Raw genomic sequence first — 56,212 nt, 5'->3', positions numbered from 1 at the left:
CACCCAGCTCAGCGTCGTCCACACCCACATCCTCGCGCTGGGCATGTTGTTCTTCCTGATCGCGCTCGCGCTGGAGAAGCTGTTCACCTTGAGTGAGGGGAAGCTGTTCACCGCGTTCTTCTGGGTCTACAACGCCGGTCTCGCCCTCACCGTCGGCCTGATGATCGTCCGCGGCACGATGACCGTGCTGGGTCACGAGGCCGGTCCTGCATTGGATGGTCTGTCCGGTCTGGGGCACATCACGATCACCCTCGGCCTGATCTTCTTCTTCATCAACCTCGGCAAGCGCGTGGAGGCCGAGGTCAAGGAGAAGGCCGCGGCTGCCTAGATCACAGGTGGACGACGTACGGCGATGACGCCGATCGACGGCCCGCCTCCAGACGCACTCGCAGCTCGTGCGCACCGGCCGGTCCCGCGATCCGCGTCGCCCAGCCGACCGACCGGCCCGGATCGAGACCGTCGAACGTCCAGACCTGCTCGCTCGCGGACCAGCCCGCCGGCAAGGGGAGTTCCACCTCACCGCGCGCCGGCGTCCGGCTGAAGTTCGTCACGACCACGGTGATCTCGTCGCGCCCGGGATGAATCGACGCCAGCACGGTGCCGACCGGTGCGACGAGCACCCGCCGTACGCCAGTAGGCACCGTCAGCGGCAGGACGCGGAGCTCGGGCATCGGGAACGGGCCGATCGTGGTCCGGGTCAGCTCGTGACCGGTCACGCCGTACCTGCGACCGGCCAGCCGGATCTGGTGCCGGCTGTCGGGATCGACCAGGCCGATGAACCGTACGGCGACATCGGTCGCGCGACGTGCGACCAGGTGGGCCGGCGTACCGGTCGGAGTCAGGTCCCAGACGCCGTCCGCGTTCGCGGTGACGGTGTCCGGCGGGACGATCCGCAGCTTGCCCTGCAGCGCCACGCGGACCACCGGTGGCTCGCCGATCTCCGGCAACCGGACGACGAGGTCGTCGCCGTCGCGGCGCCAGGTCAGCGCCTTGCCGGTGTGGTCCTCGACGACGTGCCGTGGCGTGGTGGCGAGACCCGGCAGCCGGACCTCGTGGTCCGGTGGCCGGCGCGCGATCCGGAGCAGCAGAAGCTCACGGCTCCGCAGGATCGCCTCGCCCCAGGGTTGCGGCTCGAACTCCCCTGGGATCCCCTGAATCAATGCCACCGCAGCCTCCTTCGAGCCACGGTCCGAAATCCGCCGTCCGGTGTCAACGCGTTATCCGGACTCCGGGCAGCCGCCTACCCTCCGGTCTGACATGCTGGGGGCATGTTCCGGAACCAGGAGATTCCTTCGGTCGTGGTGGCTGAGCTCGACGACGACCTGCTGACGGAGGCGTTCGTGCTCGATGTGCGGGAGCCGGACGAGTGGGACCGCGGGCACATCGAGGGCGCCACGCACATCCCGCTCGGCGAGCTGCAGGAGCGGGTCGGCGAGGTGCCGCTGGACCAGAAGGTGCTCTGCGTGTGCGCGGTCGGCGGCCGGTCCGGTATGGCCACCCAGTTCCTGAACCAGCTCGGCCGCGAGGCGATCAACCTCGACGGCGGCATGCACGCCTGGCAGACCTCCGGCCGCCCGGTCGCCACGAACTGAGAAGAAAACCTTCCACACTGTGACCGCAGGCGTTACTTTGTCACCGGTCGGTTGATCGACGTACACCTGCGGCTCATGAGGCGGTAGCGCGCGCGGCGTCGGATGACCGAGTCCGTCCACCGTGGGGAGGTTCCTGTGTCGCTCATCCGTCCCTTGACCACAGCGATCGGCGTGGGTGGCCTGTTGGCCGGCGTGCTGGTCAGCCCAGCCGTAGCGCGGACCACCGCGACAACGGGCATCCCGGACGCCGCGATCGCCGAGACCGGCGTACTGACGTCGCGCGACGACAGCCCGGTGGCGCCGGGCGTGAACTACACGTCGTTCGAGCGCCTGGACGCGAAGGGCTGGCAGCGCGGCGACATCCTCGACACCGACCTGGACAAGCGCGGCGTGACCGTCGACCTGGTCAACACCGGCAAGGTGTCCGGTGGCCGGCCGCTCAGTCAGCAGCTGGCCGGCAAGGGTGCGATCGCTGGTGTCAACGGCGACTTCTTCGACATCAACGACACGACCGCGCCGCTCGGCGTCGGGGTGGAATCCGGCAAGCTGCTCAACGCGCCCGCTGCCGGGCACAACGACACCGCGGTGATCGGCAAGGACGGCCTCGGCAAGATCGCTCAGCTGTTCCTGCAGGGGACGGCTGTCGACGGCGCCACGAAGCTCGAGCTGACCAACCTCAACTCGCCGACCGTCAACACCGGCGGTATCGGCCTCTACACCCCGGAGTGGGGCGATGCGGCCCGGACCCGGACCGTGGACGGCCTGCCGACCGTGCGCGAGGTGATCCTTCGCGACGGTGTCGTCGTCTCCACCGCCACCACTCCGGCCACCACTGCGTTGGCTGCGAACGAGCAGGCGCTGATCGGCCGCGAGGCGGGCGCCGACGCGCTCGCCGCGTTCGCGGTGGGCGACAAGGTCGCCGTCGAGTACGGCCTGCGCCCGGACGCGGGCGAGGTCGCGGCCGCGGTGAGCGGCAACTACCAGCTCGCGAAGGACGGCAAGGTCCCGGACGCCGTGCCGGACGCCGACCTCGCGCCGCGCACGGCGATCGGGTTCGACGCCGACGGCAGCCGGATGATCCTGCTGACCGTCGACGGCCGGGCCACCGGCTCGCGCGGTCTGTCGCTGAAGGAAATGGGCCAGCTGATGATCAGCCTCGGTGCTGACGACGCGCTCAACCTGGACGGCGGTGGTTCCTCGACGATGCTCGCCCGCACCCCGGGGAAGGCCGCGCCGGAGGTCGTGAACGACCCGTCCGACGGCGGCGAGCGGCTGGTCCCGAACGGCCTCGGCCTCGTCCCGGTGAAGGGCTCGGGCCGTTTGAAGGGCTTCCGCGTCGAGTCTGTCGGCACCTCCGAAGCCGACCAGGACGCCGACCTCTCCCGCAGCTCCCGCGTCCTCACCGGACTCAGCCGAGTCCTCAGCGCCACCGGTCACGACGAGACGTACGCACCCGCGACCGGTACGCCGTTCTGGTACGCCGGCAGCAACGTCCGCGTCGACCAGCACGGCGTGGTCACCGGCCGGCGCGCCGGCGACGCGATCGTCACCGCGACCCGTGGCGCGGCGAACGGAAGGTTCCCGATGACAGTGCTCGGTACGCCGACCCGCCTGGCGCCCTCGACCCGGCAGGTGTCGCTCGCCGACTCCGCCGCCAAGGGCTTCTTCGAGGTCGACGGGTACGACGCCGACGGGTTCTCCACCTGGATCGAACCGCGCGACGTCAAGCTCAGTTACGACCCCGCGCTCGTGAAGATCGTTGCTGTACGCAATGGGTTCGAAGTCAACGCCTTGAGCAACGACGCGGTGTCGGCAGTGGTGACGGCGACGGTCGGTGGGCTGAGCACGCAGCTCAGCGTCACCTCCGGTCTGGCCAGCACGGTGGTCGACGAGCTCGACGATGTCACCAAGTGGGCAGCGAACGCCGTACCGGCCGGTGCCGCGACGGCGACGCGGTCGGCCGCGGAAGGGCATGACGGCGGGCAGGCGATCGCGCTCGACTACTCGTTGACGGGCAGCACCGCCACGCGAGCGGCGTACCTCTCGCAGACCCCGCAGCAGACCCTGCCGGGACAGCCCCAGAAGCTTGGCGCCTGGGTGTACGGCGACGGCAAGGGCGCGTGGTTGCGCGCCAATGCGTATGACGCGGCAGGCGGTTCGGCGCAGACGCTCAACCTGGCTCCGACGGTGGACTGGACCGGGTGGAAGTACGTCGAGGCGGACATCCCGCCGGGGCTGACGATGCCGCTGCGGTTCTGGCGGATCTACGTCGTGGAGACCTCGCCGACCCGGCAGTACTCCGGCCGGATCGTCGTCGACGACCTGACCGTTCGGAGCGCGCCGCCGGTGACGCTCCAGCCGCCGGCCAAGGTGATCGACCCGATGGTCGTCACCGACGGAACCGTGGCGACGAGCGGGCGCTGGCGGTTCGCGGTGATGTCCGACGCGCAGTTCACCGCCGACGACCCGAACTCGGACTACGTGAAGCAGGCCCGCCGGACGATCCGCGAGGTCCTCGCGCAGAAGCCCGACTTCCTGGTGATCAACGGCGACTTCGTGGACCGCGCGTTCGGTCCGGACATCGCGCTGGCCAAGCAGATCATCGACGAGGAGGTGGCCGGCAAGGTGCCGGTGCACTATGTGCCGGGCAACCACGAGACCTACGGCCCGGGCGACCTGTCCGAGTGGAAGAAGGTCTTCGGCAACGCGACCAGCACGTTCGACCACAAGGGCACCCGGTTCGTTCTGCGGGACTCGTCGCTCGGTTCGCTCCGCGCCGGAGGGTTCGACCAGATCCTCGACCTGCGCAAGCAGCTCGACTCCGCGGCGGCCGACCGGTCGATCAAGAACGTGGTCGTGATGGCGCACCACCCGATCGACGACCCGTCGCCGACGCAGAACTCGCAGCTCGGCGACCGCAAGGAAGCCGCGATGATCGTGAAGTGGCTGGCCGACTTCCGCGCCTCGACCGGCAAGGGTGCGGCCTACATGGCGGCGCACGCGGGCACGTTCGCGGCGACTCGTACCGACGGTGTACTGCTCCCGCTGACCGGGAACTCCGGTAAGAGCCCCGCTGCCGCACCGGACGCGGGTGGTTTCACCGGCTGGGTGCTTGTGGGCATCGCGGCGCGCCCGTCCGCGCAGCCGTGGTTCCAGGTGGAGCTGCGGCCGCACGTCGACTCCCTCGAACTGGCCGCGCCGGCTTCCCTGCGCCGCGGCCAGACCGGTACGGCGGCCGCGACCGTCGCACAGGAGAGCCGGCGGATCCCGGTGGCGTTCCCGGTCTCGGCTGACTGGTGGGGCTCGTCCACGCTGCACATCGGCCCCGCGAAGACCGCCCCGTTCTGGGCAGTCGCCTCCTTCGACCCGTCCACCGGCGTACTGACCGCACTACGCCCCGGCACGGCCCAGCTCGGCGTGACGGTGAACGGCGTCTCCAAGAGCACGACGCTGCAGGTCGGTTGGTAGCGTCGGCGAGGTGACTGACGTGGTGGTGCCGCAGCGGCTGCGGAGCGGGGACCGAGTTGCTGTGGTGGCACCGTCGGGGCGAGTTGACCCCTTGCGGCTGGACGCTGGAGTGGTCCACCTCAAGTCCTGGGGGCTTGAGGCGGACGTCATGCCGTCGGTACTCGCCGGGCACGAGCGCTTCAAGTACCTGGCGGCCGAGGACAGGGCACGTGCCGAGGACCTGCGGAACGCCTGGCTGGATCCGCAGTACGCCGCGGTGTTCTGCGCCCGTGGTGGGTACGGCGTGCAGCGGATGCTCGAGTACGTCGACGTCGACGAGCTGGTCGCCGTACCGAAGTGGTTCGTCGGGTTCAGTGACATCACCGCGCTGCACGAGCCGCTGAACGCGCGTGGTCTGGTGACTCTCCACGGGCCGATGGCTGCTGCCGTAGAGCAGCTGGACACGGCTGACGGACGTGAACGGCTACGAGCCTTGCTCTTCGAGCCATCCACGGTGACTGACCTGCTTGCACCGACCGGAGCGCGCACCGTGGTCGGTGGTGTCGCTGAGGGCGTACTGCGGGGTGGCAACCTGGCGATGCTGGCTTCGAGCATCGGTACGCCGACGTACGCACCGCCGGCGGGTGTCGTCGTCTTGGAGGACGTCGACGAGGCGGGCTATCGGGTGGATCGGTTGCTGACGCAGTTGCTGCGCGCCGGGTGGTTCGACGAAGTCACCGGTGTGGTGGTCGGCGACTTCACCGGCACCCAGGACCCGGGTGAGGTCATCCGCGAGCGGCTCGAGCCACTCGGCGTACCGATGGTGGAGGGCGCTGCGATCGGGCATGAGGCGCTGAACCTCGCCGTACCGCTGGGCCTGCCGGTACGGCTCGACGCGACCGCGGGTGTGCTCACCCCAGGTGGTCTCGCAGGAAGCTGAACGCCTGCGGGTAGGCGTCCAGGCGGTTCGTGAGCTTGGCCAGACCGTGTCCCTCGTCCGGGTACACGAGCAGCTGGCACGGTACGCCTCGCGTCGTCAGGGCGTCCGTGATCTGTTCTGCCTCCGACAACGGCACCCGTGGGTCGTTGGCGCCGTGGATGACGAACAGCGGCGCCCGGATGTCGTCGACGCGGCTGAGCGGGCTCGCCTCCTGAAGAAACTCCCGGTCCGTTGCAAGGTACCCGTACTCGCGCTCCCGCATCGACCGCCGGTAGTCCGACGTGTTCTCCAGGAACGTCACCAGCGAAGCGATTCCGACGATGTCCACACCGGCCGCCCACAGGTCCGGCTGGAACGCGACACCGGCCAGCACCATGTACCCGCCGTACGAGCCGCCCCAGAGCGCGGCCCGCTGCGGGTCGCCGTCGATCGTCGGCAGCCACGCGTTGATCGCGGCCAGGTCCTTCACCGAGTCCAGCCGCAACTCGCGGTCGTCCAGCGAGTACCAGCGCTTGCCATAGCCGGCCGAGCCGCGGACGTTCGGTACGACGACTGTGTGGCCCTCACCGGCCAGCGCCGAGATGATCGGGCTCCAGATCCGCATCGCGGCGCCTTCCGGACCGCCGTGCACGTGGACCACCGTGGTCCCCAGGCTCGGACCGGTCGGCCGGAACACGAACACCGGCACCTGTTCGCCGTCGAACGACGGAACGCGCAGGCTCTCCGGGTGCTGCAGCTCGGCCGGAACCTCGACCGGACGGATCGCCGTCAGTTCGCCGCCCGGCACGAACCGGTACACGGTCGGCGGGGTGACCGGGGAGTTGTAGGTGATCGCCGCGAACGAGCCGTCCGGCGACCAGATCGGATCCGGGGTGGCGTACAGCAAGCCGGCGCAACCACCGGCGGGCAGGTCGAGCGGAGCGATCGCCGACCCGTCCTCCAACCGGTGCAGCGCCAGCGCGACCTCGCCGTCCTCCAGTACGCCGACCAACAGGTGTTCGCCGTCCGGGGACGGCCAGCCGGCGAGATCGCGGGCGTCGTCGGCCAGCAGTTCGGTCCACGTCGCTGCGCTGACGTCGTACCGGCGGATTGCCATTCGGTCGCGGTCGGCGTTGCTGGACACCAGGAACGCGGACGAGTCGGGCAGCCAGGCGACTGGGCCTTGGTCGTTGTGCGCGTCTTCCGCGGTGAGTTCGGTGACGCTCTTGCTTGAGGTGTCGAGCAGGAGCAGTTGCATGGAGTTCGCGGGGGTGCTGGCCTTCGAGAGCACGACCCACTTGTCGTCCGGCGACGGGTCGACGCCCATCACCCAGCCGCCGCCGTCGTACAGAACGGTCTCGCGGCCGGTGGCCAGGTCGTGGGTGACCAGGTCGAAGTCGGTGCCGTTGCGGCGGTTCGTCGTGTAGAGAACACTGCCGGACCGAGCTGCGACCAGGTGGTGGATGTACTCGGCGTCGTGGACCAGCGGGGTCAGTGTGGGCAGACCGGGCTCGTCGAGATCGATCAGCGAGAGCTGACCGCGCTCGTCCCCGCCGGTGTCGTGCTCGACAACCACCCGACTGCTCCCCGGAACGAACCGGGCACCCCGACAGGTGTCATCAAGATCGGTCAGCGCCCGCCAGGTCCCATCTGGCCCAACCTCGTTGACCTGCCGAGTCCCGGTGCCGTCGTACAAAACCAGCATCCGCCCCTCGTCATCAACGTCCAGAGCCATGGCGGTGGGCAAAGAAAAGAGCGTCGTCAGCAACACCCCTTCATCCTCGCACTCCACCAGGGGCGCTTACGTCCGAAGGTCTGCGGGCTACAGCCCACGTTCCTTCGGACGTAAGCGATTGGGTCAGCGGTCGCCGTGCCAGGAGTGCCAGAGGGCGGCGTAGGGGCCCTGGGCGTCGACGAGGTCGTCGTGGCCGCCTAGTTCGACGATCTTGCCGTCCTCGACTACAGCGATCACGTCGGCGTCGTGCGCGGTGTGCAGGCGGTGTGCGATCGCCACTACGGTCCGGCCCTCCAGTACGGTCGCCAGCGACCGCTCCAGGTGCCTCGCCGCGCGCGGGTCCATCAACGAGGTCGCCTCGTCCAGGACCAGCGTGTGCGGGTCAGCGAGGACCAGACGCGCCAGTGCAACCTGCTGTGCCTGGGCCGGCGTCAGCGAGACCCCACCGGAGCCCACCTCCGTGTCCAGCCCGTTGTCGAAGCCGGCGACCCAGCCGTCGGCGTCCACCGACCGCAGTGCCGCCCACAGGTCCGCGTCGGACGCGTCCTGCTTGGCCAGCCGCAGGTTGTCCCGCACGCTGCCCACGAACACGTGGTGCTCTTGGTTGACCAGGGCAACGTGACTACGGACCTGCTCGGCTGACATCCGGTCCAGCGCCGCTCCACCCAAGGTGATGTCGCCGACGCGTGGTGAGTAGATGCCGGCCAGCAAACGGCCCAGCGTCGACTTACCGGCACCGGACGGCCCGACAAGCGCCACACGAGCACCTGGCTCGACCGTCAGCGTGACTCCGTGCAGTACGTCGCGGCCCTCCAGGTACCCGAACCGCACGTCGTCGGCCAGCACCGTCCGCCCGTCCGGCTCGTCGTCGCTCGTCGTCGCGGCCGTCTCCACCTCACGGACGCCGACCAGCCGCGCCAGCGACACCTGCGCCACCTGCAGCTCGTCGTACCAGCGGATCATCATGTTGACCGGCTCGACGAGCATCTGGATGTACAGCGCACCTGTGGTCAGCGCACCGACCGTCAGCCAGCCCTGGATCGCGAAACCGCCACCGATGACCAGTACGGCGGCCAACGCGACCGTGTGGGTCATGTTGATCACCGGGAACAGCACCATCCGCAGGTACAGCGTGTACCGCTCCCAGGCGACCCACTGACCGATCCGGGTGTCGCCCACGGCGATCCGGCGGCCACCGAGCCGGTGCGACTCGACGGTGCGGCCGGCGTCGACCGTCTCGGCCAGCGCCGAGGCGACCGCGGCGTACCCGGCCGCCTCCGACCGGTACCCGGCGGGTGCACGGCGGAAGTACCACCGGCCGCCGATGATTAGGATCGGCGCCGCGATCACCACGGCCACCGCCAGCGCCGGCGCGGTCACGATCAGCGCGCCGATCAGCAGCGACGCCCAGATGATCGCGATCGTCAGCTGCGGTACGGCGTCCCGCATCGCGTGCGACAGCCGGTCGATGTCCGTGGTGATCCGGGACAGCAGGTCACCGGTCCCGGCGCGCTCCAGCACGCCCGGCGGCAGCCCGACCGCACGGACCAGGAAGTCCTCGCGCAGATCCGCGAGCATCTCCTCGCCGAGCACCGCGCCGCGCAGGCGGGTCAGCCGCACGAACACCGTCTGCACCGCGAGCGCGATGACGAAGCCGATCACGACGTACGGCAGGTCCACGTCGGTGTGGCCCTCGGACAGCTTCTGCACCACGTTGCCGAGCAGCCACGGACCGACCATGCCGCTCAGCGCCGCCACCGCGTTCACGAGTGTCAGCCACAGGAACTGGCGCCGGTGCCGGTGGAACAGCTCCTTGATGTAGGCACGGACGGTCGCGCCACTTGCCACCGGGAGCCGTACTACTTCCTGCGGGGCTGCCGGGTCGTACTCTGGCCGCTTCACGCGAACTCCTCGAACGTCGGCTCTTCTTCACGGGTCACAACCGCGCGGTACCGCGCGTTGGTGTGCAGCAGCTCGTGGTGCGTACCGACCGCATCCACACGGCCCTCCGGTACGAACACGACCCGCTCCGCCCGGTCAAGCATCAGCGGACTGGACGTGAACACCACCGTGGTCCGGCCGCGCCGCAGCAACTGCAGACCGTCCGCGATCCGCGCTTCGGTGTGCGCGTCGACCGCACTGGTCGGCTCGTCCAGCACCAGCACCTGCGGGTCGACGTACAGCGAGCGCGCCAACGCCACCCGCTGCCGCTGGCCGCCGGACAGAGACCTGCCGCGCTCGGTCAGCACCGCGTTCATCGCGTCGGACTCACCAGCAGGCAGTGTCTGCCGCAGTACGTCGAGGATGTCCTCGCACTGCGCCGCGTCGAGCGCTGTCTCCGGTGAGACCGCACCACTGGCCGGAACGTCGAACAGCTCCCGCACCGTCCCCGACAACAGCACCGGGTCCTTGTCCTGCACGAGTACGACGGTGCGCGCCGACTCCAGCGGGATCTCGTCCAGTGCGACGCCGTCGAGCAGCACGGACGCCTCGTCGGTAGCGGACGGGCTGTGGCCGCCCAGACGGTCGGCCAGCAGACCGCCCTCGTCCGGGTTGCCGCAGACGACCGCGGTGAAGCTTCCGGCGAGGACATGCAGCCCGGTGACCGGGTCGAGCACGTCGCCCTCCGGCAGCTGGGCTTCGGCGGTCCCCTTGGTCTCGTCGGTCCGCCGCAACGACAGCACGCGCGCGGCCCGGCGTGCCGACACCTTCGAGAAGATGAACGCGCTCGCGGTCTCCTCGAACGTGTGCAGCGGCACCAGCATGAACGTGATGAAGCCGTACGTCGTGACCAGCTCGCCGACCGAGATGTGGCCGGACGTCACCAGCCGGACGCCCATCCAGACGACGAGCACCAGGAACAGCCCGAACAACAGCACCTGCAGAGCCGCGATCAGCGACCACATCCGGGCACTGCGGACCGCACTGCTCCGGTAGTCCTGCGAAGCTTCGCGGTACCGCTCGAGGAACAGCTGCTCACCGCCGATACCGCGCAGCACGCGCAGACCGGCGACGGTGTCGGCGGCCAGCTCGGTCGCCCGGCCGCCCTTGGCCCGCTGCGCGTCCGCGCGGCGCTCCGCGGGACCCATCAGCGGGACGATCGAGAACGCGAGCACAGGGACGGCGATCGCGACCACCAGACCGAGCTGCGGCTCGTACAGCAGCAGACCGATCACGACCGCGAAACAGGTCAGCAGCGCGGCCACGAACCGGCCGAGGACCTCGACGAACCAGCCGATCTTCTCGACGTCGCCGCTGCTCACGGCCACGACTTCACCGGCGGCGATCCGGCGGGTCAGCAGCGAGCCCAGCTCCGCGGCCTTGCGGAAGAGCAGCTGCTGCAGGCGGGACGCCGTACTGATCCAGTTGGTCACGACGGCTTTGTGGAAGTACGAGTCGGCGCCGGCCTTGGCCGCACCGAACGCGAGCAGGAGGGCACCGGCCAGCATCAGCTTGGGCCAGGACAGGTCGATCGCCGCCTGAACGGCGAGACCGACGGCGACCGGAGCGGCCGCGATGCCGCCGAAGTAGACGAGACCCCAGAACACCGCGAGGGCCTGCCCGCGCAGCTGCTGGTGCTCCAGCCAGAGGATGAGTCGGACGCCGGATCGAGTGTCCGGCACACCCGGATCGGCGAATGGGATGAGGCGCAAAGACATGACGTCTCACAAAGAGGCATAGAAGGGTTGAAAGAAGGCACCTGACCAGGCGAATAGAACAAGCCTAGGCGGCCCCGCCGACAGTCCGTCAAACCGTTTTCGCGGACACCCGGGAACCGTTTCCAGGCCCAGGTAGTACAGTATTCAACGGACGGAGGGAGCCGGGTGGAGGAGCTGACGCGCAGGCGGCGGCTGCTGGTGCTGGCGATCTGTTGCTCCAGCCTGTTCATCGTCGGGCTGGACTCGACGATCGTGAACCTGGCGCTCCCGGCGATCCGGTCCGAGTTCGGGGCCTCGGTCGCGAAGCTGCAGTGGACGATCGACGCCTACACGCTGGTGCTGGCCAGTCTGCTGATGGTGTCCGGCTCGACCGCGGACCGCGTCGGGCGGCGGCGGACGTTCCAGGTCGGGCTGGTGCTCTTCGGGATCGGGTCGTTGCTGTGCGGAGTCGCGTCGAGTGTCGACCTGCTGATCGCGTTCCGGGTGCTGCAGGCAGTCGGCGGGTCGATGCTGAACCCGGTGGCGATGTCGATCATCACCAACACCTTCACGGATCCGCGCGAGCGTGCGCAGGCGATCGGGGTGTGGGGCGGTGTGGTCGGGCTGAGCATGGCCGTCGGCCCGGTCGTCGGCGGGTCGCTCGTGGACACGGCCGGGTGGCGGTTCATCTTCTGGATCAACGTGCCGGTCGCGGTCGCCGCCGTACTGATGACTGCCTTGTTCGTACCCGAGTCGCGGGCCGCCGTACCGCGGCGGATGGACCCGGTCGGGCAGGTGCTCGTCGTACTGCTGCTGGGCGGTCTGACGTACGGGATCATCGAGGGCCGCTCTGCCGGGTGGGGGTCGCCGCTGATCATCGGGTGCTTCGTGGTGTGCGTGCTGGCACTGGTGACGCTCGTGTACTACGAACGCCGTCGAGAGCAGCCGCTGCTCGAGCCCAGGTTCTTCCGAAGCGCACCGTTCTCCGGTGCCACGCTGATCGCGGTGTGCGGGTTCTCGGCGTTGTCGGCGTTCCTGTTCCTCAACTCGCTCTACCTGCAGTCGGTGCGTGGTTTCACCGCACTACATGCCGGTCTGCTCACGCTGCCGATGGCTGCGATGACCGTGGTGTTCGCGCCGGTGTCAGGCTGGCTGGTGGGCCACAGAGGTCCTCGGGTGCCGCTAGTGGTGGCGGGCAGCATGCTGACTCTGTCTGGGATACTGCTGTCGTTCCTGACCACTACTACTGCGACCGTGTACCTGCTGATCTCGTACCTGGTCTTCGGACTCGGCTTCGGCGTGCTGAATGCACCTATTACCAACGCAGCCGTCTCCGGCATGCCGCGAGCACAGGCAGGCGTCGCAGCGGCCATCGCCTCCACCAGCCGCCAAGTCGGCGCCTCACTGGGAGTCGCTGTCGCCGGTACCGTCCTCACCGCGCGCCTGGTCGGCTCCTTCGAGACAGGTTTCGTCAGCGCTGCCAAGCTCTGCTGGTACATCATCGCGGGCTGCGGAGCGCTGGTACTGGTTCTGGGACTGATCACGACATCCCGGTGGGCACGTCGTACGGCGGAGGACCTCGTCAGGGCTGGATGATCTCGGCCCGGACCAGTGCCTTCAGGCGGCCGCGGAGGATCTTCTGGCGGCGTTCCTCGTCGGGGAACAGTTCCAGGTAGGCAGGGCCCTTGGCTGCAAGCAGGTCGTCGTCGAGGCGCCGTACCGTGCCGGCTGGGGCTCGGTGTGTCATGGCTGCCTGTACTGCTTCGCTGTCGATGCCTCTGAGCAGTTCGGTGAGCTGCTCCTCCGTGTCGATGCCGAGGCGGTGCAGGACGCCCAGGATCCAGGCGTAGTGCGTGGTCTTCGCGTGCGGCGCATCCGGGTAGCGGCGGGTCAGGTACGTCGTCAGCGTGGCCGTGGTGAGATCCAGCGGCGCCTTGTCCTCAGCGGTCGCGGCGAGCTCGCGGTACAGCCGGTCGATCTCGGTGAACTCGTTGTCGGCCAGCTCCATCAACGCCGCCGCCAGCAGGAATCGCCGGTCGAACTCGGGCTTGCGGTCCGGCGGGATGTCCAGCTTGTACCGGATGTCGTGCTCGAACTCGGCCCACGCGTGCTGGACCGCCGTCCGGACCTGGATCTCCATCACCAGGTTCTTCAGTACGGCGTACTCCGGCAGCTCGCGGCGGTGCTCGTTCAGCCGGACGAGGTAGTGCTTGCTGGCGTACCCGAAGACGCCCTGCGCCCGGGTGTGCGCGCCCATGTCGGTGTGCTCGACGATCTCGAACTCTTCCTCGATCACCTCGCAGACCCGGTCCACCGCCTCGACCAGGAACGTGATGACCCGGGCCGCGACCAGGTCGGTGATCTGGTTCAGCGGGTCGTCGTACTTCGGTCTGGAGGGGTCGTCGGGATGCGGTTTCGACGCCTTCGCGAGGAACGACTCGGGGTCCTTGGCCCGCGCGGTCGCGGTCAGGTAGTTGATGCCTTCCTCTTCGCCGATCAGCTCGTTGATCAGCGCCTCGAGCTTGCGCGCGCCGCCGACGTACTGCTGATGCACCCGCTCGTACAAGGCGCCGGCCCGCGGAACCCACTCCACCATGCGGGAACCATAGTGGCCTCGGGGTCGCTCGTGGTGTCTATCGGTTTCTAGTGATTTCACTAGAAAGCTGTAGAGACCTGTCGCGACACGCTCTCGTCGTTGATCGGTCAATCTACGGATAACGCTAGACGGCCTCATACAGTGAAAGCATGGATCCGATCCGGAATCCCTATGCGCCCGGCGCCGGTCAGCGGCCGCCTGAGCTGGCCGGACGCGACACCGAGGTGCGGCAGTTCGAGGTGGTGCTCGAACGGGTCGCGGCAGGCAGACCCGAGCGGAGCCTGGTGCTCAGCGGACTCCGGGGCGTCGGTAAGACGGTGCTGCTCAACACACTGCGTTCGCAGGCGATCAAGCGGGCCTGGGGCACCGGGAAGATCGAGGCGCGACCGGACCAGAGCATCCGGTTGCCGATCGCGCAGGCGCTGCACACGGCGATGCGGGAGCTGGGACACCGGCACCGCGACGACGAGAAGGTCGACCAGTTCAGCGCCGTACTGAAGGCCTTCGCGCTGCGTACTGCGGCCAATGACCGGAAGGGCATCCGCTGGCATCCGCCGGTGGACGTGGCCGCCGCGAAGGGCCGGGCCGACTCCGGTGACCTGGAGATGGATCTGATCGAGCTGTTCACCGACGCCGCGGACCTGGCCGGTGACCTGACCGTCGGGGTCGGGCTGTTCATCGACGAGATGCAGGACATCAGTGCGGACGACCTGTCCGCGCTGTGCGCCGCATGTCACGAGATCTCGCAGCAGAGCGCGCCGCTGGTCGTCGTCGGAGCGGGCCTGCCGCATCTGCCCGCCGTACTGTCGGCCTCGAAGTCGTACTCCGAGCGGCTGTTCCGCTACATCCGGGTGGACCGTCTGGCGCGCGAGGCGTGCGACCGCGCGCTGATGGTGCCGGCGGAGAGCGAAGGCGTGCAGTACGACGAGGAGGCGCTCGACGAGCTGTACGCGCAGACGGACGGGTACCCGTACTTCGTGCAGGCGTTCGCGCACTCCACCTGGGACCACGCGCCGACCTCACCCATCACCATCAAGGACGTCGCCGTCGCAGGCCCCGAAGCGTCCGCCGAACTGACCGTGGGCTTCTTCGGCTCCCGCTACGAACGAGCCACCCCCGCCGAACGCGAGTACATGCGCGCCATGGCCGAACTGGGCATCGGCGTCGACGACGGCTCCGTCCCCACCGCCGAGGTAGCCAGCACCCTCAACCGCAAACCCCAATCCCTCTCCCCAGCCCGCGACGGCCTGATCAAAAAAGGCCTGGTCTTCTCCGCCGAACGCGGCACCGTAGCCTTCACCGTCCCCCACTTCGGAAAATTCCTGCGGACGAGGACGGCTTAACACAACCGGGGTTTCGTGCCTTGGCAGGTATCGGTAGGGTCACGTGTCATGACCACCCGGCGGAGCGGCCAGCGCGGACACACGTCTGGGCGGCGCCGGGGTGGGCGGCACAGTCGGCGGAAGTCTTACAAGGGGCAGTGGCTTGTGGTGACCGCGTTGGCGGTGCTCGGGACTGTGGTGGTGGCGCATCCGGATGTTGCGCATCGGAACAGCTTGGCGGCGCAGGCCGTTGCGGGGGTCAACGAGGTTGCGCAGGAGGAGCCGGTGGCTTCGGTGACGCCGCGAACGACGCCGGTTCCGGTGGCGACGCCGACGCAGAAATTCACCACTCCGTTGCGGCCGGCACCGACGCTGACGCGGAAGCCGAAGGGTGCGAAGCCGAACGTCCTGGTGTCGACCGGGAAGCTCGCGGTGGTGCCTGGGTCCAACAAGGCGACCGGTGTCCGCGACAAGATGACGTACCGGGTGGAGATCGAGCAGGGCGTGTCGGTGAACGGTGCCGCGGTCGCGGCGGCCATCCACAAGACCCTGACGGACCCGCGCGGCTGGCAGGCGGTGCACCCGGTGAGTTTCGAGCGGACGGACCGCGTCGACGCCGACCTCCGGATCATCCTGGCCACGCCGACCCTGACGGACAAGCTCTGTCTGCCGCTCGACACCGGCGGTGAGGTCTCCTGCCGGGTCGAGGACCGTGTCGTGCTGAACGCGAAGCGGTGGCTGTACGCGATCCCGGCGTACAACGGGAAGGTCGACCTGTACCGCAGCTACCTGGTCAACCACGAGGTCGGGCACGCGCTCGGCCACGGGCACTCGACCTGCACGACCCCGAAGACCCCCGCGCCGGTGATGATGCAGCAGACCAAGGGGCTGGCCGGCTGCCTGCCGAACGCCTGGCCGACGATCAAGGCCACCTGAGAAACTGGGTACGACGGGAGGGAGTACACGATGTCGTCACAGGACTTCCCGACGTACGGCAGGGACGATCAGCCCGACAAGCAGCAGGCACCCGACGAGGAGCATCACTACGCGCCACCCACGCCGTACGGCGGTGGCGCGTACGGCGGCCCGCCTGCTCCGCCGGAGCAGTTCCCCTACGCGCAGCCCCAGCCCTACGAAAGTCAGCCACCTGCGCAGGGCAACCCGGCGTACCACCAGCCTCCGGCCTACCGCCCCGGTGCACCGTACGGCGCTCCCGCGAGTCCTGAGCCGCATGAGCTCCCGACATACGGCCGCGAGCGGCACGAGCGTGACCCACGTGCCGCGAGGGTTGTCGGCCTGGCCGCGTTCATCGCCGCGATCTACGGGCTGCTGGTCGTCTCCGTCCAGCGCGTCGCGCTCCGGGAGATCTCACAGGCACCGGGCTCACCACTCAACCACCCGCTCCGTACTGACGTGCTCGACGCGATCGGCCAGCTGCTGCTCGTGGTTGTCGGCACCGGCGCGCTCGTGATGTGGGTCCGCGACGTGCTGGCCCGCCGCAAGACCGGTGGCCGGCTGGACCCGGCTGAGCTGGCCGGTCTGCTCCTGGTCGCGGTCTCCTTCGTCCCGATCCTGGTCTGGCTGATCATGGTGCTGTCCACAGGTCTCGGTGCCAGCGACGGCGCGGTGCACCGGCTGCCCACGGCGTACGGCTGGGGTGGTTTCGGCCTGCTGATCCTCGCTGTCGGCCTCCTGCTCGGGTACCGCGAGCTCAAGCCTGACGTATCGAACCCGGTCGTCAAGGGCGCCCCGGCCAAGGCTCCGTGGGAGTGAACGCACCTGTCGTTCTTGTGCCCGGCCTGGGCCTCGGCCCGGAGTCGTACGCGCGGACGGTCGAGCACCTCGTCACGCCGTACCACGTGGTCACGCTGCCCGGGTACGGCGAACCGGCGGGCAGCCGTGAGGACCTGCATCCCCGTGCCCTCGCGGTGAGGCTGGCGGAGAAGATCCGCGAGCGGTCCGTCCTGGTCGGCCACTCGGCGAGTTGTCAGATCGTCGTCGAGACGGCGATCCGCTACCCGGAGCTCGCCCACGCGCTCGTACTCGCCGCACCGACCGGCGACGTCCGGCTGTCGAGCTGGGTCGACCGTGCGGTCCGGTTGGTCGGCTCCGCGATCCCGGACGCACCGAAGCTGGTCCGGATCAGTCCGCAATACGCCCGTACGACGCTGCCGTCGATCGCCCGTGCCGGCGAAGCGTCAAGGCACCACGACCTGGCCGCCGTGATGCCGCACGTCCAGGCGCCGGTGGTTCTGGTCCGCGGCAGGCACGACCTGTTGTGTACGGCGGAATGGGTCGAGCGACTCGCCGAACTCAGCCACGGCGAGGCCCGCACGCTGGACTCCGGGGCCCACATGCCGGTCGTGACGAACGGCCCGGAGCTGGCCGCTCTCATAGAACGAGCAGCCGCTCTCCCGGAAACTAGCTGACGAGTTAAACTCAGCAACACATACCTAAGCGGGAGCTCGCACCGAGGATGCGCGGGCTGAGAGGGCGACAGCTGGGTCGCCGACCGCCTGAACCTGACCGGGTAATGCCGGCGTAGGGAGTGGGGTCACTCATGACCGATACAGCTGTTCGTCCTGCCGGTACCACCGAGGCGCCGCTCGTCCTCACCACCGATGCGCCGCGCACGCTCGGCTTCTTCGACCAGTTCACGCTCTGGGGCAACTTCGGTATCTCGCTGTTCGGTCCGGTGACCGGTGCGCTCGTGGCGGCGTACACCGGCTCGCTGTGGCAAGGACTGCTCGCGGTGGTCGTCGGCTGTGGCATCGGTGCGCTGGTGCTCGGCGGAGCGGCCGTGTTCGGCTCGCAGACGGGTGCGCCCGCGATGGCGAGCCTGCGCGGTCTGTTCGGCCGCCGTGGCTCGATCGCGCCGACCGTCCTGAACATCGCGCAGAACGTCGGCTGGGCGACGATGGAGATCATCGTGATCTCGCAGGCCGCGGTCGCGGTCACGAGTGAGCGGTGGCGCTGGTTGTTCGTCGTACTCGCCGGAATCATCGCGACCGCGATGGCGGTCCGGCCGCTCGGCAGCGTGCGGATCCTGCGGAAGTTCATGGTCTGGCTGGTGCTGCTCGCATCCGTGTACCTGTTCGTGCAGGTGCTCAGCAAGCCGGTGCACGCCTTGCCGCAGGACAGCGTGTTCGGGTTCTGGCCGGCGGTCGACCTGGCCGCGGCGGGCGTCGTGTCGTTCGCGCCACTGGCCGCGGACTACACGCGGCACTCGCGGACCAACAAGGCCGCGTTCAGCGGCTCCGCACTCGGCTACGGCCTGGCGGCGATCGGGTACTACGCACTCGGTGTCGTCGCTGTGGCGACACTGGGGACCAACAGCGACGACGTGATCACCGCACTGGTCACGCTGCCGGCCGGTGCGATCGCCCTGCTGGTCCTGCTGGTGGACGAGGTCGACGAGGCGTACGCGAACGTCTACTCGACGACGATGGCCGCCCACAACCTGATCGGCCACATCGACCGGCGGTGGATCTCGATCGCGATCGGCGCCCTCGCCACCGGTATTGCGCTGTTCATCGACCTGGGCAACTACACCCAGTTCCTGTACCTGATCGGCTCGGTCTTCATCCCGCTGTTCGCGGTCGCGATCGCGGACTTCTTCGTGGTCAGCAAGATGAAGTGGGACGTCTCCGGTACGGCGAAGTTCCGCTGGCAACCGACCGCCGCGTGGCTGATCGGCTTCGTCGCCTACCAGTTGGTGAACCCAGGCACCGTTTCCGGCTGGTCCCCGTTCTGGACGAAGATCCAGCAGGCGATCTTCAACGATCAGCCCGTCCCCGGCTGGCTCGGCGCGACGTACACCTCAATCATCGTCTCGATGGTGGCTGCCGTGCTGCTCGGTCGGATCGGTCGGCGGCGGGCTGCCTGAGCAGGACCAGTGCGACAGCCGGGAAGAGCAGTACCGACAGGAGCCCGGCGCAGACGAGAGCGGCGGCGGTGATCGGGGTCATCAGACCGGTCGCCACGCCGATCTGCGTCGCGGTCACGATGAAGGGGAGCGACGTCGCCTGCAGCAGCGCGGTCGCTGCCGTCGCGCGAGCTCCCAGCGTCCGCACCGCGAGGTACGCCGGTACTCCGCGAACCGCTAGCAGTGCTAGCAGGAACAGCGGTACGCGGACGAGCGCCGCCGGGTCGTCGAGCAGGCCGCGCAGATCGAGCCGGAGCCCGCTCGTCACGAAGAACACCGGGATCAGGAACCCGTAGCCCAAGGCATCCAGCTTGACCCGGAAACGTGGGTGCGAGGTGGCGTCCCGGTCGACCATCCCGACCACCGCACCGGCGAGGAACGCGCCCAGGATCGTCTCCAGCCCGAACTGCTCCGCCAGCGCAACAAAAGCGACCAACAGCACCACAGCAGCTCGCACCCGGATCTCCGCCGTGGTGTCCTGCAGCCGAAGCAGCACCCCGCCGAGTCGCTGCGACCGTCCGGCGGTCGTGACGACCAGACCGGTGACGACCACGAGCAGGGCGAACAGACCAACCATCACCAGCCGCTCACCGGCACTGCCACCTTCGGTCGAGAACACCAGGGACAGCAGCAGTACGGCGGCGAAGTCGGCGACCGATGCGGCGGCGATGGTGAACTGCCCGACGCTGCCCTCGGCTTTGCCTGCGTCCTTGAGCACTGGCACGACCAGACCCAAGGAGGTAGCTGACAACGTCACGGCAAGCAGGAGTGCGCTCTGCACCCACCCGACCGCGGAGAACCCGAAGCCGACCAGCCCACCGAGCAGCAACGTCACCACATACCCCAGAACGGCCAGCCGCAGCACCTGCCCGCGTAACCGGTGGACGTCGATCTCCAGGCCGGCCAGGAACAGCAGGAAGCCCAGCCCCAGCAGCGAAACGATCTGCAGCGGCAGGTCCACGTCGACCAGTCCGAGACCGTGCGGGCCGACCACGATCCCGGCGACGATCTCCAGTACGACGGCCGGCACCCGGAGCCGCGGGGCGAGCCCGAGCAGCAGCGGGGCCAGCAACGCGATCAGAGCGACCGCGAACAGGTTGGTGAACTCAACGTCCGGCATACCGATTCAGTGCCGTCGACGCGGCCGGGCGTTACAGGTCAGCGCGGAAGCTGCGGAACGCCGCCAGCAGCCGGTCGCGGGTCTCCGCGGACAAGTCCTCGGGCTCGACCTGCCCGACCTCGGCGGCAGTACGCCGGATCTGCTCGACGTAGATCTCGCAGCCGTCGCAGAGCGCCAGATGCTCCACGAACCGCTGCTCCGTCTCGGGATCGAGTGCGCCGTCGAGGTACGCGGTGACAAGCTCGACCACCTCTGCGCACGTCATGCGTCAACCCCTGTGAAGTAACGCTCGAGGTGCCCGCGCACGGCCGCCCGTGCGCGGTGCAGCAGGACCCGCTGATTGACCATGGAGATGTCCAGCAACGCGCATACGTCCTCGGCGCCGTATCCGTCGATGTCTCGCAACGTCAGCACCACCTGCTGCCGGATCGGCAGGCTCTCGACCGCCGCGGCCACGGTCGAACGGACCTCGTGCGCGAGGACCTCGCTCTCGGTGGTCGGCCAGCGGTCCGGGAACGCCCGCCAACCGCCCGGGTACTGGTCGCCCGGCCCCCGGAACCGCTGTGGATCGACCGTCGGCACGTGGTCCGGGACCAGGCTGGTCCACGGCACCGTCCGCTGTTCCCGGGTCGCCCGTTTGCGCGCGATGTTGACGAGGATCCGGTACACCCAGGTCCGCAGCGAGGAGCGGCCCTCGAAGCGCCCGATTCCCTCGAACACGGCCAGCCAGGTGTCCTGGACGACTTCCTCGGCGCTGGCCGTGGTGGACACGAACGAGCGGGCCAGCCGCAGCATCGAGCCCGACCAGCCGTTCAGCAGGCACGCGAACGTCTCCTCGTCCCCGGTTCGCAGCCCGGCGACGAGTACGTCGTCCGTCGGTACCACAACCCCCACATGCCGACGGTACAGCAGCACCCCCGAAGTCAGCGGTACTCCGGGTTCTCGAAGTCGAACCGGCAGCCGGCGTCCCACTCGGACCGCTGGTTGCCGTGCGCCGGGACCCCGCCGGCGTCCTTGAGCAGCCGCGCGAAGTGCAGCAGGTTCCAGGTCATGAAGGTGGTGTTCCGGTTGGTGAAGTCGTTCTCCGGGCCGCCCGACCCCTCGTCCAGGTACGACGGACCCGGGCCGGCCTCCCCGATCCAGCCGGCGTCGGCCTGTGGCGGGATCGTGTAGCCGAGGTGCTGCAACGAGTACAGGACGTTCATCGCGCAGTGCTTCACGCCGTCCTCGTTACCGGTGATCAGGCAGCCGCCGACGCGTCCGTAGTACGCGTACTGCCCGCGCTCGTTGAGGATCGACGAGTTGCCGTACAAGCGTTCGATCACCTGTTTGGTGACCGAGCTGTTGTCGCCCAGCCAGATCGGTCCGGCGATCACCAGGATGTCGGCCGCCATCACCTGCTCCTGGATCGCCGGCCAGTCGTCCTTCGCCCAGCCGTGCTCGGTCATGTCGGGCCAGACACCGGTGGCGATGTCGTGGTCGACGGCGCGGATCACGTCGACCTGGACCCCTTGTTTCTCGAGGATGCGGCGGCTGACGTCGATCAGTCCCTCGGTGTTGCTGACGGCCGGCGATCGTTTCAGGGTGCAGTTGACGAACAGCGCGCGAAGGTCGTCGTACTCGGTCATCTCAGGCTCCTCAGAGAAGTTCGGCGTCCTGCTCGATGCCGAGCAGGGCCGGTCCAGTGGCGGCGAACAGGGCGGTCATCGCGTCGTCCAGGTCCTGACGACGGGTTACCCGCAGGCCGGTCGCGCCGCACAGTTCGGCGTACGCGGCCCAGTCGGGGTTGTGCAGGGACGTGTGCCAGACGGGGTAATCGGCGGCGAGTTGCTCCTTGCTGATCTTGCCGAGCGAGTGGTTGTCGAGGAGCACATGCTTGATCGGAATGCCGTACTTCACCGCGGTCGTGAGCTCCGCGGCGTACTGCCCGAACCCGCCGTCGCCGGTGACCGCGACGATCGGCCGGCCCGGAGCCGCGGCCCACGCGCCGAGCGCGGCCGGGTAGCCGAAACCGATCGAGCCGAGGTAGCCGGACATCAGCACCGGTTGGCCTTTCGACTCCAGGTACCGGCCGAGCGAGTACGCATGGTTGCCGACGTCAACGGTCACGACGGCGTCCGCGGGCAGGTGCCGGGACAGCGCGTCGAAGACGGCCGCTGCGGACACGCCGCGGCCACGGTCGTCGTCGACCCGGCGCCGCTTCTCCGCCCGCCAGATCGCCCACCGCTCGGCCACATCCGGTCGCTGGTCCTCTGCCTTCACGTCGGTGAGCAGTCCGGTCAGCGCGGACAGTGCCAGCCGCGCGTCGCCGAGAACATCGACGGCGACCGGGTCGAACCGGCCGATCGCGGCGTGGTCGTCATCGATCTGGACGATCGGCTTGTACGCCGCGATACCGGTGTGGTTCGAGAACGAGGCGCCCACGACGAGCAGCAGGTCCGACTCGTTCATCAGCCAGCTCGCCACCGGCGTACCGCTGCGGCCGAGCACCCCGGCGCCCAGCGGGTGGGTGTCCGGAACCAGCCCTTTGGCCTTGAACGTCGTCAGCACCGGTGCATTCAGGCGCTCGGCCAGTTCGCGCACCTCGAGCGAGGCGTCACGCGCACCGTGCCCGACGACCAGGACCGGTCGGCGCGCGTCGCGGATCAGGGCGGCGGCCCGGATCAGGCTGTCCTCGTCCGGCCGGATCTGCCGCGGCGACAACCGTCCCCGCGGACTCGCGGCCGGGGCGTCGGACGGCAGGACCTGTACCTCGTCGGGCAGCACCAGGTGGGCCACGCCGCGGCCGTCGACCGCGTGCTTGACCGCTAGCGCTGCTAGCTCCGCGTGGTCGCTGCCGGCGTTGACCGACGTACTGGAGACCGCGACGTCCTTGAAGACCGCGGTCAGGTCAAGGTCCTGGAACGCGCCGCGGCCGAGCCACTTCGACGGCACCTGCCCGGAGACAGCGAGGACGGGCGAGCCGTCGAGTTTGGCGTCGTACAGGCCGGTGAGCAGGTTGGTCGACCCCGGACCGGCGATCGCGAAGGCCACCGCCGGCCGGCCGGTCAGCTTGCCGTAGGCGCCGGCCGCGAAGGCTGCCGCGCCCTCGTGCCGGATACCGATGTAGGTGAGCTCGCCGCGCACCTCGGCCCGCCGCATCGCCTCGGCGAACCCGAGGTTGGAGTGCCCGACCATCCCGAACACGTGCGTGACGCCATGCGCGACCAGCGTCTCGACGAGTACGTCGGCCACCGTCCGCACCGCCTCGGCCGGCTCCGGCAGCTGCACATAGACCCCGTCGTCCCGCTCGTCCACCGGGTACGACGGGACGCTGTCGGAGAACCCCTCCGGCGGCTGACCGGTGATCGGGTCGTAGTCGTACCCGTGCCACGGGCACCGCAGCAGACCCTTCTCGATCGAGCCCTCACCGAGCGGACCGCCCTGGTGCGGGCACTTGTTGTCCAGCGCGCCGAGCCGCGCCCCGCAGCGGGACAGCGCGATACTGCGGCCATCCACCACCACACTGCGGACCCGCCCGTCCGCCGGTACGTCGACTTCGTCCACCCGATGCCAGTTCGCCGTCATGTAACGTCTCCCACCCCTCGCGACACGGACCGTCTGAATGAACAGTGCCGTCCCGCGGCCCTGCGTTACAGGAGGAGACTTGCCGTGATGGAAGACCGTTCGCTGGCCGTAACCCGTCGCTCCCTGCACGGTGTCGCCGAACTGCTGCTGGCCGGACCGCAGCACCGCGATGGCGGTGGACTCCGGCTACGCGTCGTACCGGGCGGCTTCAGCACCCTCGACGGCACCCGTCGGGTCGAGGGCGACTTGCTGGTCACGCCAACGCAAGAGCTGCCGCTGGAGGGCACGTACGCCGAGTTGGCGGCCGCGGCGGGCATCGAGGCATGGCGACTCGACCACGTGTACTCGGGCGGCCCCAAGATCGCACCCGAGGAACGACTGGAGGTCGACCCCGCCGCCGCCCGTCTGCTCGCGGACGCCTTCGCCCGCGGTGACGCCGCCCTCAGGGCGCTCGCGCCGGAGGAGACGCCGGTGCTGTGGCCCGAGCATTTCGACGTCGGAATCACGGTCGCGGAAGTCAACTACGGCGTCTCACCAGGTGACGACTACCTGGCCGAGCCTTACGCGTATGTCGGCCCGTGGACACCGCGGACCGGTGATTTCTGGAATGCCCCGTTCGGCGCCGTCCGGCCGCTCGCCGAGCTGCCCGATGTTGTCGAGTTCTTCACTATTGGCAGATCCCTGCTGGACAACTGACCCAGAGCACCCGGAATACTGGCGGGCATGCTGAACTCCGCACTGCGTAGTCGGGCCGAGTATGCGGAACTCGGTGCCGACGGACTGGCCGCGCGTACGTCGCCCGAACGGGACGCGCTGATCGTCAAGGCGGTGCAGGAGCTGCTGGAGGGCCGCGAGTCGGTGCTCGACCTGTGCTGCGGGTACGGGAGGGTCGCGCTGCCGCTGCGCCGCGCCGGCAAGGTCGTGCGCGGGCTGGACATCTCGCCGAACCTGCTCGAGGCCGGCCGCGCGCAGGCCGCCGAGGAGGAGCTCGCGATCGACTGGGCGATCGGCTCGATGACCGACCTGCCGTACAAATGGGACTCGTTCGACGCGGTGATCTGCCTGTGGACGGCGTTCCACGAGCTGTTCGCCGAGGACGAGCAGATCTCGACGATCTGCGAGATCTCCCGGGTGCTGAAGCCGGGCGGGATCGCGATCATCGAGGGCCCGGTCTGGGGACCGGCGACCGCGGCCGAGATCGCGAACGGGATGCGGCAGGGCCCGGAGCACCGGATCGTCACCACCGAGCACGACGACGACCGCAGCAGCGTGCACTTCATCCACGACGAGATCAGCTACAGCCGGCTCTGCGCGGCCGCCGGAATCGACGACTTCAAGGTCTACAAACGCGACTGGGGCGGCCGGCGGCGGCTGATCCTGGAGATCCGCCAGCCGGCAACTTCCTGACATGTCAACAGGAGCAGATCCCCACTCCACATTGGGGATCTGCTCCTTATTTCATCGAGTCTAAATCCACTCCCGGTATTTCCGGAAAACTCAGCTTTTTGCTTCGAGATTCAGCAAGAATCGTTTAGCGTCCAGCCCGCCGGCGTATCCGGTGAGCGCCCCGCTCGCGCCGACCACCCGGTGGCACGGCAGGACGACGCACACCGGGTTCGCCCCCAGCGCGGTACCGACCGCCCGCGCGGCCTTCGGCCGGGAGATGTCGCCGGCAACGGTGCCGTACGTCGTGGTCCTGCCGTAGCTCGTGTGCGTCGGCAGATCCTCGAGCACCAGCCGCTGGAACGGTGTCGCGAGCACGAGATCCACCTCGACATCGAACGCCCGGCGGTCACCGGACAGGTATTCGTCGAGTTGCCGTCGTACGTCGTCCAGCGGCCGGGGCTGCCGTAGTACGCGCGGGGACACGGCCCGGGCGAGCCGGGTGGTCATCGTCTCCTCGTCCCCGAACGAACTGGCGACAACGCGACCGCCGGCCACCGCGAGCAGCAAAGTCCCGATCGGGGTGTCGTGCAGTGTGTAGGCGACGTCGGCGTCGGGCAGGACGGGTGGCCTCAGGTCAGGTGTGTCGAGCCGGGTCAGCCGGCTCTCGAGATCAGTCATCGTGTACTCCGAGTTTCGTGCGCAGGGTCGCCAACGCGTCGCTGACGAGCCGGCGCGACGCGGCGGGCGTGGTGTCCAGAGCGGCGGCCACGCCGTGGTGGTCCAGGTCGCCGACGTATTTGAGCGTGATCGCGAAGCGTTGCCGCTCCGGGAGTTCGTTGACCGCCCGCCACAGGTCGGGATCCGGCCAGGCCGCGGCCTCCGGCCCGTCGACTGCGACCGGTGGCGCCTCGTCCAGCGGGCGCTGCGGTTTCCGTGCCCGGTGGACGTCGGTCGCGCACCGGGCGGTGATGGTGAGGAGCCAGCTGCGCAGGTTCTTCGCCGAGGTCAGCGTCGGGTATGCCGCGTACGCCTTCTCCCAGGCGCGTTGCGCGACGTCGTCGCCGTCCTGACCGGCCATCGCCCGCGCCAGCCTGGCAACGTCTCGCCAGTGCGCGTCGATCAGCGCCTGGAACGGCGGCAATCCGACTTTCTCCCGAACCATCACGCCAGTAGAACGCACGGATGCCGGGTGGTGTGAGGGAACCCGCCGCCGGCCGCCGGATGGACAGGTGGTCCGGATTCCGAGATTGTGCAGTTAGCTAGTAGACATTGATGCGAAGATAGCTGACATGACGACGACACTCCTCACCCGCCGTCGCGTCATCGATCTGCTGCGGACGGCGAGCGCCACCTGTCGGTGACCCGTTCTCTCGCTGCCGTCTGCATGAGGCCTGTCTGATCACGCCTCTTCACACATCACCTGTGGTCCCTGCCCCGTTCCGAGGGAGAGACATGTCTGTACCTGCCCTGAATCGTCCTGCCCTGGCCGTAGTCCCCGACCGCCCAAGAAACTTCAGTGTGGAGCGGGTCGTGGACGCCGACGTCTACAAATCCGTGTTCCGTCGCCATGCCGCCGGCGTCGTGGTGATCACCGCGGACGCCGGGCACGGTCCCGTCGGCTTCACCGCGACCTCGCTGGTCTCGATCAGCCTGCTGCCGCCACTGGTCTCGTTCGCGATCGCGACCAGCGCCTCGAGCTGGCCGGCCGTGAGTACGGCGAGCAGCGTGGTGATCAACTTCCTGTCCGCCGATCAGCACGCGATCGCCGGCCGGTTCGCCACCAGCGGGATCGACCGGTTCGCCGAACCGACCCGCTGGTCGCGGCTGGCCACCGGCGAGCCCGCGCTCGACGACGCCCCGAGCTTCCTGCGCGCACAGATCGCGCACCGTTTCGCCGTCGGCGACCACTACCTGGTGGTCGCCCGCCTCGCCACCCACACCGAACGTCGTGAGCACGAGCCGCTGCTCTACCACGACGGCCGCTACGCGAAAGCACACCATGTCTAGAAAACGCCTCTACTCCGCCCTCGCCCTGCTCGCGCTCGTCACCGGCTGCAGCGGTAACGCCGCCGCCGACGGCGCCGCCAAGCTGTCGCTGGACGCGCCGCTGCCGACCTCGGTCCCCGACGGCACGAAGATCGTGGTCGGCGACCCTGCCACCGAGGTCGCGCTCAAGCTGTCCGGTCAGATCGACAAGGTCTCGAAGTTCGTCCAGTTCGCGAACCTGAGCGGCGGTCCGCAGACCACCGAGGCGTTCCGGGCGCACGCCCTCGACCTCGGGTCGGTCGCCGAGATCCCGCCGATCCACGCGACCTGGACCGGCCTGCAGGTGAAGATCGTCGCCTCGAAGTTCCGCCAGGACGCGCTGAACCACCCGATCTACAAGCTGGGCATCGCACCCGGGGTGTCGGTGAAGACCCTCGGCGACCTGCGCGGCAAGAAGATCGCGTACAGCCCGGGCCAGGCGCAGGGCGCGCTGATCCTGAAGGTGCTGCAGAAGGCGGGCCTCACCAAGGAGGACGTCAAGCTGATCGAGATCCCCAGCACCGGTGACGTGTACACCCAGGCGCTCGCCGGCAAGCAGGTCGACGTCGCCCCGATCGGCGGCGTACAGATCAAGCGCTACCTGACCAAGTACGGCAAGGACGGCGCGAGCACGATCGACCACGGGATCCGCGACGACGCCGGTCACCTCTACGGACCGGTGGAGTCGCTCGAGGACCCGGGCAAGGCGGCCGCGATCCGCGCGTACGTCGCCGCCTGGGGGATCGCGCAGGACTGGATCGACAAGCACCCCAAGGAGTGGATCCAGGGGTACTACGTGAAGGACCAGGGCCTGACCGCCGCCGATGGGCAGTGGCTGGTCGACAACGCCGGGCACCCGGACATCCCGGCGGACTGGAGCGAGGCGATCCAGCGGCAGCAGGAAACCATCGAGCTGCTCGCCAAGGAGACCGGCAACAAGGTGATCCAGGCCAAGGACCTGTACGACCTGCGGTTCCAGACCGTCGCCGCCGACGCGATCAAGGGAGGCGCCAAATGAGCGCGACCACGCTGCCCGGACTCCGGCAGCGCACGACCTCGGCCCCCGTCGTACGGCGCCGGCGCCTCGGGCCCGGGAAGCCGATCAGGTTCGGCGCCGCGATCGGACCGGTACTGCTGCTGGCGATCTGGAGCCTCGGATCCGCCACCGGTTGGATCGACCAACGAGTACTGTCCGCGCCGTGGACCGTGGTGACCACGGCCGGCGACCTGATCGCCGACGGCCGCCTGCAGTCGAACCTGTGGACGTCCGCACAACGGGCGCTGATCGGCCTCGCCTTCGGCATCGTGCTGGGCGTCGTCCTCGCGCTGATCTCCGGCCTGTCCCGGCTCGGTGAGGCGGTCCTCGACGGGCCGATCCAGATCAAGCGCGCGATCCCGTCACTGGCGCTGCTGCCGCTGCTGATCCTCTGGCTCGGGATCGGCGAGTCGATGAAGATCGTCACCATCCTGCTCGGGGTGTTCGTGCCGATCTACATCCACACCCACAACGGCCTGCGCACCATCGACAGCCGGTACGTCGAGCTCGCGCAGACCGTCGGATTGTCGCAGTGGGACTTCATCCGGCGCGTCGTACTGCCGGGCGCACTGCCCGGGTTCCTGCTCGGGCTGCGGTTCGCGGTGACCGGCGCGTGGTTGTCGCTGGTCGTCGTCGAGCAGATCAACTCCACCAGCGGTATCGGCTACATGATGGAACTGGCCCGCACGTACGGGCAGACCGACATCATCATCGTCGGCCTGGTCGTCTACGGCATCCTCGGCCTGCTGTCCGACGCGGTCGTCCGCCTGATCCAGAGGAGGGCCCTGTCGTGGCGACGAACGTTGGCCTCGTAACCGTGCAGGTCCGCGACCTGGTCCGCCGGTACGACGATCGCGCCGTCCTGGACGGAGTGGACCTGGACATCGCACCGGGTGAGTTCGTCGCCCTGCTGGGCAAGAGCGGATCCGGGAAGAGCACGTTGCTGCGGGCCCTGGCCGGGCTGGATCACGACGTCGACGGATCCGGTGAGCTCGCCGTACCCTCGCAGGTCTCCGTCGTCTTCCAGGATTCCCGGTTATTGCCCTGGGCAAATGTCCTCGACAACGTCGTCCTCGGCCTCAAAGGCGCCGTGGAGCGCGGGCGGCAGAGCCTCGAAGAGGTCGGGCTGGCCGGCCGGGAGCAGGCCTGGCCGAACGAGTTGTCCGGTGGCGAGCAGCAGCGGGTCGCGTTGGCGCGGTCGCTGGTGCGGGAGCCGGAGCTGCTGCTCGCCGACGAGCCCTTCGGTGCGCTGGACGCACTGACCCGGTTGAAGATGCACGTGTTGCTGCGCAAGTTGTGCGCGGCGCACCAACCCGCCGTACTGCTGGTGACACACGACGTCGACGAGGCGATCGTGCTGGCCGATCGGGTGATCGTGCTCGACGCCGGCCGGATCGTCGCCGCGGAGACCATCACGTTGCCGGCGCCGCGCAGCGCGGCCGATCCAGGATTCGCCGCGGTCCGCTCGCGGCTTCTCGACGCCTTGGGAGTTTCGGTATGAGTAGGCAGTTGCACCTGAACGCGTTCCTGATGAGCACCGGGCACCACGAGGCGTCCTGGCGGCTGCCGGAGAGCGATCCGTTCGCGAACACCTCGGTGGCGCACTACCAGGCCCTGGCGCAGCTGGCCGAGCGCGGCAAGTTCGACTCGATCTTCTTCGCGGACTCGCCGGTCCTGTTCGGCAACGTCGGGCGGCGTCCGGCCGGGTCCCTGGAGCCGACCGTGCTGCTCACCGCGATCGCGGCCGTCACGTCCCGGATCGGGCTGATCGCCACCGCGTCGACGACGTACAACGATCCGTTCAACCTGGCGCGGCGGTTCGCCAGCGTGGACCACGTGAGCGGTGGGCGGGCCGGCTGGAACGTGGTGACCACCGCGGGCCCGGAGGCGGCGCGCAACTTCAACCTCGCCGACCAGCCGGCGCATGCGGAGCGGTACGACCGCGCGGCGGAGTTCCTCGAGGTCGCGTACAAGCTCTGGGACTCGTGGCAGGACGATGCCGCGATCGCGGACAAGGCCTCAGGTGTCTGGGCCGTGGACGAGCGAGTCGTACCGATCGATCACGTCGGGCGGCATTTCCAGGTCCGTGGGCCGCTGAACCTGCCGCGGTCGCCACAGGGGCATCCGCTGATCGTCCAGGCCGGGTCGTCCGAGGACGGCAAGGGGCTGGCGGCGCGGTACGCCGAAGCGGTCTTCACCGCGCAGCAGACGCTGGAGGACGCACAGGACTTCTACCGGGACCTGAAGGCGCGTACGGCGGCGGTCGGGCGGGACCCGGAGACGATCAAGATCCTGCCCGGGATCGTGCCGGTGATCGGGTCCACGGTCGAGGAGGCGCAGCGCCTGGAGCGGCAGCTGGACGAGCTGATCCGGCCGGAGTACGCACGGTTGCAGCTCGCGAAGACGCTGCGGGTGTCGCCGGAGGACCTGCCGTTCGATCAGCAGCTTCCGGCGGACCTGCCGGACGAGGACGAGATCGAGGGTGCGAAGAGCCGGTACACGCTGATCGTGACGCTCGCCCGGCGCGAGAACCTCACGGTCCGTGAGCTGATCGGCCGGCTCGGCGGCGGGCGCGGGCACCGCACGTTCACGGGGACACCGGAGCAGGTGGCGGACGCGATCCAGCACTGGTTCGAGGCCGGCGCGGCCGACGGCTTCAACGTGATGCCGCCGGTGCTCCCGTCCGGTCTCACGACATTCGTGGACGAGGTGATCCCGATCCTCCAGGCCCGCGGCCTGTTCCGGACCGACTACACCGGCACAACCCTGCGCGACCACTACGGCCTGGCCCGCCCCGCCGGCCGGACACCCCAGCTGCAGGAGGCGACTGCCTGATCCGCTGGTGGTGGGCCCCGTCAGGTGGCCGGCCCAGCACCAGCCCTCCGACCGCCAGGCCATCACAATTGCGCCCGCACGTCGGGCTCCCGTGGGGCTCGCCCGCCGGGCGCGCATTGTGATGGCCTGCAGATCCGTCACACGCGGACGACGAGCTTCCCGACCGCCTGGCCGTCCTGCATGATGCGGTGGGCCTCGCCGATTTCGTCCATCGTGAAGACGCGGTCGATCCGGATCGGGAGCTTGCCGGCCGCGACCAGGTCGACGTACCGCTGGAACGCGTCCGCGGGCAGGTCGGAGCTCTCGCCGCCGTACGCGGCCAGCCGGACCCCGTTCGGGAGGTATCCGATCGGATAGAAGTCCGGAATCGTCCACGAGTCGCTGAGCATTCCGGTGAAACACACCGTGCCATGCACCGCGGTCGCCCGGAGCGTGTCCGGCAGGACATTCGTCCCGACCAGTTCGAGCGCCGCGTGCACGCCGCCCGGAAGAATCTCCCGGACCTGTTGCGCAACGTTGCCGTCGTCAACAATCGGGTGATCGACGCCGAGATCCCGCAAAACCTGTGTGCGTTGGGGATTGCGCGTCGTCGAGAACACGGTCAGCCCGTGTTCCTTCGCCAGTACGGCGGCCGCGACGCCGACCGACGACGTACCGCCGCGGACCAGCAGCGCCTGCCCCGGTTCGATCCCGAGACCGGTGTGGAGCGAGCCGTGCGCGGTCTGCAGCATCTCCGGCAGCGCGCCGAGGGTCGCCCAGCGGAGGTCCGTCGTCACCGGGATCACCGAAGAGGCCGGTACGACGGTGTACTCGGCGTACCCGCCGTCGTACTCGCGGCCCATGCCGCCCATCATCGCGACCACCTGCTGCCCCGGCGCGAACTCACTGCCCGGAGCCAGGTCGATCGTCCCCGCCGCCTCGATCCCCGGGATGACCGGGAAGCGCGCGTTCGTCGCGAGGCCCGCGCGGAGGTGGTACTCCGACCGGTTCAGGCCGAACGCCTCCACCTTGATTCGCACCCACCCCGGCGCGGGCTCAGGCACCGCAACCCGCCGTACCCGAAGCTCCTCCGGCGCCACCGGCCCGTCCAGCACGATCGCCCGCATGTCCATGCCGCCAATCTTGCATGAGGGTGTGAAAGAGTTTCTTTCATGGGGAAGCTCCCACGGGTGGTCGCGCACCGCGGTGCCAGCGACGTGAACCCCGAGCACACGCTGGCGGCGTACCAGCGAGCGATCGAGGTCGGTGCGGACGGGCTGGAGTGCGACGTCCGGCTGACCGCCGACGGCCATCTGGTCTGCGTCCACGACCGCCGGATCGAGCGCACCTCGAACGGGCGCGGCGTGCTGTCCACGATGAGCCTCGAAGAGCTGGAGAAGTACGACTGGGGCTCCTGGAAGCGCCCGTGGGCCGAGCTGGACGAGGAAGCCGAACTGCCCGGTCTCGACGTCCGGAAGGTGCTCACGCTCGACACGCTGCTCGCGACCGTGCGGGACGCGGGCCGCCCGGTCGAGCTGGCGATCGAGACCAAGCACCCGACCCGGTACGCCGGGCTGGTCGAGCGGCGCCTCATCGAGGCCCTGGACCGCTTCGGCTGGGCGCACCCGAAGATCGGAACGGAGTCGCCGGCCCGGGTGATGAGCTTCTCCTGGCTCTCCCTGCGCCGGATGCGCACCGCGGCGCCCGGCCTGCGCACCGTCCTGCTGATGGACCGCGTCCCGCTGCGCTTCCGCGACGGCTCGCTACCGACCGGTGTCTCGTACGCCGGACCGAGCCTGGAGATCGTCACCGCGCACCCGGAGTACGTCGATCGCGCGCACAAGCACGGGCATCAGGTCCATGTTTGGACCGTGAACGCCGAGAACGACATCCGGCACTGCCGCGAGATCGGTGTCGACGCGGTGATCAGTGACCGCCCCGATGTCGCGTTACGGGTCCTTGCCGAAGGGCCTGAAGGAGTAGGACGTCGTACCTGACCTGCAGGTTTGTGACACGCCGGGATCAGTTGGTGTGGTTTGTGTCACGCCGGTCTGGATACGTAGCGAGACGAATGCGGGCGGTTATTGCAACGTTCAATTCCGTCGATTTCGTCACGGTTTCCCAGTGTTTAGGCGTGATCTTCGCTCGGCTATGTAACGGAATATCCACTGGTGTTTTCCGGGCCGGGATCGTGGGGAGAAGTCCTTGTGGCTGAACCGATCATCGAGGAGACCCTGCTTGTCCTCTGCGACCCTGCCCGCCGACGTGAGCGTTGTGGACGTCGTACTGCCGCACGAAGTGTCCGCGGTAGCGGATGCCCGCCGCCGTCTGGCCGGCTACCTGAAGCGTCACCGGGTCACCACCGCCGCCTGTGACGACGCGCAGTTGGTGCTCTCGGAGCTGCTGTCCAACGCGATCCGGTACGCGCCCCCGCTGCCGGCCGGTGAGGTACGGGCCGCGTGGTGGATCGACCGGGCCGGGATCCATGTCGAGGTGACCGACGGGCGCGGCGACACCGAGCCGCACCGGATCAGCGAGCCGCACCCGGAATCGATCGGCGGCCGCGGCCTGGCCATCGTCGACGTCCTCACCTCCAGCTGGGACGTCCGCACCGCCGCCCGGCACCGCACGGTGCACGCGATCGTGCCCAGCTAGTTGTACTGCTGGTTCGCACTCCGGTACCTCGGGCTGTAAGACTGCGGGGTTATGGGAAAGAAGTCGCGGCAGCGCGCGAAGAACACGACGACCGTCACGCTCGACCCGGCCGATCTGGTGGACGTCGGGCCGCGGGAACCCTGCCCGTGCGGTTCGGGCAAGCGGTTCAAGCAGTGCCACGGCAAGGAGCGGGCACAGGCCGCCGACACCTTCGTGGTGCGGCCGTTCGAGGGGCTGCCGTCGGAGTGCGATCTGATCGCGTTCCGCGAGATCGTGCCGTCCGGCACGGTGCAGGTCGAGCTGACCGGCCAGGAAGTCGGGGCAGAGCACGCGGGCAAGGTACTCAACCTCGTCACCCTGCTGCCGATGGCGATGCCGGGCGTGGTGCGCGACGACGAGACGATCTGGATCGGCATGCAGACCCACGCCTCGTCCGGCGACCCGAGCCGCGACCTCGGCCACGCGATCACGACGGCGCTGCGGACCGACCCCGGGCACCCGGTGCAGGTCGGCGACCTGATGAAGGACGGCCCGCGGCTGCAGGACCTGATCGACACCAGCAAGCCGATCGAGATCAAGGTCCACGAAGGTTTCGAGTACTGGGTCGGCGAGAACGTCGAGGACCCGACCGGTGAGGTCGCGGCCGGTCTGGAGCGCGCGAACGCCGCGGCGGCGCCGACGGTCCGGCTGGAGTCGGTCGAGGCGGCGTACTGGACGAAGATCGGCGACCGCATCTACCTGCGCTGGGTGCTGCCGCACACCGAGGACACGCTGCTCGACGCGCTCGCCCGGCTGCACGCCGCCGGTGGATCGGCGCTCATCGACGGCAGCCGCCTGATCGGCTCGTTCCGCGCCCTCGGCGTCCTCGCGCCGGTCTGGGAGCTTCCTGCCGGTACCGAGGCCGCCGACGTCGAGAAGCCGGCGGCCGACTTCGCCACCGCGCTGGAGAAGGCTCTCGCGACCGACGCGCCGCTGAGCACCGAGGAGCGCGCGGCCCGGGCCGGCCTCGCGAGCCGCCAGCTCACCATCCGCTGACCAAGCAGAACGCCCGGCTGAATCATCAGCCGGGCGTTTCTGTTCACTCAGAGTGGTCTAGGCCATGATCGTTAAAATCGGCCGAGAACGTGGACGGCCCAAGTCCTGCTGACGGGGGAGCAACAGGGCCTGGGCCTAGGCATGAAGAGTACTCAGGCCCGGGCCTCGGCACAAGCCCCGATTTCACTCCGCGTGTCGTTGGGCTTACGGGGCTGCGGGCGCTCGCAGGACCGGGCACGACATACAACGCGGTCCGCCACGCCCGGAACCGAGCTCGGAGCCGGAGATCCGGATGACCTCGATCCCGGACTCCTCGAGGCGCGCATTGGTCTCGACGGTGCGCTCGTACGCGATGCAGACCCGCGGGGCGAGGGCCAGGGTGTTGTTCCCGTCGTCCCACTGCTCGCGCTCGGCCGTCACCGGGTCCAGGCCGGTGTCGATCCGCCGCAGCGTGTCGATGCCGAGTGCCTTGGCCGCCGCGACCAGGAACGGCTCGGGTTCCGCGACGTGCAGCTGGTCGCCGTCGGTCGTGACTGCCAGCGCCCGCATCTCCTCGGCCATGTTCGGGTACATCAGCACGGCGTCGGTGTCGACCATCGTGCAGACGGTGTCGAGGTGCATCGTCGCCCGCTGCTGAGCGATCGGTACGGCGAGAACGGTGTGCGCGAGGCCCTTCGTGAAGACCCGTCGCGCCAGCCGCTCCACACCGGCCGGTGTGGTCCGTTCCCCGACTCCGACCGCGAGTACGCCGGGACCGAGCGCGAGCACGTCCCCGCCTTCGACATGCTCCAGCTGGTGGTCGTACACCTTGTCGGCGCCGGCGAACCGCGGGTGGAACGTGTAGATCAGCTCGGTCAGCTGCGTCTCGCGCGCCCGGGCCGGCATCGCCAGTGAGGTGACCGCGACCGAGTCCCGGATCCAGACGCTCGAGTCCCGGGTGAACAGCAGGTTCGGCAAGGGGTCGATCAGGAAGTCCTCGTGCGCCAGCAGCGACGTGACCAACCCGCCCGCGTGCACCTCGTCGTTGCGGACGCCGGCCATCAGCGCCTCGGCCAGCCCGGCCGCGTCCAGGTCGCCGAGTGACGCCCGCAGGTAGTCGCGCAGGGTGTCACCCAGGCGCAGGTCCTCGGTCGCGCCGGCGACGGCCTGGGCACGGGCCTCGGGGTTGGCGAGCGACTCGGTCAGCAGCTCGCCGAGATACAGCACCTCGACGTCGCGGTCGCGGAGTGCCTGGGCGAACGCGTCGTGCTCGTCCTGCGCGCGGCCGACCCAGGGGATGCCGTCGAACAGCAGCTTGTCGTTGTTGCGCGGGGTGAGCCGCCGGAGCTCGTTGCCCGGCCGGTGCAGCATCACCGTCCGCAGCGGACCGACCTCACTGTCGACGCCGTACGCCGTACTTCCCTGCCGCGCCTCGGTCATCCGTCCGCCCTTCGCTCAGCCGTGCCCACCACGCTACGACAACCCGATCAATGTGTCTGATTGTCCGACAATATCCGTGAGATGGCCAATCAGGAGCGGACCCGGTCGTAGAGCAGGCAGAGGGCGCCGGACTCGGTCGGGGTCGAGTCGGTGAGCTTCCACGACGTCGCCGGCAGGCCGTCCTCGAATAGCCGGTCCCCGCCGCCGACCAGCTCCGGGTCGAGGGTGATGCTGAGCCGGTCGATCTCGTCGGCCGCCAGCAGGGCGCGGATCACGCTCGAGCTGGCCAGCACGATGATGTCGCCGCCGTCCTGGTCACGCAGTCGCTGGACGACGTCCGCGGGCTCGCCGTCGGCGATCCGGGAGTTCTGCCACGGCGCCTCGGTCAGCGTCGTCGAGAAGACCACCTTCTCGGTCTCGTTCAGCCAGCGCGAGAAGGTGCGGTCCTGCGGCGAGGCGTTCTCGTCGTCGGCCACCGCCGGCCAGAAGCCTCCGAAGCCCTCGTAGTTCTTCCGGCCGAGCAGTGCCGTGGTGGCCGGCCCGGTCACCCGGAGCATGTGATCGCGGGCGCCCTCGGTGATCGCGTGCGGAACGATCCAGCTCATGTCGTAGTCGCCACCCGCGCCGTTCACCCGGCCGTCGAGCGAGAGCGAGATGTTGGCGGTCACTGTGCGGGTCATTTTCCTACCTCTTTCTGATCGGTCCTGCCTGACACCTGAAATCCTGCCGCCGCGGCCATCCCGGAACATCTGCCACCTGGCCGATATCGGCGGGCCCTGGCCGATGCCGCAACCTGTCGACAGAGAAGATGCCGCGATCCGGACCCCTTCCGGCGGTTTTCCACAGGCTCGTTCGAAAGAACGAGAAATCCACAGGCAGCGGATACTGACGCGGTGGATCGGCTGCGGAGGAACTAGGCTGCGGTGCTGTGCCCGATGAAGACCTGTCCCCCGAACCGTTCGAGCGTGCCGTCGCCTGCGTGATCCCGGCGAAGGACGAGGCCGACCGGATCGCGGCGACCGTCGACGCGGTGCACAAGCTGATCGGCGTCGACCTGGTCGTGGTCGTCGACGACGGCTCCACGGACGGTACGACGGAAGCGGCCGAGCGGGCCGGTGCGGTCGTCGTACGGCATGAGCGCAACCGCGGGAAGGCCGCCGCGATGGAGACCGGAGCGGCCGCTGTCGCGGAGCGCGACGGCGCCCGGCCGCGGCACCTGCTGTTCCTCGACGCCGACCTGACCGACACCGCGGCCGGAGCGGGCCCGCTGCTCGCGCCGGTGCAGACCGGCCGCGCGGACATGACGATCGGGACGCTGCCGGCGCAGGTCCGGGCCGACGGGTCGAAGGCCGGCGGTCACGGGTTCGTGGTCCGGCTGGCGCGGGCCGGGATCCAGGAGGCGACCGGCTGGGCGCCCGAGCAGCCGTTGTCCGGGCAGCGCTGCATCACCCGGGCCGCGTTCGATTCCGCCGTACCGCTGGCCGCCGGGTTCGGGGTCGAGACCGCGCTGACGATCGACCTGGGCCGGAAGGGTTTCCGGATCGTGGAGGTGCCGATCGAGGTCCGGCACCGCGCGACCGGGACCGACCTGCGCGGTCAGCTGCACCGCGCGAAGCAGTACCTGCACGTCCGGCGGGCCCTCGCCGCTCGCAGTGCGCTGCCCGCGGACGGTGGTGGGCCGTCGCTGCGCAGTCTGTTCCCGCGGAGACTGCGCAATGAGCACTGAGCTCGGCCTGAAGTACGGCCGCCGCGCTGTCGCTCTCTATCTGGCCTGTACGGCGCTGATCGTCGCGGTCGGCCTGCTCGGTCCGTCCGTGGTCGTGCTGACGCTGACGAACCGGCACCCCTGGCTCCCGTCGTACTGGTTCGACACCACGCCGAACGACTGGCTGGTGTCGGTGATGATCTACGTCGCGATCGCCCTCGGCGGGTACGGCGTTTTCCTTGCCACCAAGGCGTTGAAGCACGGCTGGGCGCCGCGCATCGACCGATTGATTGCCCTGGGCATCGGTACGACGGCGGCGATCACGCTGGTCCCGCCGATGGCGTCCGGGGACGTGCTGATCTACGCGGCCTACGGGCGCATCATGGCGCTCGGCGGCGACCCGTACACGGCCTCGCCGGCCGACACCATCCGGCTCGGGTACGACTCGGTGATCACCGCGACCGAGCGCCCGTGGCAGGGCGCGCGCAGCGTCTACGGGCCGATCGCGACGTGGATCCAGTGGCTGTCCTCAGTGATCGGCGGCGACTCCGCGCAGCTCACCGTGTGGATGCTGCAGCTGTCGGTCGCGATCAGCCTGGTCGTCACAGGTCTGCTACTGGTCAGGCTGGTCGGCAAGGACCTGCCCGCCAAGCGGCGCGTGATCATGCTCAGCCTCGCGAACCCGCTGCTGCTGTGGTCGGTGCTCGCCGGTGCACACAACGACGCGATCGCGGTGATGTTCGCGGTGATCGCGCTGGTGCTGTTCCGGCGGCACGTGTTCCTGGCCGGCATCCTGATCGGCGTCGCGGGCTGCACCAAGCTGTCGATCGGCCTGGTCGGCGTGGCGATGCTGTGGGCGCTGCGCGCCGACCGTCGGAAGTGCCTCTACTTCTGCGGTGGCGGCGCGCTCGCGATGGGCGGGCTGTACGCGATCGTCGGGCTGCAGGCGTTCCAGCAGGCGCGATCGCAGACGTCGTTCATCTCCACCGGTACGCCGCACAAGGTGCTGCTGAGCTTCTTCACCCTGTTCCTGCCGAACGGTCTGGTGCGGACCGTCCTGGCGATCCTCGCCTGGGTCGGCCTGATCGTGGTCGCGATCCTGCTGACGCAGGTGTTCCCGAAGTCGTTGGTGCCGCAAACGCATCCGGACGACCCGACGCCGGCCGCGATCCGCTACACCGCGATCTACGCGATCGCGTGGGTGCTGACCGCGATGTACTCGCTGCCCTGGTACGACGTGATCGCCTGGGTCGCCCTGGCCGCGGTCGCCGCGTCCAAGGTCGACGGTCTGATGGTCGTCCGGACGACGATGCTCGCGATCGCGTACGTCCCCGGGCGAGATCCGCACGCGCGCCAGGTCGCCTCGAGCCTGTCGGACTCCCTGGAGTTCTTCAGCGCGCGCCTCCGCGACACCCTCTGCCCCGCGATCGAACTGGCCGTCCTGATCGGCCTGATCGTCTGGGCCCGCCGCAACGGCGCCCAGTGGTGGCCATACGACTGGCCCCGCCGCAAACAGAAGTCCGTCGCGGAAAACGCCGAAGCGCACTAGCTCCAGAGGTCGTGGCCCGCTGCGACTGCCTTCGCGAGGATTGTCTTCACCGGCTTCTTCAGGGCGTTCGCGGCCGCGGCCACGTCGTCGTACTCCGGCTGCACGTTGATCACCTGGCCGCCGTATCGCGCGATCTTCACGTGGATCGACTGGCCCTCGACGTCGACGGTGGCGAACTCGCGGTCCGCGGCGTGCTTGCGGATCCCGAACTCACGCAGTCCGATCGCGGAGGTCTCGGCCAGGATCACCGCCCGGACCGTCTCGGCGTTCGCGCCGCCGACCAGGACCGACAGCGTGTGCGCCGGACGGCCCTTCTTCATCAGGATCGGGGTCAGCCACGCGTCGGCGGCGCCGGCCTCCATCAGCCGGGCCAGGACCTGCGGCCAGATCCGCGGGTCGAGGTCGTCGACGTTGGTCTCGTACACGAGTTCAGTGGCCAACTCGTCGGCTGACGCACCGATCACCACGCGGAGGATGTTCGGCACCTCGACCGGGTCCCGGCCGCCCGCTCCGACACCGGTCTGCTCGATCCGCATCGGTGGGAGGGGGCCGAAGTCGTCCGCCAGGGCCGCCAGCAGTGCGGCGCCGGTCGGTGTCGTCATCTCGTACGGCGCTGGGCCGCCGGTGACCGGTGCTTCGGCTTCGGAGACCAGGTGCAGTACCGCGGGACCTGGGATCGGGATGCCGCCGTGCTGACCGCGTACCTGAGTTCCGCTGCCGAGAACGATGGTCGAGACCACGATGCGATCGAGGTCGAGTGAGACCGACGCGGCGGCTACTCCCACGATGTCCGCGATCGCGTCGAGCGCGCCGACCTCGTGGAAGTGCACGGTGTCCGGCTCCACGCCGTGTGCGGCGGCCTCCGCGCGGGCGAGCCGCCCGAATGTATCCAGCGCCCGAGCCCGCACCGCGTCATCGAGCCGAGCCTCCTCCAGCAACCGCCGAACCTCAGCCCAAGCCCGAGTAGGCCCATGTTCGGCCCCCTCAGCGTGACCGTGTCCGTGACCATGGCCATGCCCGTGGCCGTGCCCGGCATCCGGGATGTTCTCCGGGTGGGGTTCGCCGTTGACCTCGACGGTGGCTTTGGTGGCGGCGATCTGGTGACGAGCGGTCTGCGTGACCGTGACCGACAACGACGGGTCCACAGCAGCAACCGCAACATTCACCGCGTTCAGGTCAGCACCCGCCGAGATGAACGCCCCCAGGAGCATGTCCCCCGAGGCACCCGCAGAGCAGTCGATCCAAGCGACCCTCATCACGCTTCCTTCGTCTCACGCGGAGCCGCCTGGCGCGCCACCCGTGCAGCGAACACCCCGGCCCCGAACCCGTTGTCGATGTTCACGACCGACACCCCAGGCGCACACGAGTTCAGCATCCCGAGCAGCGCCGCCAGCCCGCCGAACGAGGCGCCGTACCCGACCGACGTCGGCACCGCCACCAGCGGAACCCCGACCAGCCCACCGACAACACTCGGCAATGCGCCCTCCATCCCCGCCACCACGATCAGGCAGTCCGCCGCGTCGAGCCGCTCCCGCACCCCGAGGATCCGGTGCAGCCCGGCGACACCCACGTCCGTGATGACCTCCACGCCGGCCCCGAACACGCGAGCCGTTGTCGCCGCCTCGGCAGCCACAGGAGCGTCCGACGTACCAGCAGCCACGACGGCAACCGTCCCGCGCTGCGTCGGCGGTTCGCCGAGCACCGCCGTACGGCCGACCGGGTCCACCACCGCATCCGGCAGCGCCGCGGTCACCGCCGCCTGCGCCTCGTCCGTCAACCGGGTCGCCAGTACGGCGTGGCCGGGATGAGTGGCGTGGAGCGTCCGCAGCAGTTCCACGACCTGAGACGGCGTCTTGCCCGCTCCGTAGACGACTTCGGCGTCCCCGGTGCGCTCGAGCCGGTCGGTGTCGAGCCGCGCGTACCCGAGGTCGTGAACGCCCGGCTGTGGGCCCTGATCAGGCAAATGTGTCACGCCGCGAATCTACGTTGCCGCGGCCCGGCGTACCGCATCCGTCCCCGATCGCACACGCTGTGCGATCACCTGAACACTCAGGCATAACACTCGATGCCTTAGGCTCTCGTGCTGTGTCTTCGACGTTAGCCGGTGCCTTCGGGGTCGCCGCCCTGTTCGTGGCGGTGCTCGCCCTGGTGTTCGCGATCCAGGCCCTCCGGGCCCGGACGGTCTCGTCGGACCAGGTGTCACCCGCCGTACTCCCGGAACCGGAACCCCAGCCGGCGCAGCCGGAAACCAAACCCGGCACCGTGAAGTCGGAGCTACGCAGACTGGGCAAGGACCTCGAAGTCACCCGCGGCGAGCTCAAGGAAACCCTGCAGCATCTGGCCGTCGTCCGGTACGACGCCTTCGGCGAGACCGGCGGCAAGCTCTCCTGGTCGATGGCGATCCTCGACGACAACGGCGACGGCGTCATCCTCACCTCGATCAACAGCCGCGCCGACGCCCGCACCTACGCGAAGGAAATCAAGTCCTTCACCAGCGAATCCAAACTCTCCCCAGAAGAGGAAGAGGCCCTGGAAACCCTCCGCAAGGAGTCCGAGCAGCCCTAGTGTCCTGAGTCGGAAGTTCGACGGCGCTTTCGGCGCCCAGGCACGCACCTCGCGGCACTTGCCCAGCGCCCACGATGCTCCGCATCGAGGCCACTGACCAAGCACCCCGATGCACGCACCTGACCACCGAAATCTCTCGCCGAACTTCCGACTCAGGACACTAGCGGCGTTTCGGGACGCGGGCGGTCAGGGCTCCGGGTTCGATTTCGGTGGTGAGGGAGCGGCCGGGGCCGATGGGGTCGCCGTCCAGCTGGCGTTGCACGTCGACGGCGGCGACCAGCTCGACCTTGCGGCCGGTGAAGCGTTCCAGGTACATGTCGGTGCGGTTGGTGCGGGTCAGGAGCCGCCAGACGACGATCGGCCACTGGGTGACGCGCCGCGGGGCGATCACCACGACGTCCAGGAGCCCGTCGTCGGGGCGGGCGTCGGGGAGCAGCGGGATGTTGGCCTGCAGCATGCCGACGTTGCCGATCACGACCGTCCGGACCCGGCGTTCGATCGTCTCGGCGTCGTCGATGGTGATCTGGACGCGGACCGACGGGTGGTTGATGTTCTTCGCCGCGGACACCAGGTACGCGGTCCAGCCGATCTGCTTCTTCAGGTGCGGCGGGGCGTCGGACATGATCGCGGCGTCCAGTCCGAGCCCGGCCATCACCGCGAACCGGTCGGTGTCGAGCTCGTCGCCGTGCACCCGGACCAGGTCGATCCGCCGGTCGCGACCCTCGAGGATCCGCTCGAGGGCGTCGTCCAGGTCGAGCGGGATGTGCAGGTTGCGGGCCAGCAGGTTCCCGGTACCGGCCGGGATCACGCCGACCGGGATCCCGGTGTGCGCAAGCGCCGAGCACACCACCCGGACGGTCCCGTCGCCGCCCGCGACGAGCACCAGGTCGGACTCGTTCTCGATCGCCAGCTTCGCCATCGCGTTCCCGGCGTCGTCGACCCGGGTCTCCAGCCAGAGCGGATCGTCGTACCCGCGGACCGCGAGCGCGCGCGTCACCTTCCGCCGGAACGCCACGCCGTCGCCGACCTTGATCGGGTTCACGATCACCGCCGCCCGGGGCGGAGCCGACGTACCGTCGCCGTCCGACGGGGTACGCCGCCGGCGCCGCCGCAGACCGGGCCGCAGGCCGAACCCGATCGACGTCGCGGTCAGGATCGCCAGCCCGAGCGCCCAGCCGCCGAGCACGTCGGACACGTAATGGACGTTGAGCGCGATCCGGTCGGCCGACGCGATCCACACCACCGCGATCACCGGCAGCAGCACCAGCAGCCGGAACCGCCGCCGCCAGCCTCGCACCGACGGCAGTACGACGCCGAGCGCACCGGCCATCACGAACGCGGCCGTCGCGTGACCGGACACGTACGAGAACCCGTCGTTCTCGACCAGCATCATCGCCGGCCGCTCTCGCTCGAAGATCGCCTTGACCGCCTGCACCAGGCCCAGCTCGAGGCCGGCGGACGTGATCAGCCAGACGGTCAGCAAGCGGGCCCGGCGATGCCACAGGTACGCCGCGACGACCAGGATCACCGCCCGTGACGTCCAGGGCAGTACGACGGCCCCGACCACCTGCCAGAAGTCCACGACACTCTCGTGCGCAGCGCCGTACGACGCGGCGCGCGCGGCGACCGACTGGTCCCAGCGGGCCAGCGGCGGCCACTCACCGAACACGAGCACCGTGATCACCGTGAACGGCAGCGCACCCAGCACGACCGTGAGCACACGGCCGACCGGACTGGGTGGGTGGTGGTTCATTGCCCGCTCAGATCCCCCTAGATGGTCACGTGTCCCTAGACCATCATCCCGAATAGACTTCGCCGGTTCTGACACGCCCCGATACCCTCAGGGTGTGATTGACGCGAAACTGCTCCGTGAGACCCCTGATGTCGTGCGCGCCGCCCTGACCAAGCGTGGCGAGAGTACGGACCTGGTCGACCAGATCCTGGTCGCCGACGGGGAGCGTCGATCGTCCATCTCCGCCTTCGAGGCGCTCCGGGCCGAGCAGAAGTCGCTCGGCAAGCAGGTCGCCCAGGCACGTGGTGACGAGCGGACCGCCCTGCTCGAGCGGACCAAGGCCGTCGCCGCGGACGTGAAGGCCAGCGAGGCGACCGCCAAGGAGGCCGAGCAGCGCTTCGACGAGCTCGCCGCCGCCCTGCCGAACCTGGTGTCCGACGAGGCCCCGGTCGGCGGCGAGGACGACTACGTGGTGGTGGAGGAGGTCGGCAAGCCGCGCGACTTCGCGGCCGAGGGCTTCGAGCCCCGCGACCACCTGGCCCTGGGCGAGCTGCTCGGAGCCATCGACATGGAGCGCGGCGCGAAGATCAGCGGATCGCGGTTCTACTTCCTCAAGGGCGCCGGGATGCTGCTCCAGCTCGGCATGCTGCAGCTGGCCGTCCAGCAGGCGGTGGAGAACGGCTTCACCCCGATGATCACGCCGACGCTGGTCAAGCCCGAGGTGATGGGCGGCACCGGCTACCTGTCGGCGCACGACGACGTCTACCGGCTCGAGGACCCCGAGCTGTACCTGACCGGTACGTCGGAGGTCGCGCTGGCCGGGTACCACATGGACGAGATCCTCGACCTGTCGAACGGCCCCGTCCGGTATGCGGGCTGGTCGTCCTGCTACCGCAAGGAAGCCGGGTCGCACGGGAAGGACACCCGCGGGATCATCCGCGTCCACCAGTTCGACAAGGTCGAGATGTTCTCCTACTGCAGCCTGGAGGATGCGGCCGCGGAGCACCTGCGGCTGCTGGCCTGGGAGAAGGAGATGCTCGACAAGATGGAGCTGAGCTACCGGGTGATCGACACCGCCACGGGTGACCTGGGCGTCTCGGCGTACCGGAAGTTCGACTGCGAGGCGTGGGTGCCGACCCAGGGCCGGTACCGCGAGCTGACGTCGACGTCGAACTGCACGGACTTCCAGGCCCGCCGCCTGAACATCCGGCACCGCGACGCCGACGGCAAGACCCAGCCGGTCGCGACGCTGAACGGGACGCTGGCCACCACCCGCTGGATCGTCGCGATCCTCGAGACCCACCAGCTCGCCGACGGCTCGGTCCGGGTGCCGACCGCGCTGCAGCCGTACGTCGGCGGCCGCGAGGTCCTCGAACCGGTCGCCAAATGACGGAAGTACCGCGGCCGACGGCCGTTGCCCTGGACATCGACGGAACACTGATCGACCACGACGAGGGGATGTCGCCCGCGGTCGTCGACGCGGTCCGTCGTGCGGCCGAGCAGGTGCCGGTGATCCTGGCCACCGGCCGGGCCTGGTCCACCACCAGGCCGGTGGCCGAGCGGCTGGGTCTGCGGTCCGGCGGATTCGTTGTCTGCAGCAACGGTGCGCGCACGCTGCGCTACCCGGACGGCGAAGTCGTCGACGAGCGGACCTTCGACCCGTCGACCGTGATCACGTCGGTACGCCGGTACGCGCCGAACGCCCGGATGGCGGTCGAGGACCAGGACGGCAGCTACCTGGTCACCGCGCCGTTCCCGGACGGCGACCTCGGCGCGAACGCGCGGATCCGGGTGGTCGGTGACGACGAGCTCGCGCCGCAACCCGTGACCCGGTTGATCATCCGGGACCCGGACCAGTCCGAGAGCGATTTCGTCCACCTGGCGGAACGCCTCGGCCTGCACGGGGTCAGCTACTTCGTGGGCTGGACCGCATGGCTGGACATCGCCCCCGAGGGTGTGGACAAGTCGACCGGCCTGAAGGTTGCGCTCGCGCAGTACGACCTGGATCCGGCCGGCCTGCTGGCGATCGGTGACGGACGCAACGATATCGAGATGCTCACGTATGCGGGCCTCGGGATCGCGATGGACTCCGCCCCGGACGAGGTGAAGGTCGCCGCCGACGAGGTCACCAAGTCCGTGCAGGACGACGGCGTGGCCGCCGTACTCAATCGCTGGTTCTGACGCGAGCCCTTTCGGTCAGAACCGAAAGGGTTGACAAACTGGCTTGCCGCAGGCAAGCGAAAGGCCCGGACTCCCTGTATCTACAGGGTGTCCGGGCCTTTCAGACTCCGATAGTCCGCTGGCGGGCCGAGTATCGGGTCAGGCGACTCGGCTGCTGCCGGTACGGCGTGGCTGGTGCTGCTGGTCGACGACGGTGTCGAACGCGTCCAGCACGGCGCCGACCTCCGGGCGCGGCCGCGGCGTCTTCGCTGCCGGGCTCTGGCCGCGACGGGCCCGCCGCAGGTGCCGCTTGACCGTCGACAGCGAGCAGCCCAGCCGCATGGCCAGGGACTCCAGGCTGTCGTTCGGGTACTGCGTTCGCAGCCGCAGGACCTCTTCGTGGCTCACCGGGCGGCGGGTGCCGCGAGCACCGGCGAGCTGGTCGAAGTCGTCCGCCTGCACCTCGACGTCGAGCAGGTTGCGGATCGAACGCCGTTGTACAGCAGTGGTTCCGGCGACGAAGCCGCTCACGTCGTGCTCGGCGACGGCGCTGTACAGGCAGTCCGTGAAGAGCGGGCAGGACGCGCACAGCGTCTTGGCCTCGCGGACGAGCTGCTCGTACCGCTCCCTGGTACGACGGGTTGCGGACGCCGGCGGCGGCTCCTCCATCAGGCGGTGCTGAAAGATGTCGGAACGAGCGATGCAGCCGGTCATGGCCCCTTCCCTGCCGGAACATGTGTCGACAGCCGCTCGGGAGCTACTGCCCCCCGGCCCCGCTAGATTGGCGCTGTTGACGATCATCAAGGCTCCCCAAGTATCAAGACCCGAATGAACGAACGGTGAACGACGTTCGTCCGCACGGATCCGCTAGCTGATGGACCTGCGCAACGTGGCCGGCCCACCGTGTCGTCCCGGGCGCGGGACGCACCGATCCATAACTGTTGACGCCACCGCCGCGGTTTTGGTTGCAGCCAATTCCACAACAGTTGTTCGGCGTTTGTGTGTGCTTCTGGAGGTGGGGCGGAATCAGTCGCGCTGATCCAGAACACGCTTACGACGCGAACGAACAGCCCCCGGTTCCCCACCAGACCACCGCACTAAATCACGGGCCCGCCGGGTGGCGCAGGGGAACTTGCTGCCTTTGCAGCATCCTGCCGTAACGGTCTGATGACGTTGTCAAAAGCTCAATCAGATAAGTCAAAAAGACTTGAAACCGACGGCCGACCGCTTGCGCCCGAGGCACTCGAAAGGGTAGTGCGCGACCAGCTCAGGCCACGGCGCTGTGGCGATATCGTTACCCGGTGACGGTTCCGCGAAACCCCCGCCTGATAGCAACTGATCTCGACGGAACGCTCGTCCGCAGTGACGGCACCGTGTCCGAGCGGACCCGCGCCGCGGTGCTCGCGGCTCAGGCGGCCGGAAGTGTTTTCGTGATGGTCACTGCCCGGCCACCTCGCTGGCTGCACGACCTGTCGCACCTGGTCGGCGACCACGGTGTCGCGATTGTTGCCAACGGCTCCATTTTGTACGACGTCCTGCGCCGTAAGGCGATTCGGACCCGGTTGATCGAGCCCACGATCGCCCTCGAGGTGGCGCAGGCGATCCGCGCGGCGATCCCCGACGTACAGTTCGCCATCGAGCGACCGGACCGCTACGGACAGGAACCGGTCTACCTGAATCGGTGGCCGAAACCGGACGACACGTTGATCGCCGCGATCGAGGAACTCCTTGCGGAGCCGGCCGCAAAGCTGCTCGTCCGGCATCCGAGCCTGCACTCCGACGATCTGCTCGGGCTGGTGAATCCGTTGGTGGGCCAACGAGTGACGGCCAGTCACAGCGGAGGTCACGGTTTGGTGGAGATTTCGGCGAGCGGGGTCTCGAAGGCCACGATGCTGGCCGATTTCGCCGCCATACAAGGGATCTCGGCTGCTGAGACGATCGCGTTCGGTGACTCGGTCAACGATCTTCCGATGCTCGCCTGGGCCGGAACGTCGTACGGCGTCGCGAACGCGCACCCCGAAGTCCTCGCGGTGGTGGACGAAATCGCCCCCACAAACGACGAGGACGGCGTCGCCGCCGTCCTCGAGGAGTTCTTCCAGCCTTTGAAATAAGGCGTTACAGGTACATCCCGCCGCTGCCGGGGCCGTCGGTGTTGCCGGCCTGCGGCGCGTCGGGGAACTGCCCATCGGGCGGGAGCTGCTGCCCGCCCGGCAGGGCCCGGCGCATCTGCTCCAGCTGCTGGCGCGCGGCCATCTGCTGCGCGAACAGCGCCGTCTGAATGCCGTGGAACAAGCCTTCCAGCCAGCCCACCAGCTGCGCCTGCGCGATCCGCAGCTCGGCGTCGGTCGGTGTGCTGTCGTCGGTGAAGTCGAGGCTGAGACGCTCCAGCTCCTCGACCAGTTCCGGTGCGAGGCCGCTCTCGAGTTCCTTGATCGAGGCCTCGTGGATCGCCCGCAGCCGCGCCCGGGAGGCTTCGTCGAGCGGCGCCGACTTCACCTCCTCCAGCAGCTGCCGGATCATGTTCGCGACCCGCATCACCTTCGCCGGCTGCTCGACCAGTTCGGTCACCGAGCGCGGTTCGTCGTCCTGTTCGTCGTCGGAGCGCGGCGGTCCCTCGACGGCCATGCCGTCCGGCCCGACGATCAGCACCTTGCCGTCTTCGGTGCGCGCACCGGCCATCGGAACTTCCTGGCCCTCGCTGCTGCTCTCGCTCATCTCCCCATCCTAGGCCGGGGTCACAGGGTGCGGGCGCGGTGGCGGCGTACGGCGTCCCGGTTGGCGCAGGCGGGGCTGCAATAGCGCTGACGTCCGGTGCGGGAGAGGTCGGCGTACACGTTGCCGCAGCCTTCGGTGGCGCACCGGCCGAGTCGCGTGATGCCACGGCCGGCCAGGTGCAACGCCGTACCGGTGCTGATCAGTGTCGCGACCAGTCGCCCGACCGGAACGTTGTCCGGCCGGTAATGCATGTGCCAGCCGTCGCCGGCGTGGTTGGTGAGCCGCGGATGCTCGGTGTACTTCGCGAGCATGGCGTTCACCAGGTCGACCCGCGACTGTTCGTCCGGTGCGTCCACCACCAGCAGCCACTCGTCGAGCGCGGTGCGTACGGCGGTCAGGTCCGCGGACGTGACGTGCCGCTCGCGGACCAGGCGGCTCTCGACGCCGCTCTCCTCGCACCGCTCGGCCAGCTCGTCCGGGGTGGTCGCCGGTCGGGTCACCAGATTCACCGCGAGCAGGACCGCGTCGGCGCCGTAAGGGTTGAGATGCATAATGCCATTACATCACGATGGATCCATGACCGATCTCCATCGCCACCGCTGGTCCGCGATCTCCAGCCACCACGTCAGCGAAGGGCTCGTCGTGTACCAGCGGTGTGCTTGCGGCCAATGGCGCATCACAAGCACACCGCCGTACCCCGTCGCCCACCCCGAGGTTGCGCTAGTCGATACGACTGACCATCGGTAGCCGGGAGCGGGTCAGTAGCCAGGCGAGGAGACCGGCGAACAGTGGTACGACGACCACGATGCCGCCGATCTCCGCCCACGGGACCACGAAGTGCGGTGACCCGAAGGCGGCGTGCGCGGTGTAGCCGTACAGCGCGCCGACCCCCACGCCCAGCACGCAGCCCAGCTGTCCGAGCACCCACGCCTGCGCCGCCGCGAGCGACCGACGTCGTCGCGGGGGTGCGCCGATCGCTGCCAGTGTGGCCAGATCGGCCCGTCCCTCGGCGGCTGACAACGACACCGAGATCGCGACGCCGAGCAGCGTGACCACCGTCGCCGCGAGCAGGATCCCGATCAGGAAGAGCCGTGCCGGACTCTGGTACCCCTTCTCGACCTGAATCCCCTCGTCCGTCCCGAGCGTCCGGGAGACCGCGGCGAGCTCGTCCTTGGACGGCTCCCTGGTCAGCTCGAAATGCACCTCGCTGACCTGGATCGTGCCGAGCGCGCGGGCCGCCTGCGGGCTGATCAGCGCGGTATCGCGGAAGAACTGGACCCTGGGCGGCGGACCGAACGACACCGCGTCCAGGTTCTTCAGGTACTTGTCCGCGTCATCGTTGTGCATGGCAACCTTCTGCCCGGGTGCCAGCTTGACGTCCGGAACTACCACCTTGCCGTCCCGCATCGCCGCCGCCACCTTCGCGCCGTACTCACCGAAGCGTTCGATGAAGGCGGGATCGGCTGCCTGCAACGGCATCCCGGTCATGCCCATTCCGTTCTCCGGCGTGGCCACCGCCAGGACCGGCGTATAGCCGTACTGATTGGGTTTCGTGTTCGCCAGCTGGACGTATCCGAGCTCGTACTGTTTCCGCACAGGGAGCAGCCCGGCCACCTGCGAGGCGAGCTGCGGCGTGTACGTGATCCCGCCGGTCTCGTCACCGGTGAAGCGGACGACGGCATCGCCCTCCCGGGCCGCCGCGATGTACGCCGCGGCGTCGGCCGCTATCGAGTTCGAGGCCGCGAACGCGACCGCAGCGGTGCCCGCGACAGCCATCATGATCGCCGCGGTCGCCGGACCGGTGCGATGCCGGTGCCGCGCGGCGTCCCGCATCGCGATCCGGCCGCTCAACGGCAGCGACCGCGCCAGGCCGGCGACCTTCACGACCAGACTCGGCAACATCCAGACCAGCGCGATGATCGACGCGGTGATTCCGAGCAGTACCAGCGCGATCGGACCGGTTGGCGTCGCGGTCGCCTGCTGGCCGAGCGGCGTGTGCCGCGCCGACTGCAAGGCCGCGGCGATCATCGCGCTGCCCGCGAACACGCACACCAGTCCGGCCGCGAGGAGGACGACCGCGGCGATCCGGATCCGGGCCGCCTTCGCGGTCACGGTGAACCGGCCGGCCAGCGCGGCCATCGGCGCCTGCCGACCGGCACTGATCGCCGGTACGACGGCAGCGGCGAGCCCGGCGCCGAGACCGAGGAGCGCGATCCCCACGATCGTGGCCCACGGGATCTGCCACGCCGTGAAGATCGTGTCCGTCATCCGTTCCCAGAGCGGTTTCGCGCTGAACACCGCGATCCCGGCGATCACCAGTCCGCCGGCCACGCCGACCAGCCCGGCGAACAGGCCCTGCATCGCGACGATCCGCCGGACGTCACCCGGCGTACCTCCGGCCGCCATCACCAGACCGAGTTCCCGGGTCTGGCGGCGCGCACCGACCGCGAACGCCGTACCCGCGAGCAGGACGATCTCGAGGATCCCGAAGCCGATCACCAGCGCCATCGCGGCGTAGGGACCGATGTCGTCGGCGCTCGTGCCGTACGGGTCCGGCGGCGGATCGACGATGGTTGCTCGCGGCAAGAGAAACAGGCCCTGGTTGACCAGGTCGGTGCTGAGTTGACCTGCGTCAGCCGAGTCGGGCAGGTCGACGAGGTACTGGACCGTACGCGTCGGATCGACGTCGTTCAGCGTGGAGTCCGGGGTGGCGAAGATCGCCGGCGTGCTCTGCGTGGTGAGCATCCGGGCGATGCCGACGACGGCGTACCGCTTGCCACTCGTGCTCTCGACCGTGGTGGTCTGGCCGAGCTTCTCGGCGAGCGACGGTGAGATCGCGACCTCGTCGGCCTTCGCCGGCAGTCGGCCCTTGTCGAGCTTCACGGTCCCGGTCGTCAACGGGCTCGAGCCGTCACCGGTCAGCAGCGTGACCGTGGTCTTCGAGTCCGGGATCCGGACTTCGACCATGCCGGAGTCGACGAACAGACGGGCGAGTTTGGTCCCCGCCGGAAGCAGTGGGCTCGGGTCGAAGGTCGACGGTGTCCGGACCGCCTTGTCGTGCCCCTCGGCCGGCGGCGGTTCGCCGTACAGCATTTCCTGGCCCGGCGGGATCTGCAGCTTGCCGTACTGCGTGACATCGAGGCGGCCGTCCGCGCGGCCGATCGTGTTGGCGGCCAGCGTTTCGCCGCTCGGACTCGCGGATTTCAGTACGATTCCCAGCCACGTCGCGGCCAGCACGGGCAGCCCGATCAAGGCCGCCACGAGCAACGTGCGGCCGATCGATCTTCGCGCCGTACGCCGCGCGATCCGCAGCGGCGCGGCCCACTTGCCCATCAGCGGCTCTCCTGCAGCAACGCATCCGCATCCGGCAGCGGCCCCGCCTGACCCACCAGTACGCCGTCGCGCAGGTAGACCACGCGGTCCGCCCAGGCGGCGTGGCGCGCGTCGTGGGTGACGAGAACCCCGCCGATGCTGTGCTGGTCGCAGCGGTCCCGGAGCAGCCGCAGTACGGCCTCGCCGGTGTCGGAGTCGAGCGCGCCGGTCGGTTCGTCCGCGAGCAGCAGGCGGCGCTCGCCGACGATCGCGCGGGCGATCGCCACTCGTTGCCTTTGGCCACCGGACATGTCGTCGGGGAAGCGGTCGGCGAGTTCCTCGATTCCTACCTCCTGCAGGGCGGTGACGGCGTACTTGTAGGCCGACCGGCTGCGGGTGCCGTCCAGTTCCAGCGGCAGTGCGACGTTCTCGGCCGCGGTCAGCGCCGGGATCAGGTTGAAGTCCTGGAACACGTACCCGATCCGACGCCGACGCAGCGCCGCCACGGCGTTCCGGCTGAGCGTGGTGAGATCGTTGCCGTCGACAAGTACTTCGCCCGCGGTCGGCTGGTCGAGACCGCCGGCGCAGGTGAGCAATGTCGACTTACCGGACCCGGACGGTCCCATCACGGCGACGAGTTCGCCCGGCGCAACAGCCAGATCCACTCCCCTTAGCGCATGCACGGCCTGCTCACCCTCACCGTGCGTCCGCGTCAGCCGGCGAATGTCCAAGATCATGAGCGGGCCTCCTGCTCGGCCGGTACGTCGTACGTCTGGGGAGCGGGCCGTGGTTTGCCGCGGTGGCGTAACAGCATCGCCTCGCAGTGATCGAGCCAGCGGATCTCCGCCTCGGCGCCGAAGATCATCGATTCGATGACCAACTGCCAGGAGATCTCCCCCTCCGCGCTGTTGCGCTTCTGCCGGGTGAGTTCCTGCAGCGACTGCATCGTCGACATCCGCTGCCGCTGGACGACGGCGCTGACGTCCACGCCCGGCACCGCGAGCGCCAGGGCGAGCTTGATTGCGAGCTCGTCCCGCGGACGCGACTCCCGGGTGACTGGCGTCTGGAACCAGTTCGACAGTTCGGTTCGCCCGGCGTCGGTGATCTCGTAGCGCGACCGGCCGCCCTCGTCGGTCGCGCCCGCCAGCACGAATCCGTCCCGCTCGAGGCGGGTGAGCGTGGTGTAGACCTGCCCGATGTTCAGCGGCCAGGTCGCCCCGGTGGCGGCCTCGAACTCACCGCGCAGCTGATAGCCGTACTTCGGTTCGTCCTGCAGCAGCGCCAGCAATCCATGCTTGATCGACATAGATACTGAGTATGCATACCGAGTATGCGGCCGTCAATCCTCCCGGGTCAGGCGGCGGACCAGGCGGGCGGTGATCGCCTCCACGTCGTACGGATGTCCGGTACCGGGGGTCAACTGGTCGAGGACCAGGCCGTCGATGGCGAAATGCAGCAGGCGGATCTCCTCGGCGCCGCCCGGCAGGCCGGCGTTCGCGTTGAAGGCGACGTCGGCGTCGAAGCCCTGGCGGAGCGTGCGCGACAGGATCTCGTGCAGGCCGGGGCGGCGGGCCGCTTCGAGGCGGAGCTCGAGGAGCGCGAGCGTGAGTTCCGGCCGGCCGAGCAGGCGCTCGACGATGTAGTGCACGTAGTCCGTCATCAGTTCGAGGCTCGGCTCGCGCGCTGCGAGCGGTGCCAGGACGGCCTCGTCCGGGGCGAGGCGCTCGAAGATCCGCTCGCCAAGCGCGCCGAGCAGTGCGTCGCGGGTCTTGAAGTAGTTGGACGCCGTACCGGCCGGGAGTCCGGCGGCGGCGTCGACGGCTCGGTGGGTCAGGCCACGGGCGCCGGCCTCCGCGAGCACGGCGAGGCCCGCGTCGGCCAGTTGGGTACGGCGTTCCGGATTCCGGGGCATGTTGACAAGGCTAGCAGAGTTCCACTACAACTGTCGTACACAACAACAACAGCTGTAGTAGTCAGGAGAGCGTATGCAACCCGCAGCCTTCGGCGCGACCGTGGTGACCGACCGTCCCGCGGACGTCGCCGCCTTCTACACGCAGTACCTCGACCTGCAGGTCGGGATCGATCTCGGCTGGTTCATCACGGTCCGCCGCGGCACGGCGGACTGGGAGCTCGCGATCATGGAGCGCGGCCACCCGACGATTCCGGCAGCGGTGTCGGCGCAGACCGAGAGCAGCAACGTCTTCGGCTTCGTCGTCGACGACGCCGACAAGATCGCCGCCGCGTTGCGCGAGGGCGGCGTACAGCTGGAGGGCGAGCCGAAGACGGAGGTCTTCGGTCAGCGGCACTTCTTCGTCCGCGACCCGGCCGGCACCTGGATCGACGTGATCCAGCTGGTCGAACCCGACCCGGAATGGGTCGCAGCCAACTTGCCTACAGACGTCCTACAGAGTGAGGAGGACCTTGCCGAGTTGGGTGGACTGCTCCAGCGTCTCGTGCGCCTTCGCGACCTCGGCGAGCGGGAACGTGGAGTGCACGACCGGGAGGACCTTCCGCTCCGCGATCAGCGGCCAGACGTGGCCGACGACCTCGGCGATGATCCGGCCCTTGTCCGCCACCGAACGGGATCGCAGGCCGGTGGCGATCACCGAACCGCGGCGGCTGAGCAGCCGCCCGAGGTCCAGTTCGCCCTTGGCGCCGCCCTGCATCCCGATCACCACGAGCCGCCCGTCGTACGCGAGCGACTTCACGTTGTCGGTCAGGTACTTCGCGCCCATGATGTCGAGGATCACGTCGGCGCCCGCGCCCTTCGTCGCCTCGCTGACCACGGACGCCCACTCGGCATCCTTGTAGTTGATCGCGACGTCCGCGCCGAGCCGGGTGCAGAACTCCATCTTCTCCTTGGTGCCGACCGTGGTCAGCACCCGCGCCCCGTGCGCCACGCCGAGCTGGATCGCCATCGAGCCGATCCCGGACGAGCCGCCGTGCACGAGCAGCGTCTCGCCCGCCTTGAGATGCGCGGTCATGAAGATGTTCGACCAGACGGTCGCGACCACCTCGGGCAGCGCGGCCGCACTGACCAGGTCGAGACCGTCCGGTACGGGCATCACCTGCGGAGCGGGTACGACGACCTTCTCGGCGTACCCGCCGCCGGCGAGCAGCGCGCAGCACTCGTCGCCGACCGACCAGCCCTCGACCTCGGCGCCGACCGCGGCGATCCGGCCGGACACCTCGAGGCCGATCGTGCCGGGAGCGCCCGGCGGAGGCGGGTAGAAGCCCTGGCGCTGGAGCAGGTCGGCGCGGTTCACGCCGGCGGCGACGACGTCGATGACGACCTCGTCGACGGCCGGTTCCGGGTCCGGGATCTGGCCGATCCCGAGAACGTCGATTCCGCCGGCACCATCCACCACGACAGCTCGCATGCTGCCCAACCTACCCTCAGCGCTCGACTCAGCGCTCGACCAGTTTTGCCAGGTCCTGCGCGATCGAGTCGAGGTAAGTGGTCTCGCCTATCGACTGGAACCAGTCCCATAGTTCGAGCGAGTGATAGAGCCGGTAGAGGTCGATCCGGTCCGCGGGTACGGCGCCGTACCCGTCGGTGAGGCCGGCGAGCTTCTCCGGGTTGTCGTGGGCGGAGTACTGGATCGTCTTCGCCAGGTCGATGAGCGGATCGGCGGCGATCGCGTTCTCCACGTCGATGAACCCGTTCACGCGCCAGGTCGTCGGGTCCACGAGGATGTTGCCCTCGTGGAAGTCGTTGTGGCACAAGGCAGCTGCTGTGTTGTCCGCGAACAGGTGCTTGTTCTGCTCGACGTGCGCGGTGATCTTCGCGTGCAGCTCGAGGTCCCCGCCCAGCTGCTCGAACTCGTGCAGCTTCTTCGCGAACTGCCGTCGCATGTACTGGTCGTTGTCCGGCAACGGGTCGAGGATCTGATCGGTCAGATAGCCGTACTCCGGTTGCGGGATGCGGTGAACGCGCCGCAACAGGTCCCCGAGTTGCACGTACATCGCCCGCCAGTCCGGCGGCTCGGCCTCGGACAGCGGAACACCGTCGATCTTCGACAGCATCGTCACGCCGTCGCCGACATGCATCACCCGTGGGATCGAGCCGGCGAGCTCTTGTTCCAGCATCCCGTAGACGTGCACTTCCTTGGCCTGCTTCCAGAGCCACTCCGGCGCGTAGACCTTGACGATCACCGGGTCCGCGGACGTGCGCACCTCGTACACGGTGCTCAACTGCCCGCCGGTGCGCTCCACGACCTCACCGACATCTCGTCCGACGACG

General features: G+C 69.0%; 53 protein-coding genes, 1 pseudogene and 1 riboswitch (2 of these 55 only partly in view). Of the genes and pseudogenes, 27 read left to right on the top strand and 27 right to left on the bottom strand.

All coding sequences use genetic code 11. The features are described from left to right. Positions 1 to 328 carry the 3' portion of a DUF2871 domain-containing protein gene (locus E0H92_RS01140; RefSeq protein ID WP_131495090.1) on the top strand. 101 nt of this gene lie to the left of the window's left edge, so 328 of the gene's 429 nt are visible here — the last part of the coding sequence; its start codon lies off the left edge, out of view; the stop codon is at positions 326 to 328. Between the two features lies 1 nt (position 329). Here the strand turns inward: E0H92_RS01140 and E0H92_RS01135 are convergent, their stop codons facing one another. Continuing rightward, positions 330 to 1,166, bottom strand: a complete 837-nt coding sequence (locus E0H92_RS01135; RefSeq protein WP_131466895.1) for a hypothetical protein — start codon at positions 1,164 to 1,166, stop codon at positions 330 to 332. A 102-nt stretch (positions 1,167 to 1,268) separates the two neighbouring features. Between E0H92_RS01135 and E0H92_RS01130 the strand changes: the two genes are divergently transcribed. The 3 genes from E0H92_RS01130 (at position 1,269) to E0H92_RS01120 (ending at position 5,979) form a co-directional block, all read left to right on the top strand. Then, positions 1,269 to 1,592, top strand: coding sequence for a rhodanese-like domain-containing protein (locus E0H92_RS01130; RefSeq protein WP_131284789.1), 324 nt, complete (start codon positions 1,269 to 1,271; stop codon positions 1,590 to 1,592). 135 nt (positions 1,593 to 1,727) lie between these two features. Further along, on the top strand, positions 1,728 to 5,060 hold the full coding sequence (locus E0H92_RS01125; RefSeq protein ID WP_238173259.1) for a phosphodiester glycosidase family protein: 3,333 nt from the start codon (positions 1,728 to 1,730) through the stop codon (positions 5,058 to 5,060). Positions 5,061 to 5,070: 10 nt separating this feature from the next. Beyond that, positions 5,071 to 5,979, top strand: coding sequence for a S66 peptidase family protein (locus E0H92_RS01120; protein ID WP_131466893.1), 909 nt, complete (start codon positions 5,071 to 5,073; stop codon positions 5,977 to 5,979). Here E0H92_RS01120 and E0H92_RS01115 read toward each other — a convergent pair. The 3 genes from E0H92_RS01115 to E0H92_RS01105 form a co-directional block, all read right to left on the bottom strand. After that, on the bottom strand, positions 5,951 to 7,534 hold the full coding sequence (locus E0H92_RS01115) for a S9 family peptidase (protein ID WP_238153306.1): 1,584 nt from the start codon (positions 7,532 to 7,534) through the stop codon (positions 5,951 to 5,953). The two genes, E0H92_RS01120 and E0H92_RS01115, sit on opposite strands and share 29 nt — an antisense overlap. A gap of 282 nt (positions 7,535 to 7,816) precedes the next feature. After that, entirely contained in the window at positions 7,817 to 9,595 is a 1,779-nt protein-coding gene (locus E0H92_RS01110) for an ABC transporter ATP-binding protein (RefSeq protein WP_131466891.1), read from the bottom strand. Then, on the bottom strand, positions 9,592 to 11,352 hold the full coding sequence (locus E0H92_RS01105; RefSeq protein ID WP_131495088.1) for an ABC transporter transmembrane domain-containing protein: 1,761 nt from the start codon (positions 11,350 to 11,352) through the stop codon (positions 9,592 to 9,594). Before E0H92_RS01105 ends, E0H92_RS01110 begins: the two co-directional genes overlap by 4 nt. 165 nt (positions 11,353 to 11,517) lie before the next feature. On the opposite strand from E0H92_RS01105, the gene E0H92_RS01100 reads away from it, so the two are divergent. Next, entirely contained in the window at positions 11,518 to 12,927 is a 1,410-nt protein-coding gene (locus E0H92_RS01100) for an MFS transporter (protein ID WP_131466889.1), read from the top strand. On the opposite strand, the gene E0H92_RS01095 is transcribed toward E0H92_RS01100, so the two are convergent. Then, a complete protein-coding gene (locus E0H92_RS01095; RefSeq protein WP_131495087.1) occupies positions 12,914 to 13,927 on the bottom strand; it encodes a GTP pyrophosphokinase in 1,014 nt (337 codons plus the stop codon). The two genes, E0H92_RS01100 and E0H92_RS01095, sit on opposite strands and share 14 nt — an antisense overlap. 149 nt (positions 13,928 to 14,076) lie before the next feature. Here E0H92_RS01095 and E0H92_RS01090 point away from each other — a divergent pair, with 149 nt between their 5' ends. The 5 genes from E0H92_RS01090 to E0H92_RS01070 all read left to right on the top strand — a co-directional run bounded on the left by E0H92_RS01090 (position 14,077) and on the right by E0H92_RS01070 (position 19,135). After that, a complete protein-coding gene (locus E0H92_RS01090; RefSeq protein WP_131284802.1) occupies positions 14,077 to 15,270 on the top strand; it encodes an ATP-binding protein in 1,194 nt (397 codons plus the stop codon). Positions 15,271 to 15,414: 144 nt separating this feature from the next. After that, positions 15,415 to 16,185 carry a DUF3152 domain-containing protein gene (locus E0H92_RS01085; RefSeq protein WP_238153304.1) on the top strand — a complete coding sequence of 257 codons (771 nt, stop codon included), beginning with the start codon at positions 15,415 to 15,417 and terminating at the stop codon, positions 16,183 to 16,185. Positions 16,186 to 16,215: 30 nt separating this feature from the next. Then, positions 16,216 to 17,022 (top strand): hypothetical protein, encoded by an 807-nt coding sequence (locus E0H92_RS01080; RefSeq protein ID WP_131495086.1) that lies wholly within the window; start codon positions 16,216 to 16,218, stop codon positions 17,020 to 17,022. Further along, positions 17,019 to 17,678 (top strand): alpha/beta fold hydrolase, encoded by a 660-nt coding sequence (locus tag E0H92_RS01075; protein ID WP_131495085.1) that lies wholly within the window; start codon positions 17,019 to 17,021, stop codon positions 17,676 to 17,678. The genes E0H92_RS01080 and E0H92_RS01075 overlap by 4 nt, the downstream gene beginning before the upstream one ends. Before the next feature lie 18 nt (positions 17,679 to 17,696). Beyond that, a riboswitch (TPP riboswitch) is annotated at positions 17,697 to 17,814 on the top strand. Further along, positions 17,810 to 19,135, top strand: coding sequence for a purine-cytosine permease family protein (locus E0H92_RS01070; RefSeq protein WP_131466884.1), 1,326 nt, complete (start codon positions 17,810 to 17,812; stop codon positions 19,133 to 19,135). (Overlaps the previous riboswitch by 5 nt.) On the opposite strand, the gene E0H92_RS01065 is transcribed toward E0H92_RS01070, so the two are convergent. Genes E0H92_RS01065 through E0H92_RS01045 form a run of 5 tightly spaced genes read right to left on the bottom strand, consistent with a single transcriptional unit; the run spans position 19,074 to position 23,861 of the window. After that, positions 19,074 to 20,294: a cation:proton antiporter gene (locus tag E0H92_RS01065; protein WP_131495084.1), complete on the bottom strand. Its 1,221-nt coding sequence runs from the start codon at positions 20,292 to 20,294 to the stop codon at positions 19,074 to 19,076. The two genes, E0H92_RS01070 and E0H92_RS01065, sit on opposite strands and share 62 nt — an antisense overlap. Positions 20,295 to 20,325: 31 nt before the next feature. Continuing rightward, positions 20,326 to 20,559 carry an anti-sigma factor family protein gene (locus tag E0H92_RS01060; protein WP_131495083.1) on the bottom strand — a complete coding sequence of 78 codons (234 nt, stop codon included), beginning with the start codon at positions 20,557 to 20,559 and terminating at the stop codon, positions 20,326 to 20,328. Further along, positions 20,556 to 21,188 (bottom strand): RNA polymerase sigma factor, encoded by a 633-nt coding sequence (locus E0H92_RS01055; protein WP_238173258.1) that lies wholly within the window; start codon positions 21,186 to 21,188, stop codon positions 20,556 to 20,558. The genes E0H92_RS01060 and E0H92_RS01055 overlap by 4 nt, the downstream gene beginning before the upstream one ends. 29 nt (positions 21,189 to 21,217) lie before the next feature. Further along, on the bottom strand, positions 21,218 to 21,922 hold the full coding sequence (locus E0H92_RS01050; RefSeq protein ID WP_131495082.1) for a flavodoxin family protein: 705 nt from the start codon (positions 21,920 to 21,922) through the stop codon (positions 21,218 to 21,220). 10 nt (positions 21,923 to 21,932) lie between these two features. Continuing rightward, complete coding sequence (locus E0H92_RS01045; RefSeq protein ID WP_131495081.1) at positions 21,933 to 23,861, bottom strand: thiamine pyrophosphate-binding protein; 1,929 nt, start codon at positions 23,859 to 23,861, stop codon at positions 21,933 to 21,935. Positions 23,862 to 23,945: 84 nt separating this feature from the next. On the opposite strand from E0H92_RS01045, the gene E0H92_RS01040 reads away from it, so the two are divergent. Next, on the top strand, positions 23,946 to 24,557 hold the full coding sequence (locus E0H92_RS01040) for a hypothetical protein (RefSeq protein WP_238173257.1): 612 nt from the start codon (positions 23,946 to 23,948) through the stop codon (positions 24,555 to 24,557). Positions 24,558 to 24,584: 27 nt separating this feature from the next. Then, positions 24,585 to 25,268: a class I SAM-dependent methyltransferase gene (locus E0H92_RS01035; protein ID WP_131495080.1), complete on the top strand. Its 684-nt coding sequence runs from the start codon at positions 24,585 to 24,587 to the stop codon at positions 25,266 to 25,268. A 90-nt stretch (positions 25,269 to 25,358) separates the two neighbouring features. Here the strand turns inward: E0H92_RS01035 and E0H92_RS01030 are convergent, their stop codons facing one another. Further along, on the bottom strand, positions 25,359 to 25,925 hold the full coding sequence (locus E0H92_RS01030) for a methylated-DNA--[protein]-cysteine S-methyltransferase (protein ID WP_131495079.1): 567 nt from the start codon (positions 25,923 to 25,925) through the stop codon (positions 25,359 to 25,361). Beyond that, positions 25,918 to 26,409, bottom strand: coding sequence for an RNA polymerase sigma factor (locus E0H92_RS01025; RefSeq protein WP_131284822.1), 492 nt, complete (start codon positions 26,407 to 26,409; stop codon positions 25,918 to 25,920). The genes E0H92_RS01030 and E0H92_RS01025 overlap by 8 nt, the downstream gene beginning before the upstream one ends. Before the next feature lie 290 nt (positions 26,410 to 26,699). On the opposite strand from E0H92_RS01025, the gene E0H92_RS01020 reads away from it, so the two are divergent. From E0H92_RS01020 to E0H92_RS01000, 5 genes are read left to right on the top strand one after another with little or no spacing between them, the layout of a single operon-like run. Beyond that, on the top strand, positions 26,700 to 27,254 hold the full coding sequence (locus E0H92_RS01020) for a flavin reductase family protein (RefSeq protein WP_131495078.1): 555 nt from the start codon (positions 26,700 to 26,702) through the stop codon (positions 27,252 to 27,254). Next, the gene (locus E0H92_RS01015) at positions 27,247 to 28,290 is read left to right on the top strand and encodes an ABC transporter substrate-binding protein (protein ID WP_131495077.1); all 1,044 of its coding nucleotides are present in this window, start codon (positions 27,247 to 27,249) and stop codon (positions 28,288 to 28,290) included. Before E0H92_RS01020 ends, E0H92_RS01015 begins: the two co-directional genes overlap by 8 nt. Then, a complete protein-coding gene (locus E0H92_RS01010) occupies positions 28,287 to 29,123 on the top strand; it encodes an ABC transporter permease (protein ID WP_131466873.1) in 837 nt (278 codons plus the stop codon). The genes E0H92_RS01015 and E0H92_RS01010 overlap by 4 nt, the downstream gene beginning before the upstream one ends. Further along, positions 29,099 to 29,809, top strand: a complete 711-nt coding sequence (locus E0H92_RS01005; RefSeq protein ID WP_131495076.1) for an ABC transporter ATP-binding protein — start codon at positions 29,099 to 29,101, stop codon at positions 29,807 to 29,809. The genes E0H92_RS01010 and E0H92_RS01005 overlap by 25 nt, the downstream gene beginning before the upstream one ends. Further along, the gene (locus tag E0H92_RS01000) at positions 29,806 to 31,143 is read left to right on the top strand and encodes an LLM class flavin-dependent oxidoreductase (RefSeq protein WP_131495075.1); all 1,338 of its coding nucleotides are present in this window, start codon (positions 29,806 to 29,808) and stop codon (positions 31,141 to 31,143) included. Before E0H92_RS01005 ends, E0H92_RS01000 begins: the two co-directional genes overlap by 4 nt. A gap of 137 nt (positions 31,144 to 31,280) precedes the next feature. On the opposite strand, the gene E0H92_RS00995 is transcribed toward E0H92_RS01000, so the two are convergent. Continuing rightward, entirely contained in the window at positions 31,281 to 32,255 is a 975-nt protein-coding gene (locus tag E0H92_RS00995; RefSeq protein ID WP_131466870.1) for a zinc-binding alcohol dehydrogenase family protein, read from the bottom strand. 39 nt (positions 32,256 to 32,294) lie between these two features. Here E0H92_RS00995 and E0H92_RS00990 point away from each other — a divergent pair, with 39 nt between their 5' ends. From E0H92_RS00990 to E0H92_RS00980, 3 genes are all read left to right on the top strand, one after another. Then, entirely contained in the window at positions 32,295 to 33,119 is an 825-nt protein-coding gene (locus tag E0H92_RS00990; RefSeq protein ID WP_131495074.1) for a glycerophosphodiester phosphodiesterase, read from the top strand. A gap of 241 nt (positions 33,120 to 33,360) precedes the next feature. Next, on the top strand, positions 33,361 to 33,777 hold the full coding sequence (locus E0H92_RS00985; RefSeq protein ID WP_131466868.1) for an ATP-binding protein: 417 nt from the start codon (positions 33,361 to 33,363) through the stop codon (positions 33,775 to 33,777). 51 nt (positions 33,778 to 33,828) lie between these two features. Next, on the top strand, positions 33,829 to 34,812 hold the full coding sequence (locus tag E0H92_RS00980; RefSeq protein ID WP_131466867.1) for a DUF5926 family protein: 984 nt from the start codon (positions 33,829 to 33,831) through the stop codon (positions 34,810 to 34,812). A 204-nt stretch (positions 34,813 to 35,016) separates the two neighbouring features. Here the strand turns inward: E0H92_RS00980 and E0H92_RS00975 are convergent, their stop codons facing one another. Further along, positions 35,017 to 36,231 carry an arginine deiminase gene (locus E0H92_RS00975; protein ID WP_131495073.1) on the bottom strand — a complete coding sequence of 405 codons (1,215 nt, stop codon included), beginning with the start codon at positions 36,229 to 36,231 and terminating at the stop codon, positions 35,017 to 35,019. An 89-nt stretch (positions 36,232 to 36,320) separates the two neighbouring features. Further along, entirely contained in the window at positions 36,321 to 36,911 is a 591-nt protein-coding gene (locus tag E0H92_RS00970; RefSeq protein ID WP_131495072.1) for a dihydrofolate reductase family protein, read from the bottom strand. A 248-nt stretch (positions 36,912 to 37,159) separates the two neighbouring features. Between E0H92_RS00970 and E0H92_RS00965 the strand changes: the two genes are divergently transcribed. Both E0H92_RS00965 and E0H92_RS00960 read left to right on the top strand, forming a co-directional pair. Next, complete coding sequence (locus E0H92_RS00965) at positions 37,160 to 37,957, top strand: glycosyltransferase family 2 protein (RefSeq protein ID WP_131466864.1); 798 nt, start codon at positions 37,160 to 37,162, stop codon at positions 37,955 to 37,957. Next, positions 37,947 to 39,485, top strand: a complete 1,539-nt coding sequence (locus tag E0H92_RS00960; protein ID WP_131495071.1) for an MptA/MptB family glycosyltransferase — start codon at positions 37,947 to 37,949, stop codon at positions 39,483 to 39,485. Before E0H92_RS00965 ends, E0H92_RS00960 begins: the two co-directional genes overlap by 11 nt. On the opposite strand, the gene larC is transcribed toward E0H92_RS00960, so the two are convergent. After that, positions 39,482 to 40,741, bottom strand: coding sequence for a nickel pincer cofactor biosynthesis protein LarC (larC, locus tag E0H92_RS00955; RefSeq protein WP_131466862.1), 1,260 nt, complete (start codon positions 40,739 to 40,741; stop codon positions 39,482 to 39,484). The two genes, E0H92_RS00960 and larC, sit on opposite strands and share 4 nt — an antisense overlap. After that, on the bottom strand, positions 40,741 to 41,457 hold the full coding sequence (gene larB / locus E0H92_RS00950; RefSeq protein ID WP_131466861.1) for a nickel pincer cofactor biosynthesis protein LarB: 717 nt from the start codon (positions 41,455 to 41,457) through the stop codon (positions 40,741 to 40,743). The genes larC and larB overlap by 1 nt, the downstream gene beginning before the upstream one ends. Positions 41,458 to 41,570: 113 nt before the next feature. Between larB and E0H92_RS00945 the strand changes: the two genes are divergently transcribed. Then, positions 41,571 to 42,050 carry a DUF4446 family protein gene (locus E0H92_RS00945; protein WP_238153298.1) on the top strand — a complete coding sequence of 160 codons (480 nt, stop codon included), beginning with the start codon at positions 41,571 to 41,573 and terminating at the stop codon, positions 42,048 to 42,050. Between the two features lie 160 nt (positions 42,051 to 42,210). On the opposite strand, the gene E0H92_RS00940 is transcribed toward E0H92_RS00945, so the two are convergent. Then, positions 42,211 to 43,770, bottom strand: a complete 1,560-nt coding sequence (locus E0H92_RS00940) for a bifunctional phosphatase PAP2/diacylglycerol kinase family protein (protein WP_238153296.1) — start codon at positions 43,768 to 43,770, stop codon at positions 42,211 to 42,213. A 127-nt stretch (positions 43,771 to 43,897) separates the two neighbouring features. On the opposite strand from E0H92_RS00940, the gene serS reads away from it, so the two are divergent. Continuing rightward, positions 43,898 to 45,172: a serine--tRNA ligase gene (serS, locus tag E0H92_RS00935; RefSeq protein ID WP_131466859.1), complete on the top strand. Its 1,275-nt coding sequence runs from the start codon at positions 43,898 to 43,900 to the stop codon at positions 45,170 to 45,172. Further along, positions 45,169 to 45,963 carry an HAD family hydrolase gene (locus E0H92_RS00930; RefSeq protein ID WP_131466858.1) on the top strand — a complete coding sequence of 265 codons (795 nt, stop codon included), beginning with the start codon at positions 45,169 to 45,171 and terminating at the stop codon, positions 45,961 to 45,963. The genes serS and E0H92_RS00930 overlap by 4 nt, the downstream gene beginning before the upstream one ends. Positions 45,964 to 46,101: 138 nt before the next feature. On the opposite strand, the gene E0H92_RS00925 is transcribed toward E0H92_RS00930, so the two are convergent. After that, positions 46,102 to 46,656, bottom strand: a complete 555-nt coding sequence (locus E0H92_RS00925) for a WhiB family transcriptional regulator (protein ID WP_238150764.1) — start codon at positions 46,654 to 46,656, stop codon at positions 46,102 to 46,104. A gap of 587 nt (positions 46,657 to 47,243) precedes the next feature. Here E0H92_RS00925 and E0H92_RS00920 point away from each other — a divergent pair. Beyond that, positions 47,244 to 48,053 (top strand): HAD family hydrolase, encoded by an 810-nt coding sequence (locus tag E0H92_RS00920; RefSeq protein WP_131466856.1) that lies wholly within the window; start codon positions 47,244 to 47,246, stop codon positions 48,051 to 48,053. A 4-nt stretch (positions 48,054 to 48,057) separates the two neighbouring features. Here the strand turns inward: E0H92_RS00920 and E0H92_RS00915 are convergent, their stop codons facing one another. The 6 genes from E0H92_RS00915 to E0H92_RS00890 form a co-directional block, all read right to left on the bottom strand. Further along, entirely contained in the window at positions 48,058 to 48,657 is a 600-nt protein-coding gene (locus tag E0H92_RS00915) for a bacterial proteasome activator family protein (protein WP_275670080.1), read from the bottom strand. 20 nt (positions 48,658 to 48,677) lie between these two features. Next, entirely contained in the window at positions 48,678 to 49,208 is a 531-nt protein-coding gene (locus E0H92_RS00910) for a CGNR zinc finger domain-containing protein (protein WP_131495070.1), read from the bottom strand. 169 nt (positions 49,209 to 49,377) lie between these two features. Beyond that, positions 49,378 to 51,990 carry an FtsX-like permease family protein gene (locus E0H92_RS00905; RefSeq protein WP_131495069.1) on the bottom strand — a complete coding sequence of 871 codons (2,613 nt, stop codon included), beginning with the start codon at positions 51,988 to 51,990 and terminating at the stop codon, positions 49,378 to 49,380. Beyond that, entirely contained in the window at positions 51,990 to 52,706 is a 717-nt protein-coding gene (locus E0H92_RS00900) for an ABC transporter ATP-binding protein (RefSeq protein WP_131495068.1), read from the bottom strand. Before E0H92_RS00900 ends, E0H92_RS00905 begins: the two co-directional genes overlap by 1 nt. Further along, complete coding sequence (locus tag E0H92_RS00895; protein ID WP_131495067.1) at positions 52,703 to 53,275, bottom strand: PadR family transcriptional regulator; 573 nt, start codon at positions 53,273 to 53,275, stop codon at positions 52,703 to 52,705. The genes E0H92_RS00900 and E0H92_RS00895 overlap by 4 nt, the downstream gene beginning before the upstream one ends. Positions 53,276 to 53,308: 33 nt before the next feature. Further along, on the bottom strand, positions 53,309 to 53,881 hold the full coding sequence (locus tag E0H92_RS00890) for a TetR/AcrR family transcriptional regulator (protein ID WP_131495066.1): 573 nt from the start codon (positions 53,879 to 53,881) through the stop codon (positions 53,309 to 53,311). Positions 53,882 to 53,954: 73 nt separating this feature from the next. Here E0H92_RS00890 and E0H92_RS45695 point away from each other — a divergent pair. Further along, a pseudogene (locus E0H92_RS45695) lies at positions 53,955 to 54,251 on the top strand (VOC family protein); the annotation flags it as partial. A gap of 120 nt (positions 54,252 to 54,371) precedes the next feature. On the opposite strand, the gene E0H92_RS00880 reads toward E0H92_RS45695, so the two are convergent. After that, entirely contained in the window at positions 54,372 to 55,349 is a 978-nt protein-coding gene (locus tag E0H92_RS00880; protein ID WP_131495065.1) for an NAD(P)H-quinone oxidoreductase, read from the bottom strand. A 28-nt stretch (positions 55,350 to 55,377) separates the two neighbouring features. Beyond that, on the bottom strand, positions 55,378 to 56,212 hold the 3' portion of the coding sequence (locus tag E0H92_RS00875; protein WP_131495064.1) for a phosphotransferase family protein. Its footprint extends 26 nt past the window's final position; the window shows 835 of its 861 coding nt (coding positions 27–861); the start codon falls outside the window, past its right edge — the gene reads right to left on this strand; the stop codon is at positions 55,378 to 55,380.

The sequence above is a fragment of the Kribbella speibonae genome (genome assembly GCF_004331375.1).
GTDB classification, from domain to species: domain Bacteria; phylum Actinomycetota; class Actinomycetes; order Propionibacteriales; family Kribbellaceae; genus Kribbella; species Kribbella sindirgiensis.
This window is presented reverse-complemented; position numbering and strand designations above follow the sequence as displayed.

Bases quoted from the DNA above. Each gene is read 5' to 3' on its own strand.
- E0H92_RS01130 (WP_131284789.1), top strand. From the start codon at position 1,269: ATGTTCCGGAACCAGGAGATTCCTTCGGTCGTGGTGGCTGAGCTCGAC.
- E0H92_RS01105 (WP_131495088.1), bottom strand. From the start codon at position 11,352: ATGTCTTTGCGCCTCATCCCATTCGCCGATCCGGGTGTGCCGGACACT.
- E0H92_RS01095 (WP_131495087.1), bottom strand. From the start codon at position 13,927: ATGGTGGAGTGGGTTCCGCGGGCCGGCGCCTTGTACGAGCGGGTGCAT.
- E0H92_RS01090 (WP_131284802.1), top strand. From the start codon at position 14,077: ATGGATCCGATCCGGAATCCCTATGCGCCCGGCGCCGGTCAGCGGCCG.
- E0H92_RS01080 (WP_131495086.1), top strand. From the start codon at position 16,216: ATGTCGTCACAGGACTTCCCGACGTACGGCAGGGACGATCAGCCCGAC.
- E0H92_RS01070 (WP_131466884.1), top strand. From the start codon at position 17,810: ATGACCGATACAGCTGTTCGTCCTGCCGGTACCACCGAGGCGCCGCTC.
- E0H92_RS01065 (WP_131495084.1), bottom strand. From the start codon at position 20,294: ATGCCGGACGTTGAGTTCACCAACCTGTTCGCGGTCGCTCTGATCGCG.
- E0H92_RS01060 (WP_131495083.1), bottom strand. From the start codon at position 20,559: ATGACGTGCGCAGAGGTGGTCGAGCTTGTCACCGCGTACCTCGACGGC.
- E0H92_RS01050 (WP_131495082.1), bottom strand. From the start codon at position 21,922: ATGACCGAGTACGACGACCTTCGCGCGCTGTTCGTCAACTGCACCCTG.
- E0H92_RS01045 (WP_131495081.1), bottom strand. From the start codon at position 23,861: ATGACGGCGAACTGGCATCGGGTGGACGAAGTCGACGTACCGGCGGAC.
- E0H92_RS01035 (WP_131495080.1), top strand. From the start codon at position 24,585: ATGCTGAACTCCGCACTGCGTAGTCGGGCCGAGTATGCGGAACTCGGT.
- E0H92_RS01030 (WP_131495079.1), bottom strand. From the start codon at position 25,925: ATGACTGATCTCGAGAGCCGGCTGACCCGGCTCGACACACCTGACCTG.
- E0H92_RS01025 (WP_131284822.1), bottom strand. From the start codon at position 26,409: ATGGTTCGGGAGAAAGTCGGATTGCCGCCGTTCCAGGCGCTGATCGAC.
- E0H92_RS01020 (WP_131495078.1), top strand. From the start codon at position 26,700: ATGTCTGTACCTGCCCTGAATCGTCCTGCCCTGGCCGTAGTCCCCGAC.
- E0H92_RS01015 (WP_131495077.1), top strand. From the start codon at position 27,247: ATGTCTAGAAAACGCCTCTACTCCGCCCTCGCCCTGCTCGCGCTCGTC.
- E0H92_RS01010 (WP_131466873.1), top strand. From the start codon at position 28,287: ATGAGCGCGACCACGCTGCCCGGACTCCGGCAGCGCACGACCTCGGCC.
- E0H92_RS01000 (WP_131495075.1), top strand. From the start codon at position 29,806: ATGAGTAGGCAGTTGCACCTGAACGCGTTCCTGATGAGCACCGGGCAC.
- E0H92_RS00995 (WP_131466870.1), bottom strand. From the start codon at position 32,255: ATGGACATGCGGGCGATCGTGCTGGACGGGCCGGTGGCGCCGGAGGAG.
- E0H92_RS00990 (WP_131495074.1), top strand. From the start codon at position 32,295: ATGGGGAAGCTCCCACGGGTGGTCGCGCACCGCGGTGCCAGCGACGTG.
- E0H92_RS00980 (WP_131466867.1), top strand. From the start codon at position 33,829: ATGGGAAAGAAGTCGCGGCAGCGCGCGAAGAACACGACGACCGTCACG.
- E0H92_RS00975 (WP_131495073.1), bottom strand. From the start codon at position 36,231: ATGACCGAGGCGCGGCAGGGAAGTACGGCGTACGGCGTCGACAGTGAG.
- E0H92_RS00970 (WP_131495072.1), bottom strand. From the start codon at position 36,911: ATGACCCGCACAGTGACCGCCAACATCTCGCTCTCGCTCGACGGCCGG.
- E0H92_RS00960 (WP_131495071.1), top strand. From the start codon at position 37,947: ATGAGCACTGAGCTCGGCCTGAAGTACGGCCGCCGCGCTGTCGCTCTC.
- larC (WP_131466862.1), bottom strand. From the start codon at position 40,741: ATGAGGGTCGCTTGGATCGACTGCTCTGCGGGTGCCTCGGGGGACATG.
- E0H92_RS00930 (WP_131466858.1), top strand. From the start codon at position 45,169: ATGACGGAAGTACCGCGGCCGACGGCCGTTGCCCTGGACATCGACGGA.
- E0H92_RS00925 (WP_238150764.1), bottom strand. From the start codon at position 46,656: ATGACCGGCTGCATCGCTCGTTCCGACATCTTTCAGCACCGCCTGATG.
- E0H92_RS00915 (WP_275670080.1), bottom strand. From the start codon at position 48,657: ATGAGCGAGAGCAGCAGCGAGGGCCAGGAAGTTCCGATGGCCGGTGCG.
- E0H92_RS00910 (WP_131495070.1), bottom strand. From the start codon at position 49,208: ATGCATCTCAACCCTTACGGCGCCGACGCGGTCCTGCTCGCGGTGAAT.
- E0H92_RS00905 (WP_131495069.1), bottom strand. From the start codon at position 51,990: ATGGGCAAGTGGGCCGCGCCGCTGCGGATCGCGCGGCGTACGGCGCGA.
- E0H92_RS00900 (WP_131495068.1), bottom strand. From the start codon at position 52,706: ATGATCTTGGACATTCGCCGGCTGACGCGGACGCACGGTGAGGGTGAG.
- E0H92_RS00895 (WP_131495067.1), bottom strand. From the start codon at position 53,275: ATGTCGATCAAGCATGGATTGCTGGCGCTGCTGCAGGACGAACCGAAG.
- E0H92_RS00890 (WP_131495066.1), bottom strand. From the start codon at position 53,881: ATGCCCCGGAATCCGGAACGCCGTACCCAACTGGCCGACGCGGGCCTC.
- E0H92_RS00880 (WP_131495065.1), bottom strand. From the start codon at position 55,349: ATGCGAGCTGTCGTGGTGGATGGTGCCGGCGGAATCGACGTTCTCGGG.